Source organism: Haematobacter missouriensis, from assembly GCF_000740775.1.
Taxonomy (GTDB): domain Bacteria; phylum Pseudomonadota; class Alphaproteobacteria; order Rhodobacterales; family Rhodobacteraceae; genus Haematobacter; species Haematobacter missouriensis.
Map to the genome: position 1 here is coordinate 167457 of NZ_JFGS01000003.1, position 57329 is coordinate 224785.

Annotated in this window: 48 protein-coding genes (2 of these 48 cut by a window edge); 31 read left to right on the forward strand and 17 right to left on the reverse strand. The window is 65.7% G+C overall.

Translation table 11 applies throughout. The annotated features are described in order from the left end of the window. The 3 genes from CG51_RS04895 to CG51_RS04905 form a co-directional block, all read right to left on the reverse strand. Positions 1-953, reverse strand: partial view of an AcvB/VirJ family lysyl-phosphatidylglycerol hydrolase gene (locus CG51_RS04895; protein ID WP_051930053.1) — the 5' portion only. 376 nt of this gene lie to the left of the window's left edge; 953 of the gene's 1329 nt are visible here — the first part of the coding sequence; it begins with the start codon at positions 951-953; its stop codon lies beyond the left edge, outside the window. Continuing rightward, positions 950-3574 carry a bifunctional lysylphosphatidylglycerol flippase/synthetase MprF gene (gene mprF, locus CG51_RS04900; protein WP_035742562.1) on the reverse strand — a complete coding sequence of 875 codons (2625 nt, stop codon included), beginning with the start codon at positions 3572-3574 and terminating at the stop codon, positions 950-952. The genes CG51_RS04895 and mprF overlap by 4 nt, the downstream gene beginning before the upstream one ends. A gap of 487 nt (positions 3575-4061) precedes the next feature. Further along, positions 4062-4541, reverse strand: coding sequence for an Lrp/AsnC family transcriptional regulator (locus tag CG51_RS04905; protein WP_035742934.1), 480 nt, complete (start codon positions 4539-4541; stop codon positions 4062-4064). Positions 4542-4739: 198 nt separating this feature from the next. Here CG51_RS04905 and CG51_RS04910 point away from each other — a divergent pair, with 198 nt between their 5' ends. From CG51_RS04910 to CG51_RS04950, 9 genes are all read left to right on the forward strand, one after another. Next, complete coding sequence (locus CG51_RS04910) at positions 4740-5972, forward strand: 3-methyl-2-oxobutanoate dehydrogenase (2-methylpropanoyl-transferring) subunit alpha (protein ID WP_035742564.1); 1233 nt, start codon at positions 4740-4742, stop codon at positions 5970-5972. Between the two features lie 3 nt (positions 5973-5975). Next, positions 5976-6989 carry an alpha-ketoacid dehydrogenase subunit beta gene (locus tag CG51_RS04915; protein WP_035742567.1) on the forward strand — a complete coding sequence of 338 codons (1014 nt, stop codon included), beginning with the start codon at positions 5976-5978 and terminating at the stop codon, positions 6987-6989. Positions 6990-6991: 2 nt separating this feature from the next. Then, a complete protein-coding gene (locus tag CG51_RS04920) occupies positions 6992-8332 on the forward strand; it encodes a dihydrolipoamide acetyltransferase family protein (protein WP_035742569.1) in 1341 nt (446 codons plus the stop codon). A gap of 1 nt (position 8333) precedes the next feature. Continuing rightward, positions 8334-9722, forward strand: coding sequence for a dihydrolipoyl dehydrogenase (gene lpdA / locus CG51_RS04925; RefSeq protein ID WP_035742571.1), 1389 nt, complete (start codon positions 8334-8336; stop codon positions 9720-9722). Positions 9723-10240: 518 nt separating this feature from the next. Then, positions 10241-11380, forward strand: coding sequence for an AI-2E family transporter (locus CG51_RS04930; protein WP_416171647.1), 1140 nt, complete (start codon positions 10241-10243; stop codon positions 11378-11380). Between the two features lie 317 nt (positions 11381-11697). Further along, positions 11698-12162 (forward strand): VPLPA-CTERM sorting domain-containing protein, encoded by a 465-nt coding sequence (locus CG51_RS04935; RefSeq protein WP_143412843.1) that lies wholly within the window; start codon positions 11698-11700, stop codon positions 12160-12162. A 114-nt stretch (positions 12163-12276) separates the two neighbouring features. Beyond that, complete coding sequence (locus CG51_RS04940; protein ID WP_035742576.1) at positions 12277-13287, forward strand: ABC transporter permease; 1011 nt, start codon at positions 12277-12279, stop codon at positions 13285-13287. Then, positions 13253-14080 (forward strand): ABC transporter permease, encoded by an 828-nt coding sequence (locus CG51_RS04945; RefSeq protein WP_035742578.1) that lies wholly within the window; start codon positions 13253-13255, stop codon positions 14078-14080. The genes CG51_RS04940 and CG51_RS04945 overlap by 35 nt, the downstream gene beginning before the upstream one ends. Continuing rightward, the gene (locus CG51_RS04950) at positions 14077-15714 is read left to right on the forward strand and encodes an ATP-binding cassette domain-containing protein (RefSeq protein ID WP_035742581.1); all 1638 of its coding nucleotides are present in this window, start codon (positions 14077-14079) and stop codon (positions 15712-15714) included. Before CG51_RS04945 ends, CG51_RS04950 begins: the two co-directional genes overlap by 4 nt. 69 nt (positions 15715-15783) lie before the next feature. On the opposite strand, the gene CG51_RS04955 is transcribed toward CG51_RS04950, so the two are convergent. Beyond that, positions 15784-17373 (reverse strand): ABC transporter substrate-binding protein, encoded by a 1590-nt coding sequence (locus CG51_RS04955; RefSeq protein ID WP_035742584.1) that lies wholly within the window; start codon positions 17371-17373, stop codon positions 15784-15786. Between the two features lie 308 nt (positions 17374-17681). After that, positions 17682-19337 (reverse strand): energy-dependent translational throttle protein EttA, encoded by a 1656-nt coding sequence (gene ettA, locus CG51_RS04960; protein ID WP_035742587.1) that lies wholly within the window; start codon positions 19335-19337, stop codon positions 17682-17684. A 244-nt stretch (positions 19338-19581) separates the two neighbouring features. Here ettA and CG51_RS04965 point away from each other — a divergent pair, with 244 nt between their 5' ends. After that, the gene (locus CG51_RS04965; RefSeq protein WP_051930054.1) at positions 19582-20181 is read left to right on the forward strand and encodes a nicotinate-nucleotide adenylyltransferase; all 600 of its coding nucleotides are present in this window, start codon (positions 19582-19584) and stop codon (positions 20179-20181) included. A gap of 43 nt (positions 20182-20224) precedes the next feature. Continuing rightward, positions 20225-21682 (forward strand): D-alanyl-D-alanine carboxypeptidase/D-alanyl-D-alanine endopeptidase, encoded by a 1458-nt coding sequence (gene dacB, locus CG51_RS04970; RefSeq protein WP_035742590.1) that lies wholly within the window; start codon positions 20225-20227, stop codon positions 21680-21682. 9 nt (positions 21683-21691) lie between these two features. Here dacB and CG51_RS04975 read toward each other — a convergent pair whose 3' ends face one another. Then, positions 21692-22093 carry a tellurite resistance TerB family protein gene (locus tag CG51_RS04975; protein ID WP_035742939.1) on the reverse strand — a complete coding sequence of 134 codons (402 nt, stop codon included), beginning with the start codon at positions 22091-22093 and terminating at the stop codon, positions 21692-21694. Positions 22094-22358: 265 nt separating this feature from the next. On the opposite strand from CG51_RS04975, the gene CG51_RS04980 reads away from it, so the two are divergent. Then, a complete protein-coding gene (locus tag CG51_RS04980; RefSeq protein ID WP_035742600.1) occupies positions 22359-23939 on the forward strand; it encodes a lysine--tRNA ligase in 1581 nt (526 codons plus the stop codon). Here the strand turns inward: CG51_RS04980 and CG51_RS04985 are convergent, their stop codons facing one another. Further along, positions 23940-24422 (reverse strand): HugZ family pyridoxamine 5'-phosphate oxidase, encoded by a 483-nt coding sequence (locus CG51_RS04985; protein ID WP_035742602.1) that lies wholly within the window; start codon positions 24420-24422, stop codon positions 23940-23942. Positions 24423-24789: 367 nt separating this feature from the next. Between CG51_RS04985 and acs the strand changes: the two genes are divergently transcribed. The 3 genes from acs (at position 24790) to CG51_RS05000 (ending at position 29399) form a co-directional block, all read left to right on the forward strand. After that, positions 24790-26769, forward strand: a complete 1980-nt coding sequence (gene acs, locus CG51_RS04990; RefSeq protein WP_035742604.1) for an acetate--CoA ligase — start codon at positions 24790-24792, stop codon at positions 26767-26769. Then, a complete protein-coding gene (locus tag CG51_RS04995) occupies positions 26766-27458 on the forward strand; it encodes an adenylate kinase (RefSeq protein ID WP_035742606.1) in 693 nt (230 codons plus the stop codon). Before acs ends, CG51_RS04995 begins: the two co-directional genes overlap by 4 nt. A gap of 159 nt (positions 27459-27617) precedes the next feature. Further along, on the forward strand, positions 27618-29399 hold the full coding sequence (locus tag CG51_RS05000) for an MFS transporter (protein ID WP_233141205.1): 1782 nt from the start codon (positions 27618-27620) through the stop codon (positions 29397-29399). A gap of 54 nt (positions 29400-29453) precedes the next feature. On the opposite strand, the gene truA is transcribed toward CG51_RS05000, so the two are convergent. After that, positions 29454-30221 carry a tRNA pseudouridine(38-40) synthase TruA gene (gene truA, locus CG51_RS05005; RefSeq protein ID WP_035742943.1) on the reverse strand — a complete coding sequence of 256 codons (768 nt, stop codon included), beginning with the start codon at positions 30219-30221 and terminating at the stop codon, positions 29454-29456. A 95-nt stretch (positions 30222-30316) separates the two neighbouring features. On the opposite strand from truA, the gene CG51_RS05010 reads away from it, so the two are divergent. The 3 genes from CG51_RS05010 to ileS all read left to right on the forward strand — a co-directional run bounded on the left by CG51_RS05010 (position 30317) and on the right by ileS (position 35887). Continuing rightward, the gene (locus CG51_RS05010; protein ID WP_035742609.1) at positions 30317-31732 is read left to right on the forward strand and encodes a YcjX family GTP-binding protein; all 1416 of its coding nucleotides are present in this window, start codon (positions 30317-30319) and stop codon (positions 31730-31732) included. Beyond that, positions 31729-32739 carry a YcjF family protein gene (locus CG51_RS05015; RefSeq protein ID WP_035742612.1) on the forward strand — a complete coding sequence of 337 codons (1011 nt, stop codon included), beginning with the start codon at positions 31729-31731 and terminating at the stop codon, positions 32737-32739. The genes CG51_RS05010 and CG51_RS05015 overlap by 4 nt, the downstream gene beginning before the upstream one ends. A gap of 172 nt (positions 32740-32911) precedes the next feature. Further along, entirely contained in the window at positions 32912-35887 is a 2976-nt protein-coding gene (ileS, locus tag CG51_RS05020) for an isoleucine--tRNA ligase (RefSeq protein WP_035742614.1), read from the forward strand. Positions 35888-35966: 79 nt separating this feature from the next. Here the strand turns inward: ileS and CG51_RS05025 are convergent, their stop codons facing one another. From CG51_RS05025 to fsa, 5 genes are all read right to left on the reverse strand, one after another. Next, entirely contained in the window at positions 35967-36674 is a 708-nt protein-coding gene (locus CG51_RS05025) for a CDP-alcohol phosphatidyltransferase family protein (RefSeq protein WP_035742946.1), read from the reverse strand. 429 nt (positions 36675-37103) lie between these two features. Next, the gene (locus CG51_RS05030) at positions 37104-38024 is read right to left on the reverse strand and encodes a tyrosine recombinase XerC (protein ID WP_035742616.1); all 921 of its coding nucleotides are present in this window, start codon (positions 38022-38024) and stop codon (positions 37104-37106) included. After that, positions 38021-38704 carry a DUF484 family protein gene (locus CG51_RS05035; protein ID WP_035742617.1) on the reverse strand — a complete coding sequence of 228 codons (684 nt, stop codon included), beginning with the start codon at positions 38702-38704 and terminating at the stop codon, positions 38021-38023. Before CG51_RS05035 ends, CG51_RS05030 begins: the two co-directional genes overlap by 4 nt. Positions 38705-38766: 62 nt before the next feature. Next, positions 38767-39576, reverse strand: coding sequence for an aminoglycoside phosphotransferase family protein (locus CG51_RS05040; protein WP_088233489.1), 810 nt, complete (start codon positions 39574-39576; stop codon positions 38767-38769). Further along, entirely contained in the window at positions 39573-40226 is a 654-nt protein-coding gene (gene fsa, locus CG51_RS05045; RefSeq protein ID WP_035707584.1) for a fructose-6-phosphate aldolase, read from the reverse strand. The genes CG51_RS05040 and fsa overlap by 4 nt, the downstream gene beginning before the upstream one ends. A gap of 68 nt (positions 40227-40294) precedes the next feature. Between fsa and CG51_RS05050 the strand changes: the two genes are divergently transcribed. From CG51_RS05050 to CG51_RS05065, 4 genes are all read left to right on the forward strand, one after another. Continuing rightward, complete coding sequence (locus CG51_RS05050) at positions 40295-42523, forward strand: primosomal protein N' (RefSeq protein ID WP_051930055.1); 2229 nt, start codon at positions 40295-40297, stop codon at positions 42521-42523. A gap of 85 nt (positions 42524-42608) precedes the next feature. Next, entirely contained in the window at positions 42609-43262 is a 654-nt protein-coding gene (gene msrA, locus CG51_RS05055) for a peptide-methionine (S)-S-oxide reductase MsrA (RefSeq protein ID WP_035742619.1), read from the forward strand. Between the two features lie 70 nt (positions 43263-43332). Further along, a complete protein-coding gene (locus CG51_RS05060) occupies positions 43333-44031 on the forward strand; it encodes an AAA family ATPase (protein ID WP_198947648.1) in 699 nt (232 codons plus the stop codon). Positions 44032-44059: 28 nt separating this feature from the next. Beyond that, the gene (locus CG51_RS05065) at positions 44060-44926 is read left to right on the forward strand and encodes a 50S ribosomal protein L11 methyltransferase (RefSeq protein WP_035742622.1); all 867 of its coding nucleotides are present in this window, start codon (positions 44060-44062) and stop codon (positions 44924-44926) included. Between the two features lie 120 nt (positions 44927-45046). Here the strand turns inward: CG51_RS05065 and CG51_RS05070 are convergent, their stop codons facing one another. Further along, complete coding sequence (locus CG51_RS05070; RefSeq protein WP_035742625.1) at positions 45047-45256, reverse strand: DUF1127 domain-containing protein; 210 nt, start codon at positions 45254-45256, stop codon at positions 45047-45049. 325 nt (positions 45257-45581) lie between these two features. Here CG51_RS05070 and ruvC point away from each other — a divergent pair, with 325 nt between their 5' ends. From ruvC to CG51_RS05105, 7 genes are all read left to right on the forward strand, one after another. Beyond that, positions 45582-46085 carry a crossover junction endodeoxyribonuclease RuvC gene (gene ruvC / locus CG51_RS05075; protein ID WP_035742628.1) on the forward strand — a complete coding sequence of 168 codons (504 nt, stop codon included), beginning with the start codon at positions 45582-45584 and terminating at the stop codon, positions 46083-46085. Beyond that, entirely contained in the window at positions 46082-46750 is a 669-nt protein-coding gene (gene ruvA, locus CG51_RS05080) for a Holliday junction branch migration protein RuvA (RefSeq protein WP_035742631.1), read from the forward strand. Before ruvC ends, ruvA begins: the two co-directional genes overlap by 4 nt. 60 nt (positions 46751-46810) lie before the next feature. Beyond that, a complete protein-coding gene (gene ruvB / locus CG51_RS05085; protein ID WP_035742633.1) occupies positions 46811-47857 on the forward strand; it encodes a Holliday junction branch migration DNA helicase RuvB in 1047 nt (348 codons plus the stop codon). Between the two features lie 132 nt (positions 47858-47989). After that, entirely contained in the window at positions 47990-49939 is a 1950-nt protein-coding gene (locus CG51_RS05090; RefSeq protein WP_084695040.1) for an ABC transporter ATP-binding protein, read from the forward strand. Continuing rightward, the gene (locus tag CG51_RS05095; RefSeq protein ID WP_035742635.1) at positions 49936-51789 is read left to right on the forward strand and encodes an ABC transporter ATP-binding protein; all 1854 of its coding nucleotides are present in this window, start codon (positions 49936-49938) and stop codon (positions 51787-51789) included. Before CG51_RS05090 ends, CG51_RS05095 begins: the two co-directional genes overlap by 4 nt. Beyond that, on the forward strand, positions 51786-53009 hold the full coding sequence (locus CG51_RS05100) for a class I SAM-dependent RNA methyltransferase (RefSeq protein ID WP_035742637.1): 1224 nt from the start codon (positions 51786-51788) through the stop codon (positions 53007-53009). The genes CG51_RS05095 and CG51_RS05100 overlap by 4 nt, the downstream gene beginning before the upstream one ends. 81 nt (positions 53010-53090) lie before the next feature. Further along, entirely contained in the window at positions 53091-53585 is a 495-nt protein-coding gene (locus CG51_RS05105) for a L,D-transpeptidase family protein (protein ID WP_035742640.1), read from the forward strand. 78 nt (positions 53586-53663) lie between these two features. On the opposite strand, the gene dalA is transcribed toward CG51_RS05105, so the two are convergent. Beyond that, the gene (gene dalA, locus CG51_RS05110) at positions 53664-54176 is read right to left on the reverse strand and encodes a divisome-associated lipoprotein DalA (RefSeq protein WP_035742642.1); all 513 of its coding nucleotides are present in this window, start codon (positions 54174-54176) and stop codon (positions 53664-53666) included. A 218-nt stretch (positions 54177-54394) separates the two neighbouring features. On the opposite strand from dalA, the gene CG51_RS05115 reads away from it, so the two are divergent. Both CG51_RS05115 and CG51_RS05120 read left to right on the forward strand, forming a co-directional pair. Beyond that, positions 54395-55015: a L,D-transpeptidase gene (locus CG51_RS05115; protein WP_035742644.1), complete on the forward strand. Its 621-nt coding sequence runs from the start codon at positions 54395-54397 to the stop codon at positions 55013-55015. 137 nt (positions 55016-55152) lie between these two features. Further along, positions 55153-55347: a hypothetical protein gene (locus CG51_RS05120; protein WP_035742645.1), complete on the forward strand. Its 195-nt coding sequence runs from the start codon at positions 55153-55155 to the stop codon at positions 55345-55347. Between the two features lie 105 nt (positions 55348-55452). Here CG51_RS05120 and hemH read toward each other — a convergent pair whose 3' ends face one another. After that, a complete protein-coding gene (gene hemH / locus CG51_RS05125; RefSeq protein ID WP_035742646.1) occupies positions 55453-56520 on the reverse strand; it encodes a ferrochelatase in 1068 nt (355 codons plus the stop codon). A 52-nt stretch (positions 56521-56572) separates the two neighbouring features. After that, positions 56573-57329, reverse strand: the 3' portion of a protein-coding gene (locus CG51_RS05130) for a methyltransferase domain-containing protein (protein ID WP_035742647.1). It continues 65 nt past the right edge of the window; 757 of the gene's 822 nt are visible here — the last part of the coding sequence; its start codon lies beyond the right edge, outside the window — the gene reads right to left on this strand; the stop codon is at positions 56573-56575.

Below are 57329 nucleotides of genomic sequence, written 5' to 3' on the forward strand. Positions count from 1 at the left end.
GTGGGATCAGCCTTCGCGACGATCGTGGCAAGGTCGCGGGCCAGTTCATCCGGCGTCCGCTGGGACCAGAAATAGCGCAGGGCGTCCAGCCCAACGGCGTGAACCTCATGCTGGGCGAGCCAGTCCGCCACCGACTTGTCCAGATCGCGCCATCCGCCATCCCCGGAGACCACGATGGCAAGCGCACGTGGCTTGCCGCCGGCCGCCGGAACATCGACGGCCGGCAGGTCACCGAAGGGCTTCACGGAATCCGCGATGTCGCTCACGGCGGCGGCGACCTGCGCCTCCGGCGCGTCGGTGTCGAGCTCCTCCACCGTCACTTCCTCCTGCCCGGAAGCGGCCTCCTCCACGGCGGAGAGCACCGCCTCCGAGGGAAAAAGATGCGCGGTCCTCTGCACGGCGGGGTCGAAGCCCATGGGGCCAGGCTCGGGCAGATCATCCGGGCGGCATATCGGGCGGGGCAGGGCGGTTTTGCCGTCGAAGCCGCTGCCCACCGCCGCAGCGAAGGAAGCGACGGGCGCCTCCGCCACGGCGCCATAGGCGAACGCCGCGCCCGCGCCGCGTCCCGCAAGGATTGGCGGGAGGTAGGTCTGAAGCCCCACCTGCCGCTCCGCCGTCTGGGCGAGATCGCTGATGGCGCCGTCCACCGGCAGGCAGTCTCCCTCTTCCGCCGCGAGCTCCTGCATGTGACGCGCATAATCCACCGCGAGGACCATGGACCCGCCCGCCGTCAGTGCGGCGACCATCCGGTCATCCGCCGGCTGCCAGCCTGCCGCGTCAGAAAAATAGACGACGACCGCTTTCGGCCCATCCTGCGGCAGGGGAGCGGGCATGTGGAACGGAATGTCGGTCAAGCCCTCCGCGCTTACCGTGGGGGGCGCATCCTGACCGTGAACGGGCGTCACGGCGAGCAGCGACAGAAGGGCTGTCAGCACAGATTTTGCATATGTCATCGTTTCAACACCCGTATCGGATTACCGGAGATCAGCGCCGTCACATCCATGAGCGCCTGCGGCATGGCAAAGCCGCCGGGGCAGGCGAGGTACTGCGATGTCCAGACCGGCCCGAACTTCTGCTTGAAGGCGCGCAATCCCTCGAAATTGTAGAATTCGTCGCCCCGCCGGTAGATGAACGTACCGAGCCGGTTCCATGTCGAGGCCAACGGATGATCGGCCAGTCCCGCAAGAGGCGCCGCGCCGAGGTTGAACCAGCGGTAGCCCTCAGCCTTTCCGTAGAGCAGCAGCCGGGCGAAGAGCGCGTCCATGATGACCTTGGATACGCCGGGCCGGTAACGCATGAGGTCGATCGACAATTCGTTCAGATTGTCGCCGGACCGCCAGAGATTGGCAAAGGCGACGATAGCGCCCTCCTTGCGGAGCACGGCGATATCGAATTCCTTGATGTAGTCGTCATCGAACCGGCCGAGGGAGAAGCCCTTCTCCGCGCCGTGCTTCGTCTCAAGCCAGGCATCCGACACGCTGCGGAGTTCCTCCAGAGCGGCGGGCACTTCCGCAGCGGGGATGACGGAGAATTCCAGCCCCTCACGCGTGGCGCGCTTGTCCGCGTAGCGGAAGTCCTGGCGCGAGGGTCCCTCCAGCGAGAAGCTGTACAGGTCCACCCGCGCGACCTCTCCCGTCTTCAAGAGGGCCAGGCCAAGCTCCAGATACACGGCCAGCCATTCCGGGGTGACGGAATAGTGGATGGCCCGCATCCCGTTGCGATCCGCGGCCTCGGCAAAGTGCCAGATCAGCCGCCGACCTGCCTCCGGATCGCCCACCGGATCGCCGAGCGCGATCCAGCTGTTGCCCTGCTCGCCATACATCAGGAAGGCGGTTTCGTCGGCGGAGACCATGAAGGACTTGTCTCCCAGTAGCGCCACGTTCGGCTGGGTAGCTGTCGTGGTCTTCAGGATGCGCCGAACGGCATCGGGGATTTCCACCGGACCGGAAACCTGCCTCCCGGTGGGCCGGTTCAGCCAGCTGTCGATGGTGAGCGCGCCGGTGATGATGACGAGCGCCAGCGTCGCCCGCAAGAAGCGCGAGGCGTCCCCGTCCCAGTCAAAGCTCCACCAGAGGTTGTTTTCATAATCCACGTGTCGGTAGGCGAGCAATCCGATCAGCGTGAAGAAAGCGATGATGACGATCAGCAGGGCGAGCCAGGTCGGCGTGAGTCGGAAGGAGCGCATCCGCCCGCGCCGGTAGAAGGCACCCGGAAAGACCGCAAGCAGCAGGGCGACGGCGAGCAGGCCGCTCGCCTCCTCCCAGTCCAATCCCTTGGCGAGAGAAAACACCGCCCCCGCGCAGAGCAGGCAGAGCGCCAGCAGACGGGCGCGGGCGATCCGCCGGAACAGGCCGCGGGAGATGACGATGAGGAACAGGCCGGCGACGCTTGCCATCAGGTGTGAAGCTTCAGCGAAGGGAAGCGGTATCAGCCCGCTCAACAGGCCCACCCGATCGGCAATGGCGGGGACGTTGCCGGACAGCAGGAGGATGCAGCCCCCGACCAGCGTCGCCGTTCCCGCAAGAGGCGGCACAATCCGCTGCACGACAGGACTGACCCGCCCTGCCACTGCGCGGACGGCATGTCGCGCCCGGTAGCCCTCGAAGCCCAGAAAGGCGATTCCGGCAAGGGCCAGCGGCAGAAAGTAGTAGATCACCCGGAACAGCACGAGCGCGGCTACCACGTCCGGACGGTTGCCCGCGCCGAGCCCCAGCAGCACTGTCGCCTCGAACACGCCGAGGCCCCCGGGCGCGTGGCTGACCGTGCCGATGACCAGCGCCACGACGAACAGGATGAGGAACATCGCGTAGCCGTGCGTGACATCCCCGGGCAGCAGCACATAGAGCGCGGCGGCGGCGGCGGCGATATCGGCGGCGGCCACGAAAATCTGGGCGGTCGCGTTCCGGGCGGTGGGCAGCGGAAGGCGCCAGTTGAGCAGCATGACCTCCCGCGGGTTGCGCGAGAGCCACAGGAGAGCGGCCAGAATCGCCGCGACGATGGCCCCGCCGATGACCCGGTCCGCCACGGGCGAGACGATCTGAAGGAAGGGGATGCCGTCCGGATCGAGCAGCAGCGCCAGCCCGATCACCGCACCGATCCCGGCAGTGAAGCTCAGAAAGGATATGCCGACGATGCGCCCCACGTCGGCGGCATCCAGCCCTGCGGCCTGATAGATGCGGTAGCGGATCGAACTGCCGACCACGACGTGAAAGCCGATGGCGTTGGAGATCGCATAGGCCACCGCGCCCGCAAAGGCTGCGAGCCGGACGGGCACCCTGTCGGGCGCGACGCGTCGCGAGGCCAGAACGTCATAGAGCCCAAGGGCGCAGAAGCTCAACACCGTGAACCCTAGGGCCTCCACCAGCGCGATCCGGGGGGTGCCGGAGATGGCGGCCTTGATGTCGTCCAGCCGAAGCTCGTCGCTGATCTTGTAGATCACCACGGTTGCGATGACCGCGATGACCGCGCCGATGAGCGGCCCCGCCACGCGCGGCTCCAGCAATCGGACGGCTAGCTTCGCAAAGCCCGTCTTTTCAGGCGGGGGACGCGGAATTTCCATATTCTTCTCGGTCATTGAGACCCGCTCTTGGCAGCCCGGATACGGGTCATCTTGTCGCAGAAAAATAAGAGACCGGCCATAGTCCTGTTCCCGTATGACAAGCACGCTTGTGCGATCCGGCCCCGATGCGGAAGCGGGGAGCATATCGAAAACGGTTTGGCGGTCGCCGCTCTCCCGCCGCTCCTTCCGTCAGCCCTCTTCCTTCCACTAGCCCGAAGCGGGGCGCGACAGATGGTGCAGTTTGCCTGGCGTCGAGACTTCTCCCAAACTCCCTCGCCCTCCTGCACGTTCCCGTGCGCTTTCGACCCATGCGCTTCGACAAGGCTTAAGCTGCTGAAAAACGCTTTTTGGCCTGTGTTGGAGTGGAAATCGTTCGCCATCTGACGAAATCCATATATTTTCGGGCGTTTCCGGGCCGATCTTCCGATTTCCGGCGCATAGCATGACACTTCAGAACTTTTTCAGCAGCCTTAAGCTCCTTGTCCTTCCGCGCGATGAACGCTCAGATCTCCGGCACGACGGACTGGCTCCGCTTGAGGCAACGCAGCGTGAAGCTCGACCGCGCATGGCGGATGCCCGGCACGCGGAACAGCTTCTGGCGGAGGAAGTCCTCGTATCCCCGTGTGCCATTGGCGGCGACCTTGATGAAATAGTCGTATTCCCCGGTGGTGAGATAGACCTCCAGCACCTCCGGCAGAGCGACCATGGCCTTGCCGAAGGCTTCGAGCGCGGTGTCATCATGGCGGTCGAGCATGACTTCGATGATGACCGTCTCCGCCATGCCGAGCCGCTCCTGATCCAGCACGGCGGTATAGCCCCGGATGTAGCCCTCCGCCTCCAGCCGACGGGTGCGCTGCCAGCAGGGGCTGGGCGAGAGGCCTATCTCCTCCGCGAGCTGGGCATTGGTCAGGCGACCGTTCCCCTGAAGGGCGCGGAGGATCCGGCGGTCGATTCGATCAAGGATGCGACTGGGTTCGGGCATGGTGTCCAAAGATGCTGCCGGGATTGGCGCAGATCGTGAAAGAAGCTTCTGACACAAAATCGCCATGCGCAAGGATCGGAATTTCCTTTTGGCCGCTCGGCATTATCCTCATACCGGGGAAAGGGGGCGGAGAGGAGCCGCCCGGCACGCCGTGGCCAACCCTTCCCATACCGCGCGACCGCGCCTTGAGGAGACGCCATGGACGATCTGCCGCCGCTCAGCCTGCATGTTCCCGCCCCGGAGGTCCGGCCGGGAGACAAGCCGGACTTCAGCCATGTGACGATCCCCCGCGCGGGCACGGTCCGGCGCCCCGCGATCGACGAGAATCCCGAGGATATGCGGGACATGGCCTTTACCATCATCCGGGTGCTGAACCGGCAGGCGGAGGCGGTCGGGCCCTGGGCCATCGAGCTGTCCGATGACGCGCTCCGCGACGGGCTCAGGCACATGATGATCCTGCGCGCCTTCGATGCCCGGATGCTGACGGCACAGCGCCAGCAGAAAACCTCCTTCTACATGCAGCATCTGGGAGAGGAGGCGGTGTCCTGCGCCTTCCGCAAGGCGCTGAACCCCGGCGACATGAATTTTCCCACCTACCGGCAGGCGGGATTGCTGATCGCCGGCGACTATTCGCTCCGCACGATGATGAACCAGATCTATTCCAACGCGGAGGATCCGATGCGCGGCCGGCAGATGCCGGTGATGTATTCGGACAAGCCGCAGGGATTTTTCTCCATCTCGGGCAATCTTGCGACGCAGTATATTCAGGCGGTGGGCTGGGCGATGGCTTCGGCCATCATGAACGACCGCAAGATCGCCGCGGCCTGGATCGGCGATGGCTCCACGGCGGAGAGCGACTTCCACGCGGCGCTGGTCTTTGCCTCCACCTACAAGGCACCGGTGATCCTGAACGTGGTGAACAACCAGTGGGCCATCTCCACCTTTCAGGGTATCGCGCGGGGCGGGTCGGGCACCTTCGCCGCGCGGGGGCTGGGATTCGGCATTCCCTCTCTCCGGGTGGACGGCAACGACTATCTTGCGGTGCTTTCTGTCGCGCGCTGGGCGGCGGAACGGGCGCGGCGGAACCTCGGGCCGACGATGGTGGAATATGTCACCTACCGGCAGGGGGCGCATTCCACCTCCGACGATCCCTCCGCCTACCGCCCGGCGGAGGAAAGCTCCGCCTGGCCACTGGGCGACCCGATCCTGCGGCTGAAGAATCATATGATCCTGAAAGGCATCTGGTCCGACGAGCGTCATTCCCAGGCGGAAGCGGAGATCATGGCTGAAGTCGTTGCCGCGCAGAAGGAGGCTGAAGCCATCGGTACGCTGCATTCCGGCCACCGCCCCTCCGTCCGCGAGATGTTCGAGGACGTGTACGAGACGATGCCGCCGCATCTGATGCGCCAGCGGCAGGAAGCGGGGTACTGAGCCATGGCGCGCATGACGATGATCGAGGCGCTGCGCGATGCGCTCGACGTGGCGATGGGCCGCGACAACCGCGTGATCGTGTTCGGCGAGGATGCCGGATATTTCGGCGGGGTCTTTCGTGTGACCTCCGGCCTGCAGAAAAAATACGGTCCGACGCGCTGTTTCGATACACCGATAAATGAATCCGGCATCGTCGGTGCTGGGATCGGCATGGCGGCCTATGGGCTTCGTCCGGTGGTGGAGATCCAGTTCGCGGATTACGTCTATCCCGCCTATGACCAGATCGTGTCGGAAGCCGCGCGGCTGCGCTACCGCTCCAACGGCGAATTCACCTGCCCCATGGTGATCCGCATGCCCACGGGCGGCGGAATCTTCGGCGGGCAGACGCACTCCCAGTCTCCGGAGGCGCTGTTCACCCATGTGACGGGGTTGAAGGTCGTCGTGCCGTCCAACCCGCAGGACGCCAAGGGGCTGCTGCTCTCCGCGATCGAGGATCCCGACCCGGTGGTATTCATGGAGCCGAAGCGGCTCTACAACGGCCCGTTCGACGGCCATCATGAACGCCCGGTCGCATCGTGGAAGAACCATCCCTTCGGAGAGGTGGAGCCCGGCCACTACACCGTTCCCTTGGGCAAGGCCGCCATCCGGCGGGAAGGCTCCGCCGTGACGGTGCTGACCTATGGAACCATGGTCCATGTGGCGGAGGCCGCGGCGGAGGAGACGGGCGTGGATGCCGAGGTGATCGATCTGCGCACGCTGCTCCCGCTTGATCTGGAGGCGGTGACGGCCTCCGTCCGAAAGACTGGTCGTTGCGTGATCGTGCATGAGGCCACGCTCACCTCCGGCTTCGGGGCGGAACTGGCGGCGCTGGTCCAGCAGGAGTGTTTCTACCATCTGGAGGCTCCCGTGCGGCGGGTTGCGGGATGGGATACTCCCTATCCGCATGTGCATGAATGGAGCTATTTCCCCGGGCCTGCGCGGGTCGGCGCGGCGCTCACCAGCATCATGGAGGCGTGAGCATGGGAACCCTGTCGATCAGAATGCCCGACATCGGCGAAGGCATCGCCGAGGCCGAGCTTGTGGAATGGCACGTGACACCCGGAGACATCGTGCAGGAGGACCAACCGCTCGCCGCCGTGATGACGGACAAGGCGACGGTGGAAATCCCCTCTCCCGCTTCCGGCAAGGTGGTCTGGCTTGGTGGAGAGGTGGGCGACAGCATCGCCGTGAAGGCGGAGCTGATCCGTCTGGAAGTGGAGGGAGAGGGGAATATCTCTGCCGATGCGGAGCCGCCGATGCGGGCGGCGAAAGCAGCGGAAGGAGGGAGCGGGGCGGACGAAGCGCTGCGCGCAGGTATGCCCGCCGAATCCGCTGCCGAATCCTCCGCCACCAAATCCCCGACTGCCAAAAACGGCGAGGCTTCGCGCGCGGCTCCAAGGTCCGAACCCCGGGGGCAGGGGCGCCCTGCGCCCGCCGCCGCTCTCCGGCCGGAGGGGGAGCGGCCGCTCGCCACGCCTTCCGTCCGCCAGAGGGCGCGGGAGGCGGGGGTCGATTTACGCTTCGTGCGCGGCTCCGGGCCGGCGGGGCGGATCACTCATGACGATCTCACCGCGCATGTGGAAGCAGGCGCGCCCGAGGGCCGTCCCGCTCATCGCCGCGACGGCTCCATCACGGAGGTGAAAGTCGTCGGTCTGCGCCGCAGGATCGCGGAGCGGATGCAGCTCGCCAAGCGCAATATCCCCCATATCAGCATCATCGAGGAGGTCGATGTCACCGGGCTGGAGGACTTGCGTGCCAAGCTCAACGCCGAAGGCAGGGGCGCGGCAAAGCTGACCCTCCTACCGTTCCTCATGAAGGCCATCGTGCGGGCGGTGCGGGAGCAACCCGCGCTGAACGCGCTCTATGATGACGAGGCGGGCGTCGTGCGGCAGTTCGGCGGCGTGCATATCGGCATCGCCACCCAGACGCCGAACGGGCTGATGGTTCCGGTGCTGCGTCATGCGGAGGCGCTGACGCTGCGCGAGGCGGCGGGGGAGCTGCTGCGGCTGGCGGAGGCCGCGCGCGACGGCAGCGCCACGCGGGAGGAGCTTTCCGGTTCCACCATCACCATCACCTCGCTGGGCCCGCTCGGAGCCATCGCGACCACGCCGATCATCAACCACCCGGAAGTCGCCATCGTCGGTGTCAACCGGATGCAGATTCGGCCCTTCTGGGATGGCTCGGAATTCGTGCCCCGCAAGATGATGAACATTTCCTGCTCCTTCGATCACCGGGTGATCGACGGATGGGACGCGGCGGTCTTCGTTCAGCGGCTGAAGACGCTGCTGGAAACGCCTGCGATGATTTTCGTGGAGGAATGACATGGCCGAACTGACCTGCAAGCTGCTCGTGATCGGGGCAGGCCCGGGGGGCTATGTCTGCGCGATCCGTGCCGGGCAACTGGGGGTGGACACGATCATCGTCGATCCTCGCAAGCCGGGGGGCACCTGTCTCAACATCGGCTGCATCCCGTCCAAGGCGCTGATCCACGCAGCAGAGGAATTCGCACGCCTTCGCACCTTCGCCGCGGAGGGGGCGCTGGGCATCACTGCCGCCAATCCCGCCATCGACCTTTCCCGCACGGTGGCGTGGAAGGACACAATAGTGCAGCGGTTGAACGGGGGCGTCGGGGCTTTGCTGAAGAAGGCCAAGGCGCGGCTGATCGAGGGCACCGCGCGTTTCGTGGATGGCAAGACCGTGGCAGTGACCACGGCGGAGGGCGAGAGCCATACCATCACCGCGGAAACCGTGGTGATCGCGACCGGCTCCGTGCCGGTGGAGCTGCCCTTCCTGCCCTTCGGCGGGGATGTCATCTCCTCCACCGAGGCGCTGTCGCTCAAGGATATCCCGCCGACGCTGGCGGTGGTCGGCGGCGGATATATCGGCCTCGAACTCGGCACGGCCTTCGCCAAGCTGGGATCGCAGGTCACGGTGGCGGGGATGGCCGACCGCATCCTGCCGCTTTACGACGCGGACCTTACAAAGCCCGTGGCGCAGCGGTTGCAGACGCTCGGCGTTCGGGTGCTCACCGGGGCGAAGGCGCGGGTGTTCGGCAACGGCCAGCTTACCGTGGAGACGGGCCGTGAGGTAGAGCAGATCGCGGCGGAGAAGGTGCTCGTGACCGTCGGGCGGAAGCCGCAGCTGGAAGGATGGGGGCTGGAGGAACTGTCGCTCACCCGGAACGGAAGGTTCCTCGCGGTGGATGACGGGTGCCGGACATCCATGCGCGGGATCTATGCGATCGGCGACGTGACGGGGGAACCGATGCTCGCCCATCGTGCGATGGCACAGGGGGAGATGGTTGCGGAGATCGTCGCCGGGGAGCGGCGCGTCTGGGACAAGCGGGTGATTCCCGCCGTGTGTTTCACCGACCCGGAGGTGGTGACCGCCGGCCTTTCGCCCGGGGAGGCGGAGGCGCAGGGCATCGCCACGCTGACCGCGAGCTTTCCCTTCGCCGCAAACGCGCGTGCGATGACGATGGAACGCGACGACGGCTTCATCCGTGTGGTGGCCCGCAAGTCCGATCACCTTGTCCTCGGCGTTCAGGCGGTTGGCCATGGCGTTTCGGAACTGGCGACGGCCTTTGGCCTGGCCATCGAGATGGGTGCGCTGCTGGAGGATGTGGCAGGAACGGTTCACGCCCATCCCACGCAGGGCGAAGGATTGCAGGAGGCCTGCCTTCGCGCGCTCGGCCACGCCCTGCACATCTGAGAAAATTAAACGAAGAAGCCGCGCCTTTTGGGAAGGCGCGGCTCAACATTTACTTCGGTCACTCAGAAAACGTTGAACAGATAAAGAATGATGATGAGGGGGATCGGAATACCGATCAGCCAAGCAAGTACGCCCTTCAATGGAGGCTCCTTAAGTCTATGGGTGCCTGTTCGCGCGCGTTTTACGTAGCAGTTGCCGTTCCACTCGAACCGGCACATCTCGCGAGACAAACTTCGGCACCGCTATTGCTGTAACAACGGCAGCGAGGGCGAGCAAAAAGGGAAGCGCTGTGGTCATCTGCTTCTGTCCTGCCTTATCCTTCTGTGAGTTAACGCGGCCCATTCGCCGTGGTTCCCCCCTCGGGTAAAAAACAAGTGCGGCATTGCCGATCTTGCATCGGGCTGCGGGATCGCTTCTTGTCCAGTGGTGCGCAGACAGCACATGCAAGCGGAGCAAGGCGTGGACAAGGCGTGGAACAGGTGACGGACAACGAGCACGAGAACAAGCGGGATCGGCAGATCCATCTCGTCCACCGCGCGGACCTGCGCCGCCCACCGCTGATCCCCTATTCTTCCCTTGCCCGGTGGCTTTTGGTCGGCGTCCTCGCAGCGTCGGTCTGGTTCTTTCATGACTTTCTGGTGCCGGTGCTGGCGGCGACGATCATCGCCTTTGCCACATGGCCCCTGCGGGTGCGTCTTCACGACAGGGTCGGGTTGGGGCGGACGCTGACGGGTGCGCTGCTCGTCCTGCTCATCGTGCTGTTTCTGGTGATCCCGATCATCATCGCGCTTGGTTATGCGGCGCGCGAGTTTCGGGAGTGGCTGTCATGGGCCATTCAGATCAATGCCGTAGGGGGACCGCCGCCCGACTGGTTAGACACTTTCCCCGTTATCGGAAGCTGGCTGGTCGAGCAATGGAACCAGCATATCGGGCGCCCAGGCGCGATCGGAGAGCTCGTTCAGGTGACGAGCGGTGCCAATATCGGCACGATCTATCGGGGCGTACTGACGGCAAGCTCCATGGCGCTGCATCTCGCGCTGGCGCTGATCTTCATGCTCATTACCCTGTTCGTGCTTTACCGCGACGGGGACAGGGTCGCGGCACAACTCGACATGATGGGGGAGCGGATCGTTCCCGGCAGATGGGAGCGGCTTTCGCGCATCATCCCGCGCACCATCTCCTCGACCGTGACGGGGATGACGCTCATTGCCATAGGGGAGGGCGTGATTCTCGGCGTGGCCTATTGGCTGGCGGGAGTGCCGTCCCCGGTCACCTTCGGCGTCATCACCGGCTTCATGGCATTGATACCGGGGGGGGCACCGCTCTCTTTCACGCTCATCTCCCTTTATCTGGTCGGCAGCGGTTCGGCCGGCGCAGGCGCGGCCCTGTTCATATGGGGTTGCGTCGAGCTGTTCATCGTGGACAAGACCATCCGGCCCGTGCTGGTGGGGGGGCCGGTGAAACTGCCGTTCCTGCCCACGTTCTTTGGCCTCATCGGTGGGGTAAAGACGCTCGGCATCGTCGGGCTGTTCGTGGGGCCGGTACTTATGGCGCTGCTCGTTTCCATCTGGCGAGAGTGGGCGCGGGAGATTGCGGCCCATCCTCTGCCTCAGAGCGGGGCACCGCAGGCTCCTTCCCGCCAGCATCCGCCTGACTGAACTTCCCTCCGTTTCCTGCTAAGAAATAATGCGGTCGTGCTGCAGTGCGGCATTACCGCATATTTTTTTATCACTTCGCGGCAGTCGCATCATGTTGTGAGAGGGAAACAAATATTTTCATGCTAAATTTTAAAAGATTTCTTTCTTTTAGAGAGACTTGTGTCACCATCTCCCTCGGGCGCCACGATGGCCCATGTGGAAGTTCTAAAATTTTCCGGGGGAATACCATGTCTGTAAAATCTCTTGCTTTCGCGACCGTTGCTGCGGTCGCTCTTTCGGCTGGCGCTGCGCTTGCAGCGCCCATTTATGCGACCGGCGTGACTTGGACGCCCGGCTTCGGCGATCTGAAGCCTTATCGGAGCAATCCTGATAATGCGCTTGGGACGCCCGATGGAAAATTCCTGTCGCTCGGCTACGGCGGCTTTGCCGACTTCACCTTCGGCAAAAGCTTCACCGGGCCGGGCGCGGTTATTGAGGTGACCTGGCTGCCGCGCGACACCTATCTCGAAACCGCGGAAGTGTGGGGCGGCGCGGCCGGCAGCTTCACCAAGATTGCTGAAATCACCAATTCCATGGAGACTATCGCCCTGTCGTTCAGCGGTATCTTCGATACCCTGCGCATCATCGACACGTCGCCGGTCATTCTCGGCCGCGGCCGCGACGGCTTCGATATCGACTCCGTCTCCGTATCTCCCGTGCCGCTTCCGGCTGCCGGCGTCCTCCTCGCTGGTGCGCTTGCTGGTGTGGCGGGCCTGCGCCGTGTGCGTCGCAAAGACGCCTGATCGGACTGACTTCTATAAAAAAGGCGGTGCCTCGGCGCCGCCTTTTTCTTTGCTTGCGGGGCTACGCATTTCCCGACATGTCGATTCTGTGGGGGGCCGGGCCGAAAGGATTGCATGAGGTTTCTAGTACTGCGCTGCCTTGCCGCGATTCCGACGCTATTCGCCGTTCTCTGCCTCGGCTTCATGCTGACCCGTCTGTTGCCGGGCGATCCTGCGGCTTTGTATGCAAGCCAGCCGGGGATGACGGAGGCGGAAACACGGGCCCTGCGGGCTGAACTCGCTCTTGATAAGCCACTGCCAGAGCAGTTCGGAGCCTATGTCACGGGACTGGCACGGGGGGATCTCGGCTATTCTCGCGCGACGGGCCGACCCGTTGCGGAGGAGATAGCGCGCCGCCTTCCTGCCTCGCTGGAGCTTGCCCTTTGCGCCCTTTTCCTGGCGCTGTCCTTTGGGGTGACTCTCGGAATCGCGGGCGCGCTCCGGCCTGAAAGCGGTATCGACAGGATCGGAAGCCTGCTGTCGGCGGTTTGTCTCAGCCTTCCCACCTTCGTGACTGCGTTGTTTTTGTCACATCTTCTATATGATGCGTTGGGTTGGCTGCCGGAGCCGGTGGGCCGGTTGGACCCCTTCCTGTCATTCCCTGAAAGGATTACAGGTTTCCTTATAGTGGACAGTCTCGTTGCGGGAGACGGGCGGGCTCTGGCTTCTGGTATCGGTCATCTGGTGCTACCCGCGATGACAATGGCAATCTTCGCGCTCGGCCCCATCGCCCGGATCACCCGGACAGCGATGGGGGAGGCCCTGTCGGCGGATTATTTCAGGGCGGGGCGCGCGCGCGGACTGGGGGTAGGCCGACTGGTTGGGAGCTATGCGTTCCGGAATGCCCTGTTGCCGATCACCACGACGGCAGGACTGACCTTCGCCTATCTTTTCGGCGCGAATGTGGTGGTGGAAAAGGTGTTTGCCTGGCCGGGGCTGGGGAGCTTCGCGATGGACGCGCTCGTCGCGCTCGACTATGCGGCATTGCAGGGCTTTCTGCTTGCCGTCGCCGCGGTGCTGATTGCCGCCAACCTGCTTGTTGATCTGGCCCATGCTCTCATCGACCCGAGGACGGCCCATCGCTGACCGACTGCCTCTCCTGTTGCTGGGCGGCTTCGTTCTGCTGGCGCTCATCGGGTCTTGGATCACTCCCTTCGATCCGCTGGCGACCGATGCGGCGCGGGCGCTGTCGCCGCCCTCGGCGCGGAACTGGTTCGGCACGGATCATGTGGGGCGGGACGTGTTTTCACGGACCATCGCTGCCGCGCGAATCGATCTCGGGATCGCGGCGGCGGCGGTAGCGCTGGCGGCAATACCAGGCACGTTTCTGGGGGCTCTGGCGGGCTTCCACGGCGGCTGGGCCGATGCGCTTCTGGGGCGGGTAAGCGAGGTGATGCTGGCGGTCCCGCTCTTTCTTCTCGCCATGGCGGTCGCTGCGGTCATGGGGCCGTCGATGAGCAGCCTCATTCTTGCCACGGCTCTGGTGAACCTGCCCTTCTACATGCGCCTTTCCCGGACGGAGGCCGCACGGCGGCGTAGCGCACCCTATGTGGAGGCGGCCCGTATCGGCGGCTCTGGCGAGGGGCGGATCCTGCGCCTCCTCCTCCTGCCCGAGATCCTGCCGGTGGTGGCGGTGCAAAGCTCGGTGAACCTCGGCTGGGCCATGATGAACGCGGCGGGGCTGTCGTTCCTTGGCCTTGGCATCCGGCCACCCACGCCGGAATGGGGTCTCATGGTTGCGGAAGGCACGCGGTTCGTGGCCTCAGGCGCGTGGTGGGTGGCAGCGTTTCCGGGTCTCGCGCTGATGTTGGCGATTCTGGCCTGCAACCTCTCGGGGGATCTCCTCCGGAGCTGGCTTGCGGCGCGGGGGCGGACATGAGCCTGCTCGAGGTCGAGGATCTCGCCGTGGCGGTGGGCGGACGGACCGTGCTGGCGGGGGTGTCGCTCACGCTTGCGCCGGGCGAACGGCTGGCTCTCGTGGGGCCAAGTGGGTCGGGCAAGTCGATGCTCGCCGCCGCCATCGCGGGGCTGTTGCCGGCGCGAGCGGCGCAGATGGGCGGCACGATCCGGTTCGGCGGGCAGACGCTGGCGGCGCCGCCGGATTGGCAGCCCCTTCGCGGGCGGCGGATCGGCATGGTGTTTCAGGAGCCGCGTGGGTCGCTGAACCCGCTGCTTTCCATCCGGGATCAGGTGGCCGACGTGGTCGCCCGCCACCAGCCCCTCCGGCCGAAGGAGGTCGCGGTGCGGGTGGCGGGGTTACTGGAGGATGTGCGCTTTCCGCCGGGTCTGGCGGATGCCCTGCCGCATGAACTTTCCGGAGGATTGTGTCAGCGCGCGGCGGTGGCTGCAGCGCTGGCGGGCGATCCCGCGCTGTTCATCGCCGATGAGGCGACGACCGATCTCGACACCCCCACACAGGCGGGGATCCTGGACCTCATTGACGAGGCGGCTCGGGCACGCGGCATGGCCGTGATGCTCATAACCCATGATATCGCGGTCGCGGCAGGGCGGTCGGACCGGGTCGCCGCGCTGGAAGCTGGCCGGATCGTGGAAACGGGCACCACGCGGGCAATGCTCACCACGCCGCATTCCGCGCTGATGCGGGGGCTGGTCGCGGCGGCGCGGCCCCGGGTCGCGCCCGCTCCGCCCGCAATCGGGGGTGAGGTGCTGCGGGCAGAGGGGCTGGCGCGGCGCTTCCGGTTGGCGCGCGGGGGCTGGGGCGGGACGCATATCGCCGCAGTGGAGGGCGCTGATCTGGCGCTGCGCGCTGGGGAGGCGGTCGGCCTCATCGGGCCGTCGGGCTCAGGCAAGACCACCTTGGCCCGGATGATCTGCAGGCTGGAGCAGCCCGATGGCGGGAGGCTGCATCTCATGGGCGAGGATGCGCTGGCTGTCCCCCTTCGCCGTTTCGCGCACCACCCTCTGCGCGTCGCCGTGCAACTGGCGCTTCAGGATGCACAGGGCGCCCTCCCTCCGCGCTGGACGGCCCGGCGTGCGATAGATGATCCGCTGCGCCTGTTGCGGCCCGCGCTCGGCGAGGCCGAGCGAGAGGGGCGGCTGCAGGAGGCCGTCCGGCTTGCCGGCCTGCCGGAGGTGTTGCTGGACCGTCCGTCGCACACCCTTTCCGGCGGGGAGAGGGCGCGCGTCGGCCTGGCTCGCGCCCTTGCACCCGAACCTGCGATTCTTGTGCTCGATGAGCCGACCTCCGCGCTGGATGCGACGCTTCGGGGAGAGCTGCTGGAGCGGCTGGACGCGCTGCGCCGGCAGCGGGCTCTGGCACTCCTGTTCATCAGCCATGACCTTTCCGCCGTCGCGCGGCTGTGCGACAGGGCGCTGGTCATGGAGGCGGGCCGCGTGGTGGAGGTGGGGCCCGTGGCGCGCCTGCTCTCTCATCCGCAGGCGGACTGCACCCGTGCCCTGGTGGCGGCGATGCCGATCCTCGCCTCCGAGCAGGTTGCTGCAGGGGCTCAGAACTCTCCTTGCTCCGAAAACCGGGAAATCGGGCCGCTATGATGCCGGGATGTGTCGATTTCGGCTGGATTTCGCCAGATGCGAACCAATTCCGGCGGCCGCGAAATTCTCCTAGTCCCGCGACAAGGTGCGCAGCTCCAGCATCCGGTGGAAGATGAAGCTGTAGCCCTCCACATCCCGGCGCATCGCGACATCCAGTGTCGGGTGCCACAGCAGGATGATCGGCATGTCTTCCTTCACCATCTGGATCATACGGGCCACATCAGCCTCATAGGTTGCCCTGTCGGTTTCGAACCGCGCCTTTTCCACCAGCTCCGCGAATTCCGCATTCTGGTAGTTGCCGAAGTTCCACCGCGTGGTCCCGGTGTAGAAGATGCGGAAGAAATAGTCCGGGTCGCGCAGGAAGGCGATGGAGGCTTCAAAGTAGAAGGGGACCTTCTTCTCCTGCAACAGCGAGCCGAGCTGCCCTGAGGGCACCTTCTGGATGGTGACGCGGATACCGATCTTGCCGAGCGCGTCCTGCAGCAGCAGCGCTACGGGCTCCGCCACGCTCGCCTGCGAAAGATCGTAGGAGAAGGTCGTCTCGAACCCGTCCTCCAGCCCTGCCTCCTCCAGCAGTGCCTTTGCCCGCTCCGGGTCCGTCACCGTGCCGAGCGGCTGCGGGAAGGACAGGTCGCCCTCCGGCGCGGGGCCGAACAGCGGGGCCCCCCGGTTGAAGAGGGCGGTGCGGAACATCTCCTCATAGGGCAGGGCATGGGCGATGGCCTGCCGGACGCGCACATCGTCGAAGGGAGCGATGCCGCCGTTCATGCCGATGAACTGGAAGGCGGCAGTAGGCATGCCCGCAACCTTCAGCTCCGGCTCCTCCTGAAGGCGGGCCACGTCGGGGGCGGGGATGTCCTGCACGATATCCGCATCCCCCTTGCGGAGCGCGGCGAGGCGGGTCTCGGGCTGTGGCACCGTCTGCCACAGCACGCGGCGGATTCCGGGGAGCGGGCCGCTTTTCCAGCCCTCGAAACGCTCGAAAAGCACGCGTTCGCCCAGAGCGGAATCCGCGACGCGGAAGGCGCCGCCCCCCGCCGGGTTCATGCGCAGCCATTCGGAGGCGAAGGGATCGGCCTCCGTCGCGTGCTGCCGGGCGAGGGCGGAGTTGACGATGATCGGATAGGTGAGGGCGAGGTTCGGCAGCGCCAGCCGGTCCGGCTGCGGCAGGTCGATGCGGAAGGTGTGGCTGTCCACCACCACGAATTGCGCGGGATCGGTCAGGGAGCCGGTGGCGAATTGCGACCTTCCGATCGGGCTGGCCAGAACGCGGTCGAGCGAGAATTTCACATCCTCGGCGGTGACGGGCGCTCCGTCGTGGAAGGTGGCGTCGGGCCGTAGCCGGAACAGGATCTGCCGCCCGTCTGCGGACACCTCGTAGCTTTCCGCCAGTTCGGGCCGGATGTCGTAATAGTCGAAGCTCGCGAAACCGTCGGGCTGCGGCTTGTAACCGAAGGTCAGCAGCCGGTCATAGACGTTCCAGGTGATCTGTAGCGCGTTCCGGTTCACCCCGGGGGAAAAGCTGTCGAAGGCATTGGGTGCACCTTCGGACAGGACGCGGAGATCCTGCCCGCGGTCCTGCGTCATAGCCCATTTGGCGGGCAGAACGGCAGCACCCGTTCCCATGGCGAGCGTGGCAAGGAAATGGCGTCGGTCCATGTATCTTTCCTCGGATGGACAGCCCGGCCCGGGCATTGTCGAGCTGCTGCTCGATTTCGTCTGCGATGTCGTCAGATTTCGGTCGCGAGGACCAGTTCAGCTAGAAGGTCGGGCGTCCTGGCCCCCTCGATGTTGGGGATCGGGAAAGTTCTTGCATTTGGAAAGCTCCGGAACGCGAGGGGGGCTCTCCCGGCCATTCGCGCGCCTTCGTTTCGCCGAAGCCTCTGGCGGGGGAGAAGCGGAACCCGGCATGAAAGCCGGATATGAAAAAGGCGCGGGGATGACCCAGCGCCTTTCGCGTTTCGCCGTCAGCGGCTGAACTTCTTGTACTTGACACGCTTCGGCTCCGCCGCGTCCGGGCCGAGGCGGCGGACCTTGTCTGCCTCGTAATCCTCGAAGTTGCCCTCGAAGAATTCCACGTGAGCATCCCCCTCGAAAGCGAGGATATGGGTGCAGAGCCGGTCGAGGAAGAAGCGGTCGTGGCTGATGATGACGGCGCAGCCCGCGAATTCCTCGATCGCCGCCTCCAGCGCCTGAAGCGTCTCCACGTCCAGATCGTTGGTCGGTTCGTCGAGCAGCAGCAGGTTGCCACCGGATTTCAGCAGCTTCGCCATATGGACGCGGTTGCGTTCGCCACCCGAGAGCAGTCCCACCTTCTTCTGCTGGTCCGCGCCCTTGAAGTTGAAGGCGCCGACATAGTTCCGGCTGCTGATCGTCGCGTCGCCCAGATGGATCAGCTCGGCCCCACCGGAGATCTCCTCCCAAACGTTCTTCTCGGGGTCGAGCGCGTCGCGGGACTGGTCCACATAGGACATCTTCACGGTGTCGCCTATGGTGACGGTGCCCTCGTCCGGGGACTCGTTGCCCGTCAGCATCTTGAACAGCGTGGATTTCCCCGCGCCGTTCGGGCCAATCACACCAATGATGCCACCCGGCGGCAGGGTGAAGGACAGGTTCTCGATGAGGAGCTTGTCGCCCATCGCCTTCTTCAGCCCCTCGACCTCGATCACCTTGCCGCCCAGACGCGGGCCGTTCGGGATGACGATCTGGGCCTTGCCCACCCGGTCCTTGACCGATTCCTCCACCAGCTTGTCATAGGCGGAGATACGGGCCTTGGATTTTGCCTGACGCGCCTTGGCGCCCGCGCGGATCCACTCCAGTTCCTTCTCCAGAACCTTCTGCTTGGCCTTGTCCTCCCGGGCCTCCTGCTCCATCCGCTTGGCCTTCTGCTCAAGCCAGTTGGAGTAGTTGCCCTCGTAGGGAATGCCGCGCCCGCGCTCCAGCTCCAGAATCCAGGAGGTGATATCGTCCAGGAAGTAGCGGTCGTGGGTCACGCAGAGGATCGTGCCCTTGTATTCGATCAGGTGCTTCTGCAGCCAGGCGATGGTTTCCGCATCGAGGTGGTTGGTCGGTTCGTCCAGCAGCAACATGTCGGGGGCTTCAAGCAGCAGCTTGCACAGCGCGACGCGCCGCCGCTCCCCGCCCGAGAGGGTGCTGACATCGGCATCGTCCGGCGGGCAGCGCAGCGCTTCCATCGCCACATCCACCTGGCTGTCCAGATCCCAGAGGTTCTGGCTGTCGATGAGGTCCTGCAGCTCCGCCATCTCCTCCGCCGTCTCGTCGGAGTAGTTCATGGCGAGGTCGTTGTAGCGGTCGAGGATGGCCTGTTTGGATTTCACGCCTTCCATCACGTTGCCGCGGACGTTCAGCTGCTCGTCAAGCTGCGGCTCCTGCGGGAGATAGCCCACGCGCGCGCCCTTGGCGGCCCAGGCCTCTCCGGTGAAGTCCTTGTCGATCCCAGCCATGACGCGCAGCAGCGATGACTTCCCCGCGCCGTTCACGCCGACCACGCCGATCTTGACCCCCGGCAGGAAGTTCAGGCGGATATTCTCGAAGACCTTCTTGCCACCCGGATAGGCCTTGGAGACGCCATCCATGTGATACACATACTGGTATGAAGCCATTTCCGTTCCCTTCGTGGCGCTTTGCCCCCCATCTAGGGGAGAAGCGGGCAAAGGACAATCGCGGAGCAGGGGCGGAACGCGGGGAAACCGCTGCCGCACGGGATGAAAACCGAAACGATCGCCCGCCGGTGCGGGCCGACTGTCGCCATCGGGGCGCATGTGTCGGCCATGTGACGCCGCTTGTGGATTGTGCGGGAGAAGGCTGCTAGGAGGCGATGCGTCCAGCGGAGACCTCCGTTTGTCCATGTATGGCTTTCCCCATGCCCGCCCAGGGCAGAAGATCGGCTTGCTCGGTGGTTCCTTCGACCCGCCGCACGCGGGTCATGTCCATATCACTCTGGAGGCGCTGAAGCGGTTCCGGCTGGACAAGGTGTGGTGGCTGGTCTCCCCCGGCAATCCGCTGAAGCGGGAAGGGCCGGCCCCGCTGCATCGGCGCATGGAGGAGGCGGGGCGCGTCATGCACCATCCCCGCGTCGTTGTCACCGATATCGAGGCGCGGCTCGGCACCCGCTATACGGCGGAGACGCTGAAGCGGATGCAGGCGATCTATCCCGGCGTGGATTTCGTCTGGCTGATGGGGGCCGACAATCTCGCCACCTTTCACCGCTGGGAAAACTGGCGCTGGATCATGGAGCATGTTCCGATCGGGGTCTTTGCGCGGCCCGGCAGCGGAATCGCGGCGCGCACCTCACGGGCGGCCAACCGCTACGCGGGGTTCCGCATTCCGCCCTCGGAAGCCGGGCGTCTGGCGCGGACCCATCCGCCCGCATGGTGTTTCCTCGACATTCCGATGCGGCCGATCTCCTCGTCACAGATTCGTGCGCGCGGGGAGTGGCGGCGGTGAGAGGAGCTTGCGGGATGCACGGCGCTGCATTTAACTCCCGCGGATGAACCGTTCTCCGTCTCTCAGCCGCCGTTCCCTGCTGGCGCTTCTGCTCGCCGCTCCCGCCGGGGCGGCCTGTGCCCGCGCGCCGGATACGGCGGCCCGCCCGCCGTCACGGCCGGGGCCTGACGATCTCGACGCGCTGCTGGCCCGCGCGCGGTTGGGGGCCGAGGTCTCTTTCCTGCTGGTCGATCCGGCGACGGGGGAGGTGCTGGACGCCCGCGACCCGAACGCCTCCCTTCCGCCTGCGAGTGTGGCCAAGACGATCACGACGCTTTACGCATGGGAGACGCTTGGCTCCGCTCATCGTTTCACCACGCGTCTGCTCGTCACCGGGCCGATTCGCGACGGGGTGGTGCAGGGCGACCTCATCCTCGCCGGGGGCGGGGATCCCATGCTCTCCAGCGATGATCTGGGAGATATGGCGGAGGCGCTGCGCCAGCAGGGTGTTCGCGGGGTGAAGGGCAGGTTCCTCACCTGGGCGGGTGCGCTGCCCTATATGGAGCAGATCGACCCGGCCCAGCCCGCGCATGTCGGCTACAATCCCGCCGTTTCGGGGCTCGATCTGAACTTCAATCGTGTCCAGTTCTTCTGGCAGCGGCAGGGTGGCGGCATCACCACCCGGATGGAGGCCACGGGAGACCGCTTCCGCCCGGAGGTCAGGATGGCCCGGATGCGTCTGGACGACCGCGACACACCGCTGTTCACGTTCAGCGGCGGCAAGGGCACGGACGACTGGACGGTCGCGGCACGCGCGCTGAACGCGAAGGGAAGCCGGTGGCTGCCTGTCCGCTCCTCCGCCGCCTATGCGGGCGAGGCATTTCGCGCGCTGGCCGCGCAAAGGGGCATCACGCTCGGTCCGCCCACCCCTCTCGCAGGTGTGGCCAAGGGCACGGCGCTCGTCACGCATTCGAGCGACGATCTCGCCGCCGTCGCTGCCGACATGCTCAAATTCTCCAACAACCTGACGGCGGAGACTCTTGGTCTGACCACCACGCTGGCGCGCGGGGGAAGGGCCGGCTCGCTCGCCAGCTCCGCAAGCGAGATGTCGGCCTGGGCGGCGGCCCGGTTCGGCGCCGCGGGGATAGACCTGGTGGATCACTCGGGCCTGGGCGGAGAGTCGCGCGTGACGGCGGCTGCCATGGTCCGGGTGCTCTCGGGTGGCGGCGTGCTGCCGACGCTGCTGCGCCGCTACGACCTGCCGGCGGGCTTCGGCCGCGGGACGCAGCCGGTGGAGGTGCGGGCCAAGACCGGGACGCTGAACTTCGCCTCCGGTCTTGCGGGCTATATCCTGACACCGGGCCGGCCGCTGGTCTTTGCGATGTTCATGGGGGATCTTGACCGCCGCCGCGCCCTCTCCCGGCAGGAGCGGGAAAATCCGCCGGGCGCGCTGGAATGGACCTCCCGCGCCCGCCGGTTTCAGCAGGAACTGCTCGCCCGCTGGATCGCGGTCAGCACCTGAACCGCTCTGTCAGAGGTGCCGGTAGCGCGCGCGCGCCCCGTATTCGATGGCAGCGGCATGGAGCCGGTCGATATCCAGCTCGTGGCGCATCTCCTGCAGCAGCCGCAGTTCCGTCTGCCGCGTGGCGCCGTCGGTCGCGGCCACATCGCAGGCGAGCGCATAGGCCGTCTCGCGCAGGCGCTCGGGCAGGAAGCGGCGGATCAGGCCGAAGAACGCGTCCAGCCCGTCCTCCTCCTCGAACAGGTCGAGCACCAGGCCGGAAACGAAGCCGATGCGGTCCGGGTCGTAATTCGCGAACACCGGTAGATGGCCCACGATATCCTCGATGGCCAGCAGTTCCGATGTCGGCATCTGCTGATCGGAGGCGGAGACGGCGACCATGACCGCGACGAGGCAGTCCTGTGGTGTCATTCCGGCGTCGTTCTCGGTCTTGGTAGCCACGGAGGTGCCTTCCTCGATTCGGGTTTCGCACTGCTTAGAGAGACGGCTTCTGTCCGGCAAGAGGCGGAGGCGCAACGCCAAGGGGTGCTTGACCGGAGCGCGGTGACGCGACATTAGGGTCTTTCCCCTGCGGGAAAGCCTGCGGGGCAGCATTTGACCCAGGCGCCTGCGCCGCGATTCGGGCGACCGCCCGCGTGGCCATGGCACCACCCTTCTGTCCGAAAGGAACGATCCCATGAGCGCCCTCAGAGACGCCGCGATGACCTCAAAGGCCTGGCCCTTCGAAGAGGCCCGCCGCCTGCTGAAGCGTTATGAGAAGGCGCCGCCGGAAAAGGGCTACGTGCTGTTCGAGACGGGCTACGGCCCCTCCGGCCTGCCGCATATCGGCACCTTCGGAGAGGTCGCACGGACCACCATGATCCGCCGGGCCTTCGAGGTGATCTCCGACATTCCGACGCGGCTCATCTGCTTTTCGGACGACATGGACGGCATGCGCAAGGTGCCCGAGAATGTGCCCAACCGGGAGATGCTCCAGCGCAACCTTCAGCGCCCCCTGACAGAGGTGCCCGACCCGTTCGAGGAGTTTCCTTCCTTCGGCGCTCATAACAATGCGATGCTGCGCCGGTTTCTCGACACCTTCGGGTTCGAATATGAGTTCATTTCGGCCACCGAATTCTACAAATCGGGGCAATTCGACGCGACGCTCCTGCGTGCGGTGGAGCGTTACGATGCCTTGATGAAGGTCATGCTGGCCAGCCTGCGGGAAGAACGCCAGCAGACCTATTCCATCTTCCTGCCGATCAGTCCCAAGACGGGCCGCGTGCTCTACGTGCCACTGAAGGAGGTGAACGCCAAGGACGGCACCATCACCTTCGACGACGAGGACGGCGAGGAGATGACCCTGCCCGTCACGGGGGGCAATGTGAAGCTGCAGTGGAAGCCGGACTTCGGCGCCCGCTGGGCCGCCTTGGGCGTGGACTTCGAGATGTATGGCAAAGACCACTCCACCAACACGCCGATCTATGATTCGATCTGCGAGATTCTCGGCGGTCGCAAGCCGGAACATTTCACCTATGAACTGTTTCTCGACATCAATGGCGAGAAAATCTCCAAATCCAAGGGCAACGGCCTGACCATCGACGAATGGCTGACCTACGCCTCGACGGAGAGCCTCAGCTATTTCATGTATCAGAAGCCGAAAACGGCGAAGCGGATGTCCTTCGATGTGATCCCGAAGGCGATGGACGAATATCACCAGCAGCTGCGCGCCTATCCGGGGCAGGATGTGGCCAAGCAGGTGGACAACCCCGTCTGGCACATTCACGGCGGCACCCCGCCCGAAAGCCATATGTTGGTTTCCTATTCGATGCTGCTGAACCTCGCCTCCGTGGCCGGGGCAAGCGACAAGTCCGGGCTGTGGGGGTTCATCCGCCGCTACGCGCCGGACGCCACGCCGGAAAAGAACCCTGATCTGGACGCGGCGGCGGAATATGCCGTGCGCTATTTCCGCGACTTCGTGAAGCCGACGCTGGTTTTCCGCCGCGCCGAAGGCAAGGAAGTTGCCGCGCTGGAAGATCTGCGCCGCCGTCTCTCGACTTGGGAGAGCGGTCAGGATGCGGAAGCGTTGCAGACCATGGTCTTTGCGGTGGGCACCGAACACGGGTTCGAGCCGTTGCGGAGCTGGTTCTCCACGCTCTACGAAGTGCTGCTGGGACAAGGTCAGGGCCCGCGCTTCGGCGGGTTCATAGCGCTCTATGGCATCCATGAGACGATCGCCCTGATCGACAGGGCGCTGGCGGGCGAACTGGCCGCCTGATCACCTCAGGTCTTCGGCCGTCAGCCGGAAGGCACGGCCGAAGCCACCATTGAGCGAGGCGCCCGTCGGGGTGAACACCACGAAGCGGAAATCCGGCAGATCGACATAGAGCGTCGACTTGGGGCGCAATGCCATCCAATGCGCCCGGAGGGCCTCGTGCTCCGCAGCCCCGCGGGCGATGAACCGGGCGGTGGCGGAGAGTGAGAGGCGCGGATGGGTAAGCGGGTCACCCTTCTGCCCCGGCTCGCCGATGAGCAGGCCAGCGCGCGGGTCAGCCGCCAAGGCGCGCGTATGGAGAGCCAGACCGGAGACGAGGCTTACCGGCAGGCCCTCAGGCGTGGTGGCGAGCGCGACCCGGCTCACCTGCGGACCTTCCTCCGTCACCACGGCGAGCGCGGCGAACCGCGCCGCGTCCATCAGGCCGCGCGCCAGCGCGCGTGCGTCGTCATCGGTGGGGCGCAGGACATCCTTCGCTTCGACCATATCGTTTCCCTCTCGCCGGGCCCGTTCTCGCATGGGGCGTTCGCCTGTCTGGGCTTGCCGGTGGGCTGGCGCGACTCGTGTCGTTATCCGCGCGCTCCCGCTTCTGCGCAAGTCGCCGCGCTTCGGTTTTCTGCGGGACAGCGGCATCCGGCGGAAATGAACATTCATAATACTGAATTGATGTGGAAAATTCATGCCGCGATGCAGAGGATTTACAGAAATCCGTTTTCATCGTGAAGAAATTTACAGAATTTTCGCGCTATAAAAAGGGTTTACGCGTTCGTTTACTTGGGATTACACTCCTGTGATTGGCGAGGTCCGGAGGGGCTGGCGAAAGCCGGTGGACGCGCGAGCCTGAGGAGGAACAATGTCGGCTCAGACAAAGGCGCAGCATGCGCAGGAATCGGAGACTCATGTCCCGTCGGCGGATTTCGTGGCGCAATCCCATGTGACCCCCGAGAAATATGAGGAACTTTATCGCGAGTCCATCGAAGATCCCGATGCCTTCTGGGGTCGGGAGGGCAAGCGGATCGACTGGATCGAGCCCTATACCAAGGTGAAGAACACCGACTTCACCTTCGGTAAGGTGTCTATCAAGTGGTATGAAGACGGGGTGCTCAACGCCTCTGTCAACTGCATCGACCGGCATCTCGCTACGCGCGGTCACCAGACGGCGATCATCTGGGAGCCGGACGATCCGAACCAGCCCGCGCTGCACATCACCTACAAGGAACTGTCCGAAAAGGTGAACCGCTTCGCCAACGTGCTGCTGAGCCAGGGCGTGATGCGGGGCGACCGCGTGGTCATCTACCTGCCGATGATCCCGGAGGCCGCCTATGCGATGCTCGCCTGCGCGCGGATCGGGGCGGTGCATTCGGTGGTTTTCGCCGGCTTTTCTCCGGACGCTCTTGCCAACCGGATCAACGATTCCGGCGCGAAGGTGGTCATCACCGCCGATACCGCCCCCCGCGGCGGCAAGCGGACGAACCTGAAATCCAACGCCGACATGGCGCTGCTCCATTGCTCCGACCGGGTGCGCTGCATGGTCGTCAAGCATACGGGCGATCAGACGACATGGATGGACGGCCGGGACGTGGACGTGAAGGCGCTGATGGAACACGCCAGCCCCGACTGCCCGCCGCGGCCGATGGGGGCGGAGGATCCTCTGTTCATCCTCTATACCTCCGGTTCCACGGGCAAGCCGAAGGGTGTCGTGCACACCACGGGCGGCTATCTCGTCTATGCGGCGATCACCCATGAGGTGACCTTCGACTATCACGAGGGGGACGTGTTCTGGTGCACGGCCGATGTAGGCTGGGTCACCGGGCACAGCTACATCCTCTACGGACCGCTTGCCAATGGCGCGACCACGGTGATGTTCGAGGGCGTTCCCACCTATCCCGATGCGGGGCGCTTCTGGGCCGTCTGCGAAAAGCACAAGGTAAGCCAGTTCTATACCGCGCCGACGGCGATCCGCGCGCTGATGGGGCAGGGGCCGGAATGGGTGGAGAAATACGATCTCTCCTCTCTCAAGTTGCTTGGCACTGTTGGCGAGCCCATCAACCCGGAGGCTTGGCACTGGTACGACAAGCACGTGGGCAAGGGCGCGCTTCCCATCGTCGATACCTGGTGGCAGACGGAAACCGGCGGCCATCTCATCACCCCGATCCCCGGGGCGATCCCGACGAAGCCCGGTTCCGCGACCAAACCGTTCTTCGGCGTGAAGGCGGTGGTGCTGGAGCCTGAAAGCGGCAAGGAAATCGACCGGGTGGAGTGTGAGGGCGTGCTTTGCATCGCCGACAGCTGGCCCGGACAGATGCGCACCGTCTATGGTGATCACGAGCGGTTCCAGGAGACGTATTTCCAGCAATACAAAGGCTATTATTTCTCGGGCGACGGTTGCCGGAGGGATGCCGACGGTTATTACTGGGTCACGGGCCGGGTGGATGACGTTCTCAATGTCTCCGGTCACCGCATGGGCACGGCGGAGGTCGAAAGTGCGCTCGTCGCGCATCCCGACGTCGCAGAAGCCGCCGTGGTCGGCTACCCGCATGAGATCAAGGGGCAGGGCATCTATGCCTATGTCACCCTGATGAACGGGGTCGAGGCGACGGATGACCTGCGCAAGAAGCTCATTCAGTTCGTGCGCACCGAAATCGGCCCGATCGCCAGCCCCGACGTGATCCAGTGGTCACCCGGCCTTCCCAAGACGCGCTCGGGCAAGATCATGCGCCGCATTCTCCGCAAGATCGCCGAGAACGACACCGGAAGCCTCGGAGACACCTCCACCCTTGCCGATCCGGGGGTGGTGGACGACCTCATTGCCAACCGCGCCAACAAGGGATGACCGTGGACACCGCGCCACGCCCCGTTGCCCCGCCCGTCCTCATCCTGCTGGGGCCTCCCGGTGCGGGGAAGGGAACACAGGCCCGGATGCTGGAGGAGCGTTTCGGCCTCGTCCAGCTTTCCACGGGCGACATGCTGCGCGCCGCGGTCGCCGCGGGGACGGAGGCAGGCCGCGCCGCGCAGGCGGTGATGGAAGCGGGCGGCCTCGTTTCCGACGAGATCGTCCTCTCCGTGCTGAACGAACGCCTCTCGGCGCCGGATGTGACGCGGGGGGTCATCCTCGACGGCTTCCCCCGGACGGAGGGGCAGGCCGCTGCGCTGGATGCGCTGCTGGCGGAGCGGGGGCAGCGGATCGACGCCGTGGTGGCGCTCGATGTCGATGACGCCGCGATGGTGGAGCGCGTCGCGGGACGCTACACCTGCGCCGGTTGCGGCGAAGGCTATCATGACAGCTTCAAGACCCCGGCCGTGGCCGGGACTTGCGACAAATGCGGCAGCGGAGATTTCAAGCGCCGCGCCGACGACCGTGCCGAAACCGTGGCCGCGCGGCTTGCCGCCTACCACGCGCAGACGGCACCGCTGATCGCCTATTACGACCGCCGGGACGTGCTTGAGCACATCGACGCGATGGCCCAGATCGGGGATGTCGCGGAGAGCCTCGTCGGCATCGTGGAGCGCGTATCGGCCTGACGGGAAGGCCTTCGGCCCGGAGGAGGGGCCGGAGGGTGGCGGTTTCGCCGGCAACCTGATGAGCAAGAAGGGACAGGGATCTCCCCGTCGCGGCAGCGCCGCGATGGTCTGGGGACGCATGTCTCCGATGAATTCTGCATGCCACGGAGGAGGATACAGATGGCGATGGCAGATACCACGGTGCGCGAGCGCGCCCGTCCCATGACGCGGGAGGAGAAGAAGGTCATTCTGGCTTCTTCCGCCGGGACGATCTTCGAATGGTACGACTTCTATCTTTACGGGTCGCTGGCGGCGATCATCGGGGCACAGTTCTTTTCCGCCTTCCCGGAGGCGACGCGGAACGTGTTCGCGCTGCTGGCCTTTGCGGCGGGCTTCATCGTGCGACCTTTCGGGGCGCTGGTCTTCGGCTCGCTCGGAGACATGATCGGGCGGAAATACACCTTCCTGATGACGATCCTCATCATGGGGATTTCGACCTTCATCGTGGGGATCTTGCCGGGCTATGAGTCGATCGGCGCGGCTGCACCGATCATCCTCATTGCGCTTCGCATGCTTCAGGGTCTCGCGCTTGGCGGCGAATATGGGGGGGCGGCCGTCTATGTGGCCGAACACGCGCCGCAGGGGCGCAGGGGCTTCTACACGAGCTGGATTCAGACGACCGCGACGCTTGGCCTGCTGCTGTCGCTGATCGTGATCCTGATCACCCAGAGCATCGTGAACAACAACTTCGCCACCGTGCCGCAAGTGATGAACGGCCAGCCCGTCCTGAACGCCGACGGCGTGCAGGTCATGCTCGACCCGTTCCGGGCCTGGGGCTGGCGGGTCCCGTTCCTTGCCTCCATCCTGCTGTTGGGCATCTCGCTCTATATCCGGCTCCAGATGGAAGAAAGCCCGGCCTTCAAGAAGATGAAGGAGGAAGGCCGCGCCTCCAAGGCCCCGATGCGCGAGGCTTTCGGCAACTGGAAGAACGGCAAGGTCGCGCTGATCGCGCTGCTGGGGCTGACGGCGGGTCAGGCGGTTGTGTGGTATTCGGGACAGTTCTACGCCCTGTTCTTCATCAACAACGTGGTCAAGGTGGATACCTTCACCTCCAACGTGCTGGTGGCCTGGTCTCTGATCCTGGGCACCGCGGGCTTCGTGTTCTTCGGGTCGCTCTCCGACCGTATCGGGCGCAAGCCGATTATCCTGGGCGGCTGCCTGATCGCGGCGATCACCTATTTCCCGGTATTTGAATACCTCACCAAGACTGCGAACCCGGCGCTCTACGCAGCTCAGGAAACACCCGTCACGGTGACGGCGGCGCCCAATGACTGCTCGTTCCAGTTCAACCCGACGGGCACCGCCAAGTTCACCTCGTCCTGCGACGTGGCAAAGGCGATGCTGGCGAAGAACTCCGTCAACTACTCGACGGTGGATGCGCCGGCCAACACGCTTGCCACGGTGGATATCGGCGGGACGGTGATCGCGTCGTATGACGCCTCCGCACCGGATGCGGCGGAACAGAAGAAGGCGTTCGAGACGGCGGTGAATACTGCGCTGCGCGGCGTGGGTTATCCGCTGACGGCCGCAGAGAACACGACTGTCGCAAAGGCTGCGCATTTCTTCGACATCTTTACGGCGCAGAAGCTCACGCTCGTGCTTATCCTGACCTACCTCATCCTGCTGGTGACGATGGTCTATGGCCCGATCGCGGCGGCGCTGGTCGAACTCTTTCCGACACGCATCCGTTATTCCGGCATGTCGCTGCCGTATCACATTGGTAACGGCTGGTTCGGGGGCTTGCTGCCGGCGACGGCATTCGCGATCAGCGCCCAGAGCGGAAACATCTACTCCGGCCTGTGGTATGCCATCGTCGTGGCGCTGATGACGGTGGTGATCGGGGCGATCTTCGTGCCGAACACGCACAAGCGGGATATCTTCTCGGACCGCGACTACCAGTAGGGTCCGCCAGTTCGGAAGGAAGGCGCGGCGGCTCCGGTCGCCGCGCCTTTTCGTTCAGACGAAGGGATCCTGCGGATATTCCACTCCGGTGAGGTAGAGCCCCTGCGGCGGAGAGACCGGCCCGCAGGCGGCCCTGTCCCGCGCTTCCAGCGCGCGCGTCACGTCCTCCGGCGTCCAGCCACCCGCCCCCACCCGTTCCAGCGTGCCCACCATGGAACGGACCTGATTGTGCAGGAAACTCCTTGCGCGAAGATGGAACCGGTATTCCGTGCCGCCGGGATAAGGCAGCACTTCCAGATCGAACTGGTCCAGCGTCTTGACGGGGGAGTTCGCCTGGCAGAGCGTGGAGCGGAAGGTGGTGAAGTCGTGGCGTCCGACCAGACGCGCCGCGCCAGCCCGCATCGCCTCTGCATCCAGCGTCTGCCGAACCTGCCAGACCAGCCCCGCGTCATGGGTGACGGGTGCTCGTCGCGAGACTAGGCGGAAGGTATAGCGCCGCTCCAGCGCGGAGAAACGGGCATGGAAATCCCCGGCGACCTCCGCGACGGCCACCACTGCCACGGGAGCAGGCTTCAGGTGATGGTTCAGCGCCTCCATCAGCCGGAACGGCTGCCACGCGCGTGCAAGGTCGCAATGGGCCACCTGGCCTGTGGCATGAACACCGGAATCCGTCCGCCCCGCCGCGCCGATGCCCGGCGCCTCCGCCTCCAGCCGGCGGAGAGCGGTTTCCACCGCCTGCTGCACCGACGGTTGGCCGGACTGGCGCTGCCACCCGGCGAAAGGCGCGCCATCATATTCGATTTTCAGAGCATAGCGTGGCATGGCCGCCATGTGAGCCCAAGCGGCGCGTTTCGCAAGCCCTACACAGCGCCCCGATCCGGCCCTATGTTTGCAGAACACGCGAAAGGGAGCGGCAGTTGGTTCTTGGCAGGATTGCGGATGGCGTCTCGCGGAGCGTCGAAACCCTGGGCGCGACCGTGTCGGAGGCGTTTTTCGAACCCGTGATCCGTCTGGGCGTCACTGGGCTCGCGCGTTCGGGCAAGACGGTGTTCATTACCTCGCTGGTGGCGAACCTGATGGATCGCGGGCGGATGCCGCAATTCTCCCCCGCCGCTTCGGGAGCGATCAAGGCCGCATGGCTTCAGCCACAGCCGGATGACACGCTCCCGCGGTTCGACTATGAATCGCATCTTGCCGCGCTGAGCGGTGACAATCCGCGCTGGCCGGAGTCGACGCGCTCCATCTCCCAGCTCCGCCTGTCCTTCCGGGTGCAGCCCACGGGTTTGCTGGGCGCGGTGTCAGGGCCCCGAACGGTGCATCTGGACATCGTGGATTACCCCGGCGAATGGCTGCTGGACCTTGGGTTGATGGAAAAGACCTATGCCGACTGGTCTGCGGAAACCCTGCGGCGGCTGGAGACGCGGGAGGAGGGTCACGCCTTCCTTGCTCTCCTTGATGACACCGACGCAGACGGGAAGTTCGATGAGCCAAGGATAAAGGTGCTGGCCGAAGCCTTCACCGCCTATCTCCATGCCGCACGGGAGGCGGGCTTTTCCGACTGCACGCCGGGCCGCTTCCTGCTGCCGGGAGAGATGGCCGGCTCCCCGGTGCTGACATTCGCCCCCCTCCGCCCACCGGAGAAGCACGCGCGGGGCAGCCTGTGGCGCGAATGCGAACGCCGGTTCGATGCCTATAAGCGGGAGGTGGTGAAGCCCTTCTTCCGCGACCATTTCGCCCGCATCGACCGGCAGGTGGTGCTGGTCGATGCGCTCGGCGCGATTCATTCCGGCCCGCCCGCGGTGGAGGATCTGCGGCAGGCGCTGGCCGACATCCTCGGCGCTTTCCGGCCCGGACGGAACCGCTGGCTCACCTCCCTGCTGGGCGGCAGGCGGGTGGAGCGGATCCTGTTCGCCGCCACAAAGGCGGACCACCTTCACCATTCCCAGCACCCGAGGCTCACCGCCATCATGGAGGCTCTGGTGCGGGAGGCACGGGACCGGGCAGATTTCTCCGGCGCCCGGACCGCGGCCATGTCCATCGCTTCCATCCGCGCGACGGTGGAGGAGCAGATCGACTGGCGCGGCCAGATGCTGGACGCCGTGCGGGGAACGCTGCTCGGCTCCGGGCGGCAGGCGGCCTATTATCCGGGTGAGCTGCCAGACGACCCCGCCCGGTTGCTGTCCCCCGCACGGGAGGGGGTGAAGAAATGGCTGGATGCGGATTACGAGATCATGAACTTCGCGCCCCCCAAGCTGCATCTGCGCCCCGGTGAAGGGCCGCCCCATATCCGCCTTGACCGCGCGGCGGAGTTCCTGATCGGAGACCGGCTGTGAGCGAGACCCCGCGCAAGGGCGTGCTGATCGAATATGCCGACGATGACCGGCCGGAGGTCACGCCCGACTCCGCCCCGCCGATCATGGACGACCCGGACGCCGATCTTCCCACCGGGCAGGCGATGCGGACGATGGCGGTGCTGGCCTCCAGCCGTCCCTCCCGCCTGGCGAAGTTCTTCTGGGCGGTGCTGGTCGCGCTGATCGGCTTTGTCGTGACGCTCGCCACGTGGGATTACATCACCGGCCTCATCCAGCGGAACCCGACGCTCGGCACCATTGCGCTGGTGCTGGTGGGGCTGTTCTGTCTCGCGCTGCTGCTGCTCATCGGCAAGGAATGGGTGGCCTATCTGCGTCTCGCCCGTCTCGACCACGTGAAGGTGGAGGTGGAGAAGGCGCTGGCTTCGGGTGATCTGTCCTTGGCGCGCAAGGTGGCCGATGACGTGGTGGCACTTTACGCGGGCCGCCCGGAGCTCCGCTGGGGGCGGGAGAGGTATGCCGCGCGGCGCGAGGAGCTGCTGGACGGCGACGGCCTCATCGATCTTGCGGAGGTCGAGGTGCTGGCTCCCCTCGACATCGCCGCCCGGAGGGAGGTGGAGGGCGCTGCGCGGCAGGTGGCCGTGGTCACCGCCTTCGTCCCGCTGGCGCTGGCGGATGTGCTGACGGCGCTGGCCGCGAACCTGAGGATGATCCGCCGTATCGCAGAGATCTACGGCGGGCGGACCGGCTTTTTCGGGAGCTGGCGGCTGCTGCGCACCGTTCTGACCCATCTGGTTGCCACCGGCGCGGTCGCGGCGGGCGACGATCTGATCGAGCCGCTGGTCGGCGGGGGGCTTCTGTCCAAGCTGTCGCGCCGCTTCGGCGAGGGGGTGGTGAATGGCTCCCTCACCGCGCGGGTCGGCGTCGCGGCGATGGAGGTCTGCCGCCCGCTGCCCTTCCGCCGCGCGCCGCGTCCCAAGGTGGCAAACCTCGTGAGCCGCGCCCTGACCGGCTTGTTCGACCGCAGGTGACCCGCAAGCCGGGTGTGGACGACGCCGGTGAGCGGCTCTATAAGCGCCCAATGGACGCGACGCTGGCACGCAATTTCCGAATTACCGGCCCGGCTCTCTGACCTTTCAGAGACGCCGGGGACATGGGTTTCCGACCCGCGCCGACAATCCCTCTTCTGACCGGACCGTTCCGATGACCGATACGCCTGCCGATACCGTGGACTACCGCGACACCGTCTTCCTGCCGAAGACCGAATTCCCCATGCGTGCGGGCCTGCCCGCTCGGGAGCCGGAATGGCTCGCCCGGTGGGAGCGGATCGGCATCTACGACCGTCTGCGCGAAAAGAAGGGGCGGACGTCCTTCGTGCTGCATGACGGCCCTCCCTATGCGAACGGGCATCTGCATATCGGCCACGCGCTGAACAAGACGCTGAAGGACTTCATCGTCCGCTCCCAGCAGATGATGGGCAAGGACAGCCGCTACGTCCCCGGCTGGGACTGTCACGGCCTGCCGATCGAATGGAAGATCGAGGAACAGTACCGCGCCAAGGGTCTGAACAAGGACGACGTGCCCGTGGTGGACTTCCGCCGCGAATGCCGCCGCTTCGCCGAAGGCTGGGTCGATATCCAGCGGGAGGAGTTCAAGCGCCTCGGCATCACCGGCAACTGGGCCGATCCCTACCTGACCATGGCCTATCATGCCGAAGCCGTGATCGCCGACGAATACATGAAGTTCGTCATGAACGGCTCGGTCTATCAGGGGTCGAAGCCGGTCATGTGGTCCCCGGTCGAAAAGACCGCGCTGGCCGAGGCGGAGATCGAGTACCACGATCACACCTCGCACACGATCTGGGTGAAGTTCCCGGTGATCGCGGCAATTTCGGCTCGCGCAGAATGGGTCAGGCCCGGCGAAGATCTAACCCCCCTAGTTGAGCGCACACACGAACGACAAACTGATCTCCGTAATGCATCAGTAGTGATCTGGACCACCACTCCGTGGACCATTCCTCAAAACCGTGCGGTCGCATTCAATCCCGATATTTCGTACGGCTTGTACCGGGTGGTCGAAGCGGCAGAGGACAATTGGGCCAAGCCAGGTGATTTGCTCATCCTCGCCGACAAACTCGCCGAAAGCGTGTTTACCGCCGCCAGAGTGGATAGAGTGGAACGTGTCCGTGAGGTAACGGGCGGTGATCTCAAAACTATCAAGATGTCCCATCCGCTGCGCGGCGTGGAGGGCGGCAAGGGCGAGTGGGACTATGACGTGCCCATGCTGCCGGGCGATCATGTCACTGACGATGCCGGCACGGGCTTTGTCCATACCGCGCCCAGCCACGGCGATGACGACTATCAGCTCGGCCTGAAGTTCGGCCTTCCGATGACCTACAACGTGATGGAGGATGGCTCCTACCGGGCCGACCTGCCGCTCTTCGCGGGGGAGTTCATCATCACGCCGAAGGGCAAGGAAGGCGGCGCGAACAAGGCGGTCATCGACCGGCTGGTCGAGGCGGACGCCCTGATCGCACGGGGCCGGATCAAGCACTCCTACCCGCATAGCTGGCGCTCCAAGGCCCCGGTCATCTACCGCAACACACCGCAGTGGTTCGTCGCGATCGACAAGCCGCTGGACGATGGCACGGGCACTTATGGCGACACGATCCGTCAGCGCGCGCTGACCTCCATCGAGGATCTGGTGGCGTTTACGCCCGTTTCGGGGCGCAACCGGCTGCATTCCATGATGGAGACGCGGCCCGACTGGGTTCTGTCGCGCCAGCGTGCCTGGGGCGTGCCGCTCACCTGCTTCGTGAAAAGGGGCGCGAAGCCCACGGATGCCGATTTCCTGCTCCGCGATGCGGAGGTGAACGCCCGGATCGTCGCGGCATTCGAGGCCGACGGCGCGGATGTGTGGTTCGAGGACGGATTCAAGGAAAAGGTGCTGGACGGCCTTTACGATCCCGCCGCCTACGATCAGGTCAGGGACGTGCTGGACGTGTGGTTCGACAGCGGCTCCACCCATGCCTTCGTGCTGCGCGACCGGCCCGACGGTACGCCGGACGGCATCGCGGATCTGTATCTGGAGGGGACGGACCAGCATCGCGGCTGGTTCCACTCCTCCATGCTGCAGGCCTGTGGCACAATCGGGCGCGCACCCTATCGGGGGGTGCTGACCCACGGTTTCACGCTGGACGAGAAGGGCATGAAGATGTCCAAGTCGCTCGGCAATACCGTGGTCCCGGCGGAGGTCATCAAGGAATACGGGGCGGACATCCTGCGCCTCTGGGTGGCGCAGTCCGATTTCACGGTGGATCAGCGGATCGGCAAGGAGATCCTGAAGGGCACCGCCGACAGCTATCGCCGCCTGCGCAACACCATGCGTTTCATGCTCGGCAATCTCGACGGCTGGGACGAGGCGGAACGCATCGCGCCGCAGGAGATGCCGGAGCTGGAACGCTGGGTGCTGCACCGTCTGGCCGAGCTGGATGGCGAGGTCCGGCGCGGCTATGACGCCTATGACTTCCAGGGCGTGTTCCAGAAGCTGTTCCAGTTCTGCACCGTCGATCTGTCGGCGTTCTACTTCGATATCCGCAAGGACGTGCTCTATTGCGATGGCGTGGGCAGCCTGCGCCGGCGCGCGGCGCGCACGGTGCTCGACATCCTGTTCCACCGGCTGGTCACATGGCTCGCCCCGGTGCTGGCGTTCACGATGGAGGATGTCTGGCTGTCGCGCTATCCGGGCGAGGAGTCTTCCGTCCACCTGCAGGACTTCCCCGAGACGCCTGTGAATTGGCAGGATGCCGAACTCGCCCGCAAATGGGAGGAGATCCGCCGCGTGCGCCGGGTGGTGACGGCCGCGCTGGAGATCCAGCGGCAGGAGAAGGTGATCGGCTCCAGTCTGGAGGCCGCTCCCGTCGTCCATGTGCGCAACCCGGACATGCAGGAGGCGCTGAAGGGCGTCGAATTCGCGGATGTCTGCATCACTTCTGAAATCTGGCTGACCACCGATCCGATCCCCGCCGAGGCATTCCGCCTGCCGGAGATCGAGGGTGTGGGCGTGGTCTTTGAACGTGCGGACGGCGGCAAATGCGAACGCTGCTGGAAGATCCTGCCCGATGTCGGCACCCATAAGCATCCGGGCACCTGTGCCCGCTGCGATGCCGTGCTCGGCTGAAGCGCGCGGGACACTCGGATGAATGATAAGGAAAAGGGCGCGGTTTCGCGCCCTTTTGACATCCCGTCACTGGTGCCGCTCAGGGTGGTGAGAAGCGCCCGGGCCTTTCGGTCATTTGCTGCACGATCCCGGCAAGGACCAGATAGATCGTCGTGATCGCCAGCCCCCACTGCACGAAGCTGGAGGGCCAGAAATCCACCCAGGCGCTCCATCCGGCCAGCGCCACCCAGAGGAACGCCACCGGGCGCGTCAGGGCAGACCAGCGCTTCGTTCGCATGGGATGGACGAACTTCAGCGGCGCGAACATCAGCACCGCCAATGCTATGACGATGGCGAGCGCGATCCAGAAATCCGGCTTCAGCGCAAAGAACACAAGCACCACCATGTTCCAGCAGGCCGGAAAGCCGGAAAAGGAGTTGTCCTTGGTCTTCATCCGACTGTCCGCGAAATAGAGGACCGAGGCGAAGTTGATGACCAGTATCGCACACCAACCCGTCCATCCGGGCAGAATACCGGAGGCAAACAGCGCATAGGCGGGGATGAACACGTAGGTCAGGTAGTCGATGATGAGGTCGAGCAGCACCCCGTCGATGATCGGCGCCTTTTCCCGCACGTCGTAACGGCGGGCCAGCGGGCCGTCGATCCCGTCCACGATGAAAGCGACGACCAGCCACAGGAACATCGTGTCCCACTTGTGATCGACGGCGGCAAGCATGGCCAGCGTCGCCCAGATCGCCCCGGTGGCGGTGAAGATATGGACCAGATAGGCGCGAGCGGTGGTGATCATGGTAATCCCGTGACGTTCCCCCCGGTCATCGCCCATATTTCCCTCGGGTGCAACGCCGGGACGCGCACGAAGGGCCCAGATCGTCTGATCGCCCTGGCTGTCCCTGCAATCATGGTGGCAGGACGAAGCATCCTGCAGGGTTGAGGGACGGACATCGGACGGGGCGGTCGCAGTGCCTCAACCGTGCCCGCGGATTGCCGACGACAGCTGTCTTCCGTTCCAGCCCCAGCGGCATTGAGATCGCTTGCCGCGATCCGCCTGCTTCCCGCCGGCGGTGTGCCAAACCACTGATCCGCGACATGCGCGGGATTAGCCCTCCGAAGGGGCCGTGGGGCCTCATCGTGGCACACGGCGGTTCGAAATTGGCCCGTGACGGGACGTATTCCTCATCACTGCTGCAGAGATGAATCTTGTAACAGCCTCCGCCGCTCATGCTCGCGGATGAGTGTTCTCGTAAACCTCCATCAGGCGCCGCGCATCCACAGCGGTATAGACCTGCGTGGTGGAAAGCGAAGCGTGGCCCAGCAGTTCCTGTATAGCCCGGAGGTCGCCTCCCGCGTTCAGAAGGTGTGTGGCGAAGGAATGGCGGAGCGCGTGGGGGGTGGCCGTCGCAGGCAGACCCATCTGGTTTCTGACCCGCTCCATTGCACGCGTGATCAGGCCGGGGTTGAGCGGGCCGCCGCGCGCGCCCCGGAACAGCGGCTCCTCCGCCGGAACGGCGAAGGGAAGCAGGGCGACGTAATCCGCGACTGCCTGCCGTGCGACGGGCAGCACCGGAACGAGACGTTCCTTGTTCCCTTTGCCGATGACGCGCAGCGTCTCGCCCAGCGGGGCATCACGACGGCGCAGGGACAGTGCTTCCGAAATACGCAGGCCGCAGCCGTAGAGCAGCGTCACCACCGCGGCGTCGCGAGCGCCAAGCCAAGGTTCTTCGTGCTGAAGCTCCACCCGGTCTATGACGGAAAGGGCGGCCTCCTCGCTCAACGGGCGGGGCAGGCGCGCCTTGAAGCGGGGCGGGCGGATGCTGAGGACGGCGGTCGGCTCGAACCCCTCGCGTTCCGCCAGCCAGCCGTAGAAGGTCTTGACCGCCGTGAGCGCACGGGCAAGCGACCGCGCCGAGAGGCCGCGCCCGCGCTCATGCGCCATCCAGGCGCGCATGTCAGAGCCCGTGATGCGGGCGAGGGGAGCCAGACCTGATGCGCCGCCATGATGGGTCGAAAGGAACGCGAGAAACCCCGTCACATCGCCGCGATAGGCCGTCACCGTGTTCTCTGCAGCACCCTCCACCGCGCGGAGCCGGGTCAACCATTGCTCCAGCGCATCTCTGATCGCGGGCGAAAGCAGGCTCATGCCAGCCAGCGGCGCATCATCCGCTCAAAGGCTGCTGCGAGGAAGGTGAGCAGCTCCGTGCCGTGGCTCGAACGGAAATGGTTGGCATCGGAGGAACCGAGCGCCAGCAGCCCCGGCAGCCGTCCGGGGCCGAGATCCAGCAGAAGCAGCGCTTCGGACAGGATGGCGGCGTTGTCGTAAAGCTCGCCCGAATCCTGAAGGGGGCGGAGCGTGACCGGCTTGGCCCGCCCCCGCCGCCCGGTGGAGACATAGGCGTCACAGAAGCCTTCGGGCGCGATCTTCAGGACGGGAAGGGGGCCGGCCGTCTCCGCCTCCACCTCTGCCTCGATCACCAGGCGCACACTGTCGAGGCGCAGGATCTGCTGCGCTTCATCCTGAAGCATGGCGAGGAATTCGGCGAAATCCACAGGCTCCAGAAGCTTCAGCACGGCGCGCTGGACGATCCGGGTGCCGGCGAGGTTGTCATAAGCGGCGGCGATGACGTGCCGGTGCGTATCCTCCAGCCGGTCGAGTTCGGATTCGAGCCGCTCCATCGCGACGCTGCGCAGGTCTATCACATTGGGGCCGAGCGCGCGGTCATTCGCCGCTATGAGCGCGCGCATCAGATCCCTGTCTTCGAGAATGAGTTCCGGTTCCGCAAGAATACGTTCGCGCAGTTCCTGTGCCGTATTGTCCGCCATGGCTGCCCTCTCGATTTTGCTCCGACTATGGCGGGGCGACGGGAAGGCGGCAACGCGGGCGGTCAGCCCCCGTCCAATTCTTCCAGCGCGCGTGACATTACGGCCAGAGTGAGCGTGGCATCCGCGCCGTCCTCCAGCAACCACGCTGCGGACAGGGCCGCTCCCGCCACGATCCAGCGGAGCAGACGAGGGCGATCGATCCCGGCGTCACGGGCGACGATGCGCAGACGCGTCTCAAAGACGCCGGGCATCAGCGCGACGGCATGACGGGGATCGGCAAGATCGGGATTGGTGAAAAGCCGGACATGGTCGAACGCCCGGTCGCCCTCGATCCCCTTCGGGTCGATGGCGAGCCAGCCCTCCTCGCCGAAGTCGAGCACGTTGCCATGATGCAGATCGCCGTGGAGCGGCAGGCGTTCCCGCTGGGCGGCCAGCGCCTGCCGCGCGATCACGGTCCCGCGGGCCAGTCTCGGATCGGCGGCAAAGCGCCACAGATCGGCAAACCACGTCTCCAGCGGAATGAGGGGCGGCGCCCCGGCGCGGGGGCGGTGAAGACGGGCGAGCACTGCGCAGAGCGCCGCCGTCGCCGCGCCATCCTCTCCCGTCCGGGACATGTGGAGAAGCGACCGGCGGCCCGTGGCCCGTGCCATCAGCAGCGCATCGCCCTCGCAGGCCAGCACACGGGCCGCGCCTTCACCGTGCCACCAGACCATCAGCGCATACCCCGCGCGCTCCTCGTCCGACCGCGTGACTTTCAGCATCGCGGGCCGGTCGAGGCATCGCACGGGCAAGAGCCTTGAGGCGGGAGTGTCCCTTACCGGCCCGTCGGGGATCAGCCCCCAACGCGCCAGCCAGGGATCGAAACGGGTCAGAGGATCTTCTGTCCCGTCGCCGCCCAGTCCTTGTTGAACTGGTCAAGGCCCTTCTCGGTCAGCGGATGGCTGGCCAGCGCCTTGATGACGGCGGGGGGCGCGGTGATGACATCGGCCCCGATCTTCGCGCATTCGGTGATGTGGTTCACGGTGCGAATGGACGCCGCCAGGATTTGCGTCTCGAACCCGTAGTTGTCATATATGTGCCGGATGTCGGCGATGAGATCCAGGCCGTCGATGTTTATATCGTCCAGGCGCCCGATGAAGGGCGAGATGAAAGTGGCCCCTGCCTTGGCGGCGATCAGCGCCTGGTTGGGGGAGAAGCAGAGCGTCACGTTGACCATGAACCCTTCGTCCGACAACACCTTGCAGGCCTTCAGGCCCGCCCAGGTCAGCGGCACCTTGACCGTGATGTTCGGCGCGATTTCGGCGAGCTTGCGGCCCTCTGCGATCATGTCGTCGGCATCCTGCGCCACGACTTCGGCGGAAACCGGGCCGGAGACGATACCGCAGATCTCCTTGGTGACTTCAAGGATGTTGCGGCCGGATTTCAGGATGAGCGACGGGTTGGTGGTGACGCCGTCGACCATGCCAAGCTCGTTCAGCTCGGCGATGGCCGCGACATCGGCGGTGTCGACGAAGAACTTCATCACGGGTGTCCTGTTCGTGAAAGGGATTGGAGGCCGTCATACCCCACCGGGAGGCGGGCGGAAAGTGCATGACTGACCTGTTTCACATCCCCGTTGCCGTGTCAGCCGCCCCCGGCCACTATCCGGCGGGCGCGCGGGTCGGTGTCGTGACCACGGCGCTCGACCGGCGGCTGGACTATCTGGCGCCTGAGGGTGGCTGCGCGGAGGGCGATTTCGTGCAGGTTCCGCTCGGTCCGCGGCAGGTGCTGGGCGTGGTCTGGGGGCCGGGGGACGGCGACTTCGACGCGGCCCGTCTCCGCCCTGTCACCCGCGTGCTGGATGCGGAGCCGATGGCGGAGGCAATGCGCCAGTTTCTGGAGCGGGGCGCGCAATACACGCTGACGCCGCTCGCGCTCATGCTCAGGCTCGCCACGCGGGCGCCGGGGCTCGGCGCGCCGCCCGCGACGCGGCGCATCCTGCTCCGTGGCGGGCGTGAGCCGGACCGGATGACGGAGGCGCGGGCGCGTGTTCTGGACATCCTGGACGAATATGGCGATCCGGGCTTCACGCCCGCCGAGCTGGCGGGGCTGGCCGGGGTTTCCTCCGGCGTGGTGAAGGGCCTCGTGGCGCAGGGGGTGCTGCTGGAGCAGGATGCCCCCCGCGACCAGCCCTATCCCCGTCTCGACCCCGCCCGTGCCGGTCATGCGCTGACGGAGGATCAGGCCGGCGCCGCGGCGCGGCTCCGGCAGGGTGTGGCTTCCGGCCATTACGGCACGACGCTGCTGAAGGGTGTCACCGGCTCTGGCAAGACGGAGGTTTATCTGGAGGCGGTGGCCGAATGCCTGCGCGCCGGTCGGCAGGCGCTCGTGCTGCTGCCGGAGATCGCGCTGACGGCGGAATTCCTCAAGCGGGTGGAGGCGCGCTTCGGCGCGCGGCCCGCGGAGTGGCATTCCGGCGCCACCCAGACCGAACGCCGCCGCCTCTGGCGCGCGGTGAGCAGGGGCGAGGCGCAGTTCGTCGTCGGCGCCCGCTCCGCGCTGTTTCTGCCGTTCCGCGATCTGGGGCTGATCGTGGTCGATGAGGAGCACGACACCTCCTACAAGCAGGAGGAGGGCATCCTCTACAACGCGCGTGACATGGCGGTGCTGCGGGCCTCGCTCTGCTCTGCGCAGGTCATTCTGGCTTCCGCCACCCCCTCGCTCGAAAGCTGGGCGAATGCGGAGGCTGGGAAATACGCGCGGATCGATCTCGCCGCGCGCTACGGCGCCGCGGAGTTGCCCGAGATGCGGGCGATCGACATGCGCGACGAGGATGTGCCCTCCAACCGCTGGATCTCGCCCACGCTTGCCGCCGCCGTGAGCGCGCGGGTTGAGGCGGGGGAACAGGCGCTGCTGTTCCTCAACCGGCGGGGCTATGCGCCGCTGACCGTCTGCCGGGCCTGCGGGCACCAGATCGGCTGCGACCACTGTGACGCCCGGATGGTGGAGCATCGGTTCCAGAAGCGGCTCGTCTGCCATCAGTGCGGAGAGACAAAGCCGATCCCCACCGCCTGTCCCTCCTGTGGGGTGGAGGGCAAGCTTGCCCCCGTCGGGCCGGGTGTAGAGCGGCTGGCGGAGGAGGTGGAGGCGCTGTTTCCGGGCCGCCGGATCGCCGTGCTGTCCTCAGACCTCTTCGGCTCCGCGCGCGCGCTGAAGGCGCGAATAGAGGAGATCGCGGAGGGCGGTGCCGACATCATCATCGGCACCCAGCTCGTCGCCAAGGGCCACAACTTCCCGCTTCTGACGCTGGTCGGTGTGATCGATACCGATCTGGGGCTGAAAGGTTCCGATCTGCGGGCGGCGGAGCGCACGTTTCAGCTCATGCGGCAGGTGGCGGGCCGGGCGGGCCGGGCGGAGGGGCGTCAGGGGCTGGCGTTGCTCCAGTCCTTTCAGCCCGAGCATCCGGTGATCCGCGCGATCCTTTCGGGTGACGAGGAAGGGTTCTGGCGGGCCGAGGCTGAGGAGCGCCGCGCGGCGGGGGTGCCGCCCTACGGGCGCATGGCGGGGATCATCCTGTCCTCCCCGGATGTGGCGGAGGCGTTCGACTTCGGCGCCGAACTCGCGCGGCGGGACCAGCCGCTCCGCCGTGTAGGCGCGCAGGTCTATGGCCCGGCCCCTGCGCCGATCGCGCGCGTCAGGGGGCGTCACCGGGTGCGGCTGCTGGTGAAGGCGGGCAAGGGCGTGGGCCTTCAGGGCGCAATCTCCGAATGGATCTCGCAGCTTCGTGTGCCCGGTCACCTCCGTGTAACCATCGACATCGACCCGCAGAGCTTTTACTAGGCTGTAACATGCCACCTTGTCCCCACGACTACTTGGGGTTGGCCGCAGGTTTCCTATATTCTCTCCACTCACAGGAGGACCGAGCATGTTCACCTTCGCAGGCAAGAAACTCGCGCTGCCGACGCGTGGCGAAGCGCTTCCCGGCCGCGCCCACCCCATCCCCACTGCCGATACGCATTTCGTGTCCGGCCGCTCTCTCTGGGACATGCCGGAGGGGATGCAGGTGGCGATCTTCGGCATGGGCTGTTTCTGGGGTGTGGAGCGAATCTTCTGGAAGGTGCCGGGGGTGTGGTCCACCTCGGTCGGCTATGCGGGTGGCGTGACGCCCAACCCGACCTATCAGGAGGTCTGCTCAGGCATGACCGGCCATAACGAAGTGGTCCGTGTCGTCTATGATCCGACCATGGTCAGCTATGAGGATCTGCTGAAGGTCTTCTGGGAGAACCACAACCCCACGCAGGGCATGCGGCAGGGCAACGATGTCGGCACGCAGTACCGCTCCGCGATCTACTGGACGGACGAGGCGCAGCGCGTTGCGGCGGAAGCCTCGCTGGCTGCCTTTGCGCCGCGGCTGAAGGCTGCGGGCTATGGCAATGTCACCACCGAGATCCTGCCAGCGCCGGCCTATTTTCCGGCAGAGGATTACCATCAGCAGTATCTGGCGAAGAACCCTGCGGGCTATTGCGGCATCGGGGGCACCGGCGTCACCTGCCCGGTGGGCATCGGCGCGACGACCTGACCGCCACGCCTGCGGCAAGGCCGGCTCCGGGGGACCGGGGCTGGCAACGGGATCGCAAGCGGAGGGCGCGGTGAGCGAGAGAGCCGAAGGACAGGACGGAACGCCGGGGGACACGCCCCGGTCGCCCAGCCCGTCCGCCAAGAATCGGACCGCCAGACAGTCCGCCGCCGCGGCAGAGCAGATTGCCTTTCCGGGGCGGGTTGCGCCCGGAACGCCCGGTCATGTTCCGCCCCGCCGCATCCTGGTGACGGGAGCCTCTGGGACGGGCACATCGACGCTGGGAAGAATGCTGGCGATCCGGCTTGCAAGCCAGCATTTCGACACCGACGATTTCTACTGGCACCCCACGGATCCCCCCTTTCGCACACCCCGCCCGCCTGCGGAGCGGCTCGCGCTTATGGAGGCGATGTTCCTGCCCCGGCGGGACTGGATTCTGTCAGGCGCGCCGATGCGGTGGGAGGGACGGCTTCGGGAACGGGTGACGGCGGTCATCTTCCTCCGCCTCGACCCCGGAGAGCGGATGGAGCGTCTCCGCCGGCGGGAACGGTTGCGCTACGGCGATGCCGCCGACTGCCCGGAGACGGCGGAGTTTCTCGCCTGGGCGGAAAGCTATGACGATCCCTTCTTCACGGGCCGGTCGCTGGCGGGGCATCTGGCCTGGCTGGAGACATTCGCCTGCCCCGTCACGACGCTTGACGCGGCGCTCCCGCCCGACAGGCTGATGGAGATCAGCCTTTCCGTCCTTGACCCCTCCCGCGCCTCCGCTTAGGCGGGGCCGGAAACGCCCGGAGGCCCACATGCCCACCTATGCCGCCCTGACCACGCTGCCCGGCCGCGAGCCTGCCGATGCGCTTGCCGAAGCGCTGGAGGATCTGGAGCCCGAGCCCTACGGCGTCGGCGCGTTCGAGATCGAGGACGGCTCCGGTCTGTGGGAAGTCGGCGCCTATTTCTTCGATCCGCCGGACGAGGTGGCGCTGGCACTGCTCGCCGCCGTTCATGCGGCCAAGGATTTCACCGTCTCCGAATTGCCCGAGATCGACTGGGTCGCCAAGGTTCGGCGCGAACTGCATCCGGTGGAGGCCGGGCGGTTCTTCGTCTATGGCGCGCATGATGCCGACAAGGTGCCCGAAGGCCGTGTGGCCCTGCTGATCGAGGCGGCGGTGGCCTTCGGCACCGGCCACCACGCGACGACGCTGGGGTGCCTCAAGGCGCTCGACAGGCTTGCGGACGAAGGCTTCGTCGGGCGGAACGTCGCGGATATCGGCTGCGGCACGGCGGTTCTTGCCATGGCGGCGGCCTCCCTCTGGCCCGGCACGGTGCTCGCCTCCGATATCGACGCTGTCGCGGTGGAAGTTGCTGCCGCGAATGCGGAGGCGAACGGCCTTGGCGACCGGCTGATCTGCGTGGAAGCCGCGGGCTTCGACAATCCGGCGATCACCGCCCGCGCGCCCTTCGATCTGGTCTTTGCCAATATCCTCAAGGGCCCGCTGGTGGAACTTGCGCCCGACATGGGCATGAACGTGGCGGAGGAGGGCTATGTCATCCTGTCCGGCATTCTGAACCAGCAGGCCGATGATGTCGTCGCCGCCTATGAGGCACAGGGATTCGATGTCGCTGCGCGCGATGAACTGGGCGACTGGACCACGCTCGTCCTTCGCAAGTGATCTGTGCGTGGAAGTGACTGGCCTGCGGAAGTAACCTGAATGCGAAAGGCCGCGCCCCTGTGCGGGAAACGCGGCCTTGCAATCGTCGGGTCCGCAGCGGTTGCGGACCGGATTGGCGGCTCAGCGGAAGAGCGCGCCGATGTCGTCCAGATCGGCGCGGGTCAGGCCGATGTCGTTGAGTTCGCGGTCCGACAGGCGGGAAAGCGCCTTGCGGGTCAGCCGCGCGTCGTTCCAGCTTTTCAGGGCGCTGAAGGCGCCGGAGAACAGGTGGGGGGCGCGGCCTCCGGTCGAGCGGCCCGAGAGGCTCGGGTTGGTGTCGAGCGTAGCCATCTTGGTATCCTTTACAAACTGCTTCTTATGGGAGCATCATTTTGACTGAGCTGCATCTAGAGCGGGCATTTTGAGAACTCAACGGGCGCCGATGTCATGGCACTCTTGCGCGGCGCGCATGGCTTCTTTCACAAAAATTCAATGAAAATGGGTTCTTGCGATCAGGGTGGTTTTCTCGCCGCGTCTTTGGTGATTTCTTCGAGGAAGTGGGGAGAAGTCGCAACTTCCTTGCGGGATCATTACTGATACCCGGATCGTTCTGGCGGGTGTTCGCCTTTCGTGCTAGCGAGGCAAAAAGACAACAGAATGCTCGGGACAGGTCGGAATGCGCGTCATGGGGATAGATCCGGGCCTCCGAAATCTCGGTTGGGGGGTGATAGAGGTGCGTGGCTCACGACTCAGTCATATCGCCAACGGCATCCTACATTCTGAGGGCGAGGATCTCGCCATGCGGCTGATGAGCCTGCACGCCCAGCTGTCCCGCGTCTTCGCTGCCCATACGCCGGAGGCTGCCGCGGTGGAGCAGACCTTCGTCAACAAGGATGCCGTGGCGACGCTGAAGCTCGGTCAGGCGCGGGGCATCGCCCTGCTCGTCCCGGCGCAGGCGGGCATCCGGGTGGGCGAATATGCGCCCAACGCGGTCAAGAAGACGGTCGTGGGCGTGGGACACGCGCAGAAGCGGCAGATCGACCATATGGTGCGGCTTCATCTGCCAGGCATCGTCATTGCCGGGCCTGATGCGGCGGACGCGCTCGCCGTGGCGATCTGTCACGCACATCACATGCAATCCGCAGGCCGACTCGCCGCCGCGCTGGCGAGGGCGCAATGATCGGGCGCGTTGCCGGACTGGTCGTGCATCGGGGCCAGGACCATGTGGTGATCGACGTGCGCGGCGTGGGCTATGTCGTTTACGTCTCGGACAGGACGATGGCCGCGCTGCCCGCCGTGGGCGGCGCTGCCGCGCTCTGGACGGAACTGCTGGTGCGGGAGGATCTTCTCCAGCTTTTCGGCTTTCCGACGCTGCTGGAGAAGGAATGGCACCGGCTGCTGCTGACCGTGCAGGGGATCGGCGCCAAGGCGGCGCTCGCCATTCTGGGAACCCTCGGGGCGGAGGGGCTGGCGCGCGCCATCGCGCTTGGCGACTGGACGACGGTGAAGGCGGCGCCGGGTGTCGGCCCGAAGATCGCGCAGCGCGTTGTGAATGAGCTGAAGGGCAAGGCCCCCGCCGTCATGGCGCTCGGGGCCGGGCCGGGGCCGACGGTCGTGGCGCCTCCGATGGCGGAGGAGGAGGGCGTGGTGGTGGACCTGCCGCCGCCCCCACCGCCCTCTCCTTCCGCGGCTGCGACGGCGGAGGCGCTGTCGGCGCTGCTGAACCTCGGCTACGGGCAGGGGGAGGCGGCGGCGGCGGTGGCAGAGGCTGCGGGCCGCGCGCCGGAGGCCGCGACGCCGGACCTGATCCGCGCAGCCCTGAAACTGCTCGCGCCGAAGGGCTAGGGCCACTAAGCCTTGCCTTCCGGGCGATGTTCCGCGAAAGTTCCGGCGAGAGGCGCCATCATGTCCATGCCAGATCCCACCCTGCGGCCCGAGTCGCTGCCGGAGGACAGCTCCGAAACCGACCGGGCGCTTCGCCCGCAGCTTCTGGACGAGTTCATCGGTCAGGCGGAGGCGCGCGCCAACCTGCGCATTTTCATCGAATCCGCCCGGATGCGCGGCGAGGCGATGGACCATACGCTGTTCCACGGCCCCCCCGGTCTGGGCAAGACGACGCTGGCCCAGATCATGGCGCGCGAACTGGGGGTGGGGTTCCGCATGACCTCCGGCCCGGTTCTGGCCAAGGCCGGGGATCTGGCGGCGATCCTGACCAATCTCGAACCTCGGGATGTGCTGTTCATCGATGAGATCCACCGCCTCTCACCGGTAGTGGAAGAGGTGCTCTATCCCGCGCTGGAGGATTTCGCCCTCGATCTGGTGATCGGGGAGGGGCCTGCCGCGCGCACCGTGCGGATCGACCTGCCACCCTTCACGCTGGTCGGGGCAACGACGCGGCTCGGCCTGCTCACCACGCCGCTCAGGGACAGGTTCGGCATTCCCACACGGCTCCAGTTCTACACGGAGGACGAGCTGTTCCAGATTGTCGCTCGCGGTGCGCGCCTCATGGGGATCACGGCGGAGGAAGGCGGCCTGCGGGAGATCGCCCGCCGCGCGCGCGGTACACCGCGGATCGCCGGTCGGCTCCTGCGCCGTGTGGTGGATTTCGCGCTGGTGGAGGGGAATGGCCATATCACCCAGCCGCTTGCCGACGGGGCGTTGAGCAGGCTTGGCGTCGATGCACTGGGGCTCGATGGCAGCGACCGGCGTTACCTCCGGCTCATCGCGGAAAGCTACGGCGGCGGGCCGGTGGGGGTGGAGACGCTCTCCGCTGCGTTGTCGGAGTCCCGCGATGCGATAGAGGAAGTGACGGAGCCTTACCTCCTGCAGCAGGGTCTCATCGCGCGCACGCCGCGCGGTCGGATGCTCGCGCAGGCGGCGTGGCGGCATCTGGGGCTCGAAGCTCCGCGAACGGAGGTGCGCCCCGCGCCACAGGGCGACCTTTTCGGCTAGCCCCCCGGTTTCCCTGAGAGGGTTTCCGCCCTATATGCCCTGTCCTGACAGGATTGTGTGGAGCCGCGCTGACGGATGAGACGCCCTGCCGTCCCGGTCAGCCCGTTACACCACCGCAGAAAGGCAGAAGCGATGTTCCGCTTCTTTGAAACCCTTGTCGATCCCTACACGGCGTATGAGGAGCGGGACGCCCCTCCGCGCCGCCTGTGGCCGTTCCTGCTGTCCTTCGCCCGGCCCTTTCGTGCGGTGTTCGCCATCACGGCGGTGCTCTGCATCATCGTGGCTTCGGTGGAGGTGGCGCTGGTGTGGTACATGGGCCGCGTGGTGGACTTCCTCTCGCAGGGGACCCCGGCTGAGGTCTGGGCCGCCCATGGGACGGAACTGTTGCTGGCGGGCCTGTTCATGCTCACGCTCCGCCCGGTGGTTCAGGGGCTGTCGGTGGCGTTTCTCAACAACACCATCATGCCGAACTTCGGCACGCTCATCCGTTGGCGCTCGCACCGTCATGTGCTCCGCCAATCCGTCGGCTGGTTCGAGAACGACTTCGCGGGGCGTGTCGCCAACCGGATCATGCAGGCGCCCTATTCTGCGGGAGATGCCGTCTATCAGATCTTCGACGCGATCACCTTCGCGCTGGCCTATATCATCGGCGCGACCGTGCTGCTGGCGGATGCGGATCCGCGTCTGGCGCTGCCGCTGCTCGGCTGGCTCGTGCTCTACGGGCTGCTCATGCGCTGGACGATGGTGCGGGTGAGCGTCGCCTCGCAGGCCGCTTCGGACGCCCGTTCCGCGCTGACGGGGCGGGTGGTGGACAGCTACACCAACATCCATTCGGTCAAGCTCTTTGCCCATCAGGGCAAGGAGGTGGACTACGCCCGGGAGGGGATGGAGCGGTTCCGGCAGGCCACTGCGCGGGAGATGCGGGTGTTCACCACGATGGATGTGGTGCTGATGGCGCTGAACGGGTTGCTGATCGTGGCCGTCGTGGGTTGGGCGCTCTGGCTCTGGATGCAGGGGAGCGCCTCTGTGGGGGCGGTCGCGGCGGCAACCGCCCTGACCCTCCGGCTCAATGCGATGACCGGCTGGATCATGTGGGCGCTCACCCATTTCTTCCAGTCGCTGGGCATCGTGGAGGAAGGGATGCAGACGCTGGCCGAGCCCATCCACCTCGTTGACCGGAAGGAGGCGGTGGCGCTGAAGCTTACCAAGGGGCTCGTCCAGTTCGAGAACGTGAGCCATCATTACGGCCTCGGCAGCGCTGGGCTGGACGGTGTCACCCTCACCGTTCGCCCGGGCGAGCGGATCGGCCTGATCGGGCGGTCCGGCGCGGGCAAGACGACGCTGGTGAAGCTGTTGCTGCGGTTCTACGACCCGGAGCGTGGCCGCATCCTGCTCGACGGGCAGGACATCTCCGGCGTCACGCAGGACAGCCTGCGCCGCGCAATCGGCATGGTGCAGCAGGAAAGCTCGCTTCTCCACCGGACGGTGCGGGAGAATATCCTCTACGGTCGGCCCGATGCGACGGAGGAGGAGATGATCGCCGCGGCGAAGCGGGCGGAGGCGCATGACTTCATCCTCCAGCTGCGCGACCGCGAGGGGCGCGCGGGCTATGACGCGCAGGTGGGCGAGCGGGGGGTGAAGCTCTCCGGCGGTCAGCGGCAGCGTGTGGCACTCGCCCGCGTGATCCTGAAGAATGCCCCGATCCTCGTGCTGGACGAGGCCACCTCCGCATTGGACAGCGAGGTGGAGGCCGCCATTCAGGAGACGCTCTACGGTGTGATGGAGGGTAAGACGGTGATTGCCATAGCGCACCGCCTGTCCACCATCGCCGCCATGGACCGGATCGTGGTGCTCGACGCCGGTCGCGTGGTGGAGGATGGCAGCCATGACGATCTGCTGGCCGCGGGCGGCATCTATGCCGGCCTCTGGGCGCGGCAGTCGGGCGGGTTCCTCGGCATGGATACCGGTGTGGAGGCTGGCACCGAGGCTGGCACCGAGGCTGGCACCGAAGCTGGCGTGGGCGCTGGCCCGGAGACGACCAACGGGGAGAGCGCTCCCCTGACCGCAGGAGAACCCGCATGAGAGGGGTCACGAACGCCGATATCTTCATCCCGGCGGAATCGTCGCCGCCGCAGACCCTGGGCGCCTTCTTCCTTTGGTGCATCAAGGGCGCCTGGGTGTGGCTGCTGATCGCGGGCGTGCTCGCCGCGGTGGCGGGCGTGCTGGAGGTCATGACGGCGCTGGTGCTGGGACGGGTGATCGACACGACAACCGGCACCGCGACGGCGGATTACTTCTCCGCCCATGCCGCGACGCTGATCGGCTTCGTGCTGTTCTTCGCGGTGTTGCGTCCGGTTGCCATCGGTGTCTCCACGGCGGCCAACAACCTGCTGGTTGCGCCGAACGTGATGCCGCTGGTCCTTTCGCGGCTGTTCCGCTGGACGCTGGGCCAGTCAGTCACCTTCTTCGACAACGATTTTGCCGGGCGCATCGCACAGAAGCAGATGCAGACCGCCCGCGCCGTGACGGAAACGGCGACCGACTTCATCAATGCGGTCACCTTCGCGCTTGCCTCGGTCATCGGCTCGGTCGCGGTGCTGGTCGCCATCGACCCGTGGATCGCGCTGGCACTGGCGGTCTGGCTGCTGCTTTACCTGCTCCTCATCCGCTACTTCCTGCCGCGTGTCCGCAAGCGCTCGACCCAGCGGGCGGCGGCGCGGGCGATGATCTCCGGCCATGTCGTGGACACGATCACCAACATCAAGACGGTGAAACTCTTTGCCCACGCCGATTTCGAGGATCAGGTCGCCCTGGGCGCGATGAGTGATTACCGGCGCAAGACCATCCGTTTTGGCGTCGTCTCCACCTGGCTGCGCTTCGGGTTGAATGCTTTGGGCGGTATCCTGCCCGTGGTGCTGATCGGCGGGGCGCTGCTGCTCTGGACGCGGGGCATGGCCACGGCGGGGGATATCGCGGCCTCCGGGGCCATCGCGCTCCGCATCTCGCAGATGACGGGCTGGGTCTCCATGTCGCTGATGAGCATCTATGCCAATGTGGGCGAGATCGAGGACGGCATGAACACCCTCTCCCGCCTGCACAGTCTGACCGACAAGCCCGACGCACTTGAACTGACGCGGGTGAGCGGGGCCATGACCTATGATGACGTGACCTTCACCTATGGCGGTGGATCGGCGGGGGTCCGGGGCGTCACGCTCGACATTCCGGCGGGGCAGAAGGTGGCCCTGGTGGGCGCGTCCGGCGCCGGAAAATCTACGCTGGTAGCCCTGCTTCTGCGGCTATACGACACGGAGAAGGGGCGCGTTCTGATCGACGGCCACAATGTGCGCGATGTGACTCAGGAAAGCCTGCGCCGCCAGATCGCCATGGTCACGCAGGAAACGGCGATGTTCAACCGCTCCGCCCGCGACAACATTCTTTACGGTCGCCCCGACGCGACGGAGGAGGAGATGATCGCCGCAGCCAAGGCCGCCGAGGCGCATGAGTTCATCCTGAAGATGTCCGACCATCAGGGGCGCAAGGGCTATGACGCGCATCTGGGCGAGCGGGGTGTGAAGCTCTCCGGCGGCCAGCGGCAGCGGATAGCGCTCGCCCGCGCCTTCCTGAAGAACGCGCCGATCCTCGTGCTGGACGAGGCCACTTCCGCATTGGACAGCGAGGTGGAGGCCGCCATTCAGGACTCTCTCGACCGGGTGATGGAGGGCAAGACGGTGCTCGCCATCGCGCACCGCCTCTCCACCATCGCGGCAATGGACAGAATCGTCGTGCTGGACGAGGGCCGGATCGTGGAGGAGGGCACGCATGACGCCCTGCTGGCCCGGGATGGTCTCTACGCCCGCTACTGGCGGCGGCAGTCCGGCGGCTTTCTGACTGTCGATCCGATGGACGGGGCGGAGACGGAGGCGGCGGAATGACCCTCACCGTTCAGCGCCTGGGCCATCATGGCGACGGGATCGCCATGGGGGCAGACGGCCCGGTGTTCATCGCCGGCGCCCTCCCGGGGGAGGAGATTGCGGGGGATGTCGTGGGCGATCGCCTCGCCCAGCCGCGCATCGTCACCCCGTCGCCGGACCGTGTCCGCGCGCCCTGTCCGCATTACCGTGCCTGCGGGGGCTGCGCGCTCCAGCATGCCTCCGACGCTTTCGTGGCCGCATGGAAAACGCAGGTTGTAGCGGCAGCACTTGCCGCACAGGGGATCGAGACGGAACTGCGCCCCATCCTGACCTCGCCCCCCCGGTCCCGCCGCCGGGCTGCGCTTTCCGGGCGGCGCACCAAGACAGGTGCGATGATCGGCTTTCACGGACGCGCTTCCGATCAGCTCGTGGATACGCCTGCCTGCCTGCTCCTCCATCCCGAGCTAATGGCCCTCCGCCCGGCGCTGGAGGAGGTGACGCTGGCCGGTGTCTCACGGAAGGGGGAGCTGACGCTTACCCTTGCCCGCGCCATCGGCGGTGCCGATCTGGCGGTGACGGGCGGCAAGCCGCTGGATGCCGCGCTCCGCCGGGATCTGGCGGTGATCGCGGGGCGGCACGGGATCGCACGTGTGAGCTGGGACGGGGAAGTCGCCGTGCAAGCCGCGGAACCGTTCCAGCGATTCGGCGCGGCCCTGGTCTCACCGCCCCCCGGCGCGTTTCTTCAGGCCACAGCCGAGGGGGAGGCCGCGCTGCTCGCTGCCGTGCGGGAGATCGTGGGGAGCGCGCCCCGCGTGGGGGACTTGTTCTGCGGCTCCGGTACCTTCGCCCTGCCGCTGGCCGAGCGGGCCGAGGTGCTGGCCGTAGAGGGAAGCGCGCCCGCCATCCGGGCGCTGGAACGCGGCTGGCGGGGCACGGAGGGATTGCGCAAGGTCACGACGGAGTCGCGTGACCTGTTCCGCCGGCCATTGCTCGGCCCTGAACTCAAGCGGCTCGATGCGGTGGTCATCGACCCGCCGCGCGCCGGAGCCGAGGCCCAGACGCGGGAACTCGCCGCTGCGGGCGTGCCGCGAATCGCCGGCGTCTCCTGCAATCCGCTGAGCTTCGCCCGTGACGCGCGTCTGCTCACGGGCGCGGGCTACAGGCTGGATTGGGTTCAGCCGGTGGACCAATTCCGCTGGTCCACCCACGTGGAACTGGTTGCATCTTTCCACCGCGATTGACGTGCAAACTGCCTAGGCGAATCTGGCGAAAATCTGCTACCCTCTCGGGCAATAAAAAGAGGGACGGGCAGGACCATAACCATGTGGCGAATTCTTTCGCTTCTCTTGCTTTGTGTGACGCTGACGGCCTGCGGATCACAATCCAAGTTCAAAAGCTATGACGGGCCTGAGGTCACGTCGATACAGGTGCACAAGTCGCAGCGGAAAATGTATCTGCTGCACGACAATATCGCCATCAAGACTTATGATATCGGGCTTGGGCCGCAGCCGCTGGGCCACAAGCAGATTTCCGGCGATGGCCGTACGCCGGAGGGACTTTACTTCATCGACCGGCGCAATCCCAACAGCCAGTATCATCTATCGGTCGGTATTTCCTATCCCAATCCGCATGATGTGGAGGTTGCGCGTGCGCTCGGCCTCTCTCCGGGCGGTGACATCTTCATCCATGGAGAGGCAGGTTGGGCCAAGGGGCGCGCGCGGGACTGGACGGCCGGTTGTATCGCCGTAACCGACAAGGAGATCGAGGAGATATACTCCATGGTCCGTGAAGGAACGCCGATCTACCTGCTGCCATAGGAACGGGGCCGCGCGGCCCCATTCCCATCGCTTGCCAGGGCCTCTCTCTGGGAGGCCGCGGCGACCATGCTGCGCGGATCAGCTTCCGAGCAGCATGGTCCACCATATCTTGCCCCTGCTATCCTGGAAGAAGTCGAACCCCATCAGGCGGGCGGCGGGGTCGAGAAGCGTCTCGCGCGAGGGTTTGTCCTCCATCCACGCGGCCAGCGTCTCCAGCTCCGTCTCATATGTTTCGGAGATCAGCTCGCCCCGAACCTCACCGCCATAACCCGCGCGTTGCGCCCGGATGATGGGCGAGGAGCCGTCGGAGCCGAAGTGCCAGGGCCGGTTCTGCACAGCCATGTCGCGCGAATGGGTCGCAGCGGCGGCGTTCAATTCGGGCGAAAGCTGCAGCATCGCCAGTCCCCGCGCCGAGCGGAGCGCATTCACCCCGTCCAGCATCCGGTACTGGATGGCGCCCGTCTCTGCGGCGCTCAGCTGGTAAAGGCGGGGCAACGGCTTCCCGTCCGTGCCATACTGAATGGGCGGAGGCGAGGAACAGGCGGCGAGCGTCGCCGCGGTGGTGAGCAGAAGAAGCGAAGTTCGGAGCATGTGGTTCGTTTGCCTGTTGGAGAAGGTCCCCGGAGATGTAGCCGCCCGGGCCCGCGGTCGCAAATATCCCTGTCAAAAGGCGGCATCACGAGTATTTGTTGATTTGCAGCCTGTGACATAGAGCATTAAAGCGCAAATTCTGGGATGACCAGAAGCACACCTGTCAAGGTGACAGGACGCCGCAATCAGATCGTCGCGCGCGGTCGAAGGAGTGAGGGATGAAGAAGTCGCAGGGTTCCGCTTCGGGGATTGGTGTCAGCCGGCGCGTGTTCGTCGGGGGCATGTTGCTTGGTAGCCTCGCGGCGCCAGCCGTCGTTCACGCTCAGTCGAACATGTCCAACTCCACCGAGATGGAAAAACCGCTGTCGCCGACGATCCGGCGCAATATCTCCAGCTTTCGCACGCATCACTGGCAGGACTACTTCAGCAATACCAGGAACGGGGCGATTCTGGTCGATATCGACAGCCGCGCGCTGCATTTCTGGTCGGAGGATCAGACGATCTACCGGCTCTATCCGACGTCGGTGCCGGAGACGGACGATCTGACCCGCAAGGGACGGACCGAGGTGGTGAAGAAGGTTGACGGCCCCTCCTGGCGCCCGACGCCGGCGATGAAGCAGCGCAACCCCGACTGGCCGGACTTCATCGGGCCAGGCCCGGACAATCCGCTCGGCACGCATGCGCTCTACCTCTCCTGGGCCTACTACCGGATACATGGAACGCAGGATACGCGGAAAATCGGGCGGCGGTCCTCCAACGGTTGCATCGGGCTCTACAATGAACATATCGCCGAGCTGTTCGGCATGACCAATGTGGGCACACAGGTGTTGCTAATTTGACGCCTCCTCGGGGGTGTAAGCGATGCTCCGCTCAAACCCTCTTTGCAGGCGCAATTTTCGGTGATTACTGGAGTTTACGAGGCTCGTTTTTCAGGCCCGACCCTGCATAGCGGGGCGGGATATCACTGGAGGTCAACATGAAAAAGATCGCGCTCGCGGCTGCCCTGTCGGTTGCTGCTTCTTCGGCTTTCGCAGGAAACATCAACGCTCCGGTCGTGGAACCGGTCGTCCATCCGGAAGTGGTGGTGCAGGACACGTCCTCCTCCTCGGCCGGTGTGGTCGTGCCGCTGCTGCTCGTCGTGCTGGTCGGCGCGGCTCTGGCTGCGAACTGAGAACCCCGGCAGGCCGGTCGCAGGACCGGTCCCGGACCTGAACTCAGGGGGCGGTGGGCAACCACCGCCCTTTTCCATGGCTGTTCCCGCCCACTTCGGTCTGAGTCAGGCCAGCCACCCTGCCAGGTTCTCTGTCACGATGGCCTCGAGAGCTGCGATATGGGCGGCCTCATCGTTCAGGCAGGGAATGTAGGTAAAGGTTTCGCCCCCGGCCTCCTCGAACGCATGACGGATCTCGCCGTTGATTTCCTCCAGTGTCTCGATGCAATCGGCAGAGAACGCGGGGGCCATCACGGCGATATTGCGGATGCCCTTTCGCGCCAGGACGGCCACATGTTCGACCGTGTAGGGTTTGAGCCATTCCTCCGGTCCGAAGACCGATTGGAAGGTCACGTCCACGGCCTCTTTTTCCCAGCCAAGCCGTTCGCGCAGCAGGCGTGTCGTCTTCTGGCACTGGCATTGGTAGGGATCGCCCGAGAGGTGATAACGCACCGGCATGCCGTGGTAAGAGGTGACAAGCTTCTGCGGTCGTACCGGAAGCGTGGCATAGGCCGTCTCCACAGATCGGGCGAGCGCCTCCACATAGAGCGGATGATCGAAATAGGCGGGCACGGTCCGCGCGGCCGGCTGCCACCTCTCGGCCATCAGGGCGCGGAAGAACTGGTCGTTCGCGGTCGCGGTCGTGGCCCCCGCATATTGCGGATAGAGCGGGAAGAACAGGATGCGGTCGCAGCCTCCGGCCACCATCTCCGCCACCTTGTCGGTCGTGGAGGGATTGCCATAGCGCATGCAGAAATCCACCGTCACGGCATCACCAAAGCGCGCGGCCAATGCGTTGCGCAGCGCTTCCGTTTGATTGCGGGTAATGGTGAGCAGAGGGCTTTCACCCCGGGTCTCGTCCCAGATCAGCTTGTAGTTCGCGCCTGAGGAGAAAGGTCGCTTCGTCAGGATCACCGTCTGCAACAGCGGCTGCCATTTCCACGCGGGATAGTCGATGACTCGCTTGTCGGAGAGGAATTCGTTGAGGTAGCGCCGCATCGACCAATAGTCATATCCATCGGGTGTGCCGAGATTGGCCAGCAACACGCCGATCCGGCGGGGAGGAAGCGCCGGATGGTCTGGCGGTGCGTGCGAGGGGCGAACCGCGAGGGAGGATGGTTTCTGGTCTAGCATGTCGGGTTTCCTGCTGGCGGACAACGGCGAGATAACCGCTGGCCGCGGGATTTCAATTCGTGCCTTTGTCGCGGGGCGCGTTCAACGCATCCTCCAGTCGTTGAAGCGCGGTGCCGGGCCGCAGCGGCTGCTGCTGGCTCGCATCGGGCGCCCAGCCGGTGAGATACACGATCTCGAACGTGGCAGGCAGGCGCCCGTCGGAGAGAGCATAGTTGCGCCCATAGATCTCCGCAGCCATCGGGAACAGCATCCGCGGCGGCGGCGACCTGCGGCGCGCAGCCAGTGCATTCGTCTCCCCCATCGCGCGAAGGTCGCGAAACAGCGCCATGAGATCGCCATAGGTCACCGTCAGCTTCACCCCGTCGGCCACCGGCAACGCAAGGCCCGCGCGGTGAAGCAGCCCGCCCAGATCGCGAATCTCCCCCATCGGCGCCACGCGGGGCGACAGCCCTCCCGTCAGCGCGACCTCAGCCTCCGCCAGCGCAGCGCGGAGTTCGCTGAGCGTCTGGCCGGCGAAAAGCGCGCCCAGAAACAGCCCGTCAGGCCGGAGCGCGCGCCGCGCCTGCACCAGCTGTCCTACCGGATCGGCGGACCAGTGCAGCGCGAGGTCATGGATCAGCAGGTCATGCGCGCTTTCCTCAAGGTCCAGCACCTCTTCATCCGCGACGAATCGGGCATTGGGGAAGGCGTGCCACGCTTCGGGAAAAGCCGTGACGATGGCCGGGTTCGTAAACCTTCTGTTAACCTCTGTCAGTCTCTCCTGCACCTCGTCCGCCACGGCATCATGCAGAAAAAGCGCGGGTTGGTCC

Excerpts from the sequence above, each read along its gene's own strand:
- CG51_RS04965 (WP_051930054.1), top strand. The coding sequence starts at position 19,582 with ATGTATGGCTTTCCCCATGCCCGCCCAGGGCAGAAGATCGGCTTGCTC.
- ruvB (WP_035742633.1), top strand. The coding sequence starts at position 46,811 with ATGTCCATGCCAGATCCCACCCTGCGGCCCGAGTCGCTGCCGGAGGAC.
- CG51_RS05100 (WP_035742637.1), top strand. The coding sequence starts at position 51,786 with ATGACCCTCACCGTTCAGCGCCTGGGCCATCATGGCGACGGGATCGCC.
- dacB (WP_035742590.1), top strand. The coding sequence starts at position 20,225 with ATGAACCGTTCTCCGTCTCTCAGCCGCCGTTCCCTGCTGGCGCTTCTG.
- msrA (WP_035742619.1), top strand. The coding sequence starts at position 42,609 with ATGTTCACCTTCGCAGGCAAGAAACTCGCGCTGCCGACGCGTGGCGAA.
- hemH (WP_035742646.1), bottom strand. The coding sequence starts at position 56,520 with ATGCTAGACCAGAAACCATCCTCCCTCGCGGTTCGCCCCTCGCACGCA.
- CG51_RS04950 (WP_035742581.1), top strand. The coding sequence starts at position 14,077 with ATGAGCCTGCTCGAGGTCGAGGATCTCGCCGTGGCGGTGGGCGGACGG.
- CG51_RS04905 (WP_035742934.1), bottom strand. The coding sequence starts at position 4,541 with ATGCCCGAACCCAGTCGCATCCTTGATCGAATCGACCGCCGGATCCTC.
- acs (WP_035742604.1), top strand. The coding sequence starts at position 24,790 with ATGTCGGCTCAGACAAAGGCGCAGCATGCGCAGGAATCGGAGACTCAT.
- CG51_RS05090 (WP_084695040.1), top strand. The coding sequence starts at position 47,990 with ATGTTCCGCTTCTTTGAAACCCTTGTCGATCCCTACACGGCGTATGAG.
- fsa (WP_035707584.1), bottom strand. The coding sequence starts at position 40,226 with ATGAAGTTCTTCGTCGACACCGCCGATGTCGCGGCCATCGCCGAGCTG.
- CG51_RS05065 (WP_035742622.1), top strand. The coding sequence starts at position 44,060 with ATGCCCACCTATGCCGCCCTGACCACGCTGCCCGGCCGCGAGCCTGCC.
- CG51_RS05035 (WP_035742617.1), bottom strand. The coding sequence starts at position 38,704 with ATGGCGGACAATACGGCACAGGAACTGCGCGAACGTATTCTTGCGGAA.
- CG51_RS05095 (WP_035742635.1), top strand. The coding sequence starts at position 49,936 with ATGAGAGGGGTCACGAACGCCGATATCTTCATCCCGGCGGAATCGTCG.
- ruvC (WP_035742628.1), top strand. The coding sequence starts at position 45,582 with ATGCGCGTCATGGGGATAGATCCGGGCCTCCGAAATCTCGGTTGGGGG.
- CG51_RS05120 (WP_035742645.1), top strand. The coding sequence starts at position 55,153 with ATGAAAAAGATCGCGCTCGCGGCTGCCCTGTCGGTTGCTGCTTCTTCG.
- CG51_RS05105 (WP_035742640.1), top strand. The coding sequence starts at position 53,091 with ATGTGGCGAATTCTTTCGCTTCTCTTGCTTTGTGTGACGCTGACGGCC.
- CG51_RS05115 (WP_035742644.1), top strand. The coding sequence starts at position 54,395 with ATGAAGAAGTCGCAGGGTTCCGCTTCGGGGATTGGTGTCAGCCGGCGC.
- CG51_RS05070 (WP_035742625.1), bottom strand. The coding sequence starts at position 45,256 with ATGGCTACGCTCGACACCAACCCGAGCCTCTCGGGCCGCTCGACCGGA.
- CG51_RS04975 (WP_035742939.1), bottom strand. The coding sequence starts at position 22,093 with ATGACACCACAGGACTGCCTCGTCGCGGTCATGGTCGCCGTCTCCGCC.
- mprF (WP_035742562.1), bottom strand. The coding sequence starts at position 3,574 with ATGACCGAGAAGAATATGGAAATTCCGCGTCCCCCGCCTGAAAAGACG.
- truA (WP_035742943.1), bottom strand. The coding sequence starts at position 30,221 with ATGCCACGCTATGCTCTGAAAATCGAATATGATGGCGCGCCTTTCGCC.
- CG51_RS04995 (WP_035742606.1), top strand. The coding sequence starts at position 26,766 with ATGACCGTGGACACCGCGCCACGCCCCGTTGCCCCGCCCGTCCTCATC.
- lpdA (WP_035742571.1), top strand. The coding sequence starts at position 8,334 with ATGGCCGAACTGACCTGCAAGCTGCTCGTGATCGGGGCAGGCCCGGGG.
- ettA (WP_035742587.1), bottom strand. The coding sequence starts at position 19,337 with ATGGCTTCATACCAGTATGTGTATCACATGGATGGCGTCTCCAAGGCC.
- CG51_RS04980 (WP_035742600.1), top strand. The coding sequence starts at position 22,359 with ATGAGCGCCCTCAGAGACGCCGCGATGACCTCAAAGGCCTGGCCCTTC.
- CG51_RS05000 (WP_233141205.1), top strand. The coding sequence starts at position 27,618 with ATGGCGATGGCAGATACCACGGTGCGCGAGCGCGCCCGTCCCATGACG.
- CG51_RS04945 (WP_035742578.1), top strand. The coding sequence starts at position 13,253 with ATGCTCTCATCGACCCGAGGACGGCCCATCGCTGACCGACTGCCTCTC.
- ruvA (WP_035742631.1), top strand. The coding sequence starts at position 46,082 with ATGATCGGGCGCGTTGCCGGACTGGTCGTGCATCGGGGCCAGGACCAT.
- CG51_RS04955 (WP_035742584.1), bottom strand. The coding sequence starts at position 17,373 with ATGGACCGACGCCATTTCCTTGCCACGCTCGCCATGGGAACGGGTGCT.
- CG51_RS04910 (WP_035742564.1), top strand. The coding sequence starts at position 4,740 with ATGGACGATCTGCCGCCGCTCAGCCTGCATGTTCCCGCCCCGGAGGTC.
- ileS (WP_035742614.1), top strand. The coding sequence starts at position 32,912 with ATGACCGATACGCCTGCCGATACCGTGGACTACCGCGACACCGTCTTC.
- CG51_RS04985 (WP_035742602.1), bottom strand. The coding sequence starts at position 24,422 with ATGGTCGAAGCGAAGGATGTCCTGCGCCCCACCGATGACGACGCACGC.
- CG51_RS04940 (WP_035742576.1), top strand. The coding sequence starts at position 12,277 with ATGAGGTTTCTAGTACTGCGCTGCCTTGCCGCGATTCCGACGCTATTC.
- CG51_RS04920 (WP_035742569.1), top strand. The coding sequence starts at position 6,992 with ATGGGAACCCTGTCGATCAGAATGCCCGACATCGGCGAAGGCATCGCC.
- CG51_RS05050 (WP_051930055.1), top strand. The coding sequence starts at position 40,295 with ATGACTGACCTGTTTCACATCCCCGTTGCCGTGTCAGCCGCCCCCGGC.
- dalA (WP_035742642.1), bottom strand. The coding sequence starts at position 54,176 with ATGCTCCGAACTTCGCTTCTTCTGCTCACCACCGCGGCGACGCTCGCC.
- CG51_RS05030 (WP_035742616.1), bottom strand. The coding sequence starts at position 38,024 with ATGAGCCTGCTTTCGCCCGCGATCAGAGATGCGCTGGAGCAATGGTTG.
- CG51_RS05025 (WP_035742946.1), bottom strand. The coding sequence starts at position 36,674 with ATGATCACCACCGCTCGCGCCTATCTGGTCCATATCTTCACCGCCACC.
- CG51_RS04915 (WP_035742567.1), top strand. The coding sequence starts at position 5,976 with ATGGCGCGCATGACGATGATCGAGGCGCTGCGCGATGCGCTCGACGTG.